The sequence below is a fragment of the Shewanella sp. 38A_GOM-205m genome (assembly GCF_000518445.1).
GTDB classification, from domain to species: Bacteria; Pseudomonadota; Gammaproteobacteria; order Enterobacterales; family Shewanellaceae; genus Shewanella; species Shewanella algae.
In genome coordinates, this window is sequence record NZ_JADP01000015.1 from 56,754 (window position 1) to 114,424 (window position 57,671).

Sequence of the window (57,671 nt, forward strand, 5' to 3'; positions counted from 1 at the left end):
TATCCGCGGTTTCTCAGCGCTTCGATACGCTTTTCAAGCGGTGGGTGACTCATAAAGAGTTCGGTCATTGAGCGCTTGCCATTGATACCGAAGGCCGACATATTGGCCGGCATGGCACCGGTTTCCGGCCCGGTGCGCAGACGTTCAAGCGCCGCAATCATCTTGTTCTTGCCGGCAAGGCGAGCGGCACCTTCATCGGCGCGGAACTCACGGATGCGGGAGAAGTAAGCCACCACCATGGACGCCAGAATACCAAACAGCATATCCAGCACAAATACCACAGCCATATAAGCTATGGTGCCCAGGCCTTCACCCTCTTCATCGTTGCTGGCAACAAAGTTGTTGATGATACCGGCAACCACACGGGCAGCAAAGATAACAAAGGTGTTCACCACGCCCTGGATCAGGGTCAGAGTCACCATGTCACCGTTGGCCACATGGCTGACTTCGTGCGCCAGTACGGCTTCCACTTCATCGGCACTCATGCCGTAAAGCAGACCTGTACTCACTGCCACCAGAGAGTTGTTTTTGCTTGGGCCTGTAGCAAAGGCGTTCAGTTCAGGCGATTGGTAGATGGCCACTTCCGGCATCTTGATCCCGGCCTGCTGTGCCTGACGGGCTACGGTCTCGAGCAACCAACGCTCTGTGTTATCTCGGGGCTGAGTGATCACCTCACAGCCCATAGTCTTCTTGGCCATCCACTTGGAAATCGCCAAGCTGATAAAGGCGCCACCAAAACCGAAGATCGCCGCAAACACCAGCAAGCCACCCATGGTTTGAGTATTGACACCCAAAATAGACATGACGATCGATGCCACCAACAGGATGGCAAGGTTAGTCAAAATCAATAGAAATACACGCTTCATATCAGCTCCTGTAAGGTACCCTTGTACCGGAATTGCGTCATTGCAGACATAATATGTCCACTTGGCGGGAATTCAAGTGGGAAAAGGTAAATTATTGTTTAGCTTTCCCGCCCAAACGCCCCGGTTACGCAGAGGAAGCAGTCTAGGCAGGCTTGATTAAATCAAACTTAATCAATTGCCCGAGTGCAGCTTTTTAAGGCGACCAAAAACACCGGCGGCGATTGTTGAGTGTAAAGGCTTTTTGTTACCATCAAGCAACGCAAATCAATCTGAAGGACAGCGACGATTATGACGATAAATACCCTGCTGCTCAGCAGCTCCCGCGCTGGCGACACCCCTTACCTGGAACATGCCCTGCCCTATATTGAGCCTATGACAGAAAAGGCCCGCAAGTGGATATTTATCCCTTATGCCGGTGTCAGCATGAGCTATGACAACTATCTGGAAGCTGTGGTTAATGGCCTGGCACCATTGAGGCTGGATATCTCCTCTATCCATCAACATGGCGATCCCAAGCAGGCTATTCGCGATGCTGACGGCATTCTGGTTGGTGGTGGCAATACCTTCCACCTGTTGCATGAGTTGTACCGCTACGATCTGCTGCATCTGATCAAAGAGGAAGTCGCCGCCGGCAAACCCTATATTGGCTGGAGTGCAGGTTCAAATATTGCCGGCCTCAGCATACGTACCACCAATGATATGCCTATTATAGAGCCGCCATCATTCAGTGCCCTTGGCCTGCTGCCACTGCAGATCAATCCGCATTACAGCAACTACAAGGCGCCGGGTCACAATGGTGAAACCCGCGCCCAGCGCTTGCTTGAGTTTACCTGTGTCGATCCCAAGACGCCGGTACTGGCCATCCAGGAAGGCAGCGCCCTGTTGCTGCAGGACAATAAACTGAGTCTTTTGGGAGATAAGGAAGCTTATCTGTTCAGCGGTGTAGAGCAGGAGATCCCCGTGCCTGTAGGCAGTGATCTTTCCAATCTATTGAGCTAAAAAACCTCGGCCCTACGTGGCCTTGCTGCTTTTTAACTCCAGGGCTCAACCGGGCACTTTGGCCAGCAAAGGGCTCAAATCCAGGTGCTGAGACATGGCCTCGGCACTGGGATGAGCCAGATGCGGCACCACTCCCAACAGCGGCGCCTGCATCAAGTCTTTAAGGCTGGCCAGGTTTTCATCGAAGCGACTCATATCGGCTTCGGCGCGATTGGCCACCCAACCGGCGATTTCAAGCCCATCGGCGCGGATCACTTCCTGGGTCAACACGGCATGATTAAGGCAGCCAAGCTTCATTCCCACCACCAGAATCACGGGCAGAGCCAGTCCCTGCACCGCTTCCGATAAGAAACGCCCCTCCCCCAAAGGCAAACGCCAACCACCGGCCCCTTCTATCAGGCAGAAATCGGCCATGGCATATTGGGTAAAATCCAGCGCTGCCAGTACCGCCTCGGGGCTGATATCCAAGCCGAGATCGGCGGCAGCAACATGAGGGGCAATCGCCGGCTCAAAACTGAAAGGATTCACCTTGTCGTACTGCAGTTTCAGAGTGGATTCATCAATCAGGGCCAGGGCGTCCGGGTTTCTCAGCCCGTAAGGGGTGTTGTGGCAACCCGAGGCCAGGGGTTTTACCCCCAAGGTTTTCAAGCCATGCTCGACTCGTGCCTTATGCAGCAGCGCGGCCCCGACCTGAGTCTTGCCACTGTCGGTATCTGTACCTGTTACAAAAAAAATCATCGCTGAACTACCCCTACAGCCAAAACATCAATGGTTATTTTCGGGCCTGAACCATTACTATCCTGTATGTCAGCGGCATTCCCTTGTCCGTTCTAAGGACTTCGGCCTGCCCGTTAAGTGTATGCCAAAAACCCTTTCCCTTGAGCCCGGCACCTGAGTTTTTGTCGGCGCCGACTGAAGCGCCGACCCCCTTGATGGAGTAAAGCAATTCCCTGAGATTGGCAAAATGGCACTGAAAGGTGCGGCTTTGCGTGTGCAAGCTCTGCCAGGGATGCTGCGCCAGCGCTTGCTCCAACTTATGTTCGGCTGCAAACGCCTTGACTCGCAGCCCCAGCGTCTGTAATTCGGGCAAACTGCCCCGGGCCACTATGGCTAGGCGCGCCGAACCGCCTGGGCGCATGACCCGAAAAATCTCTGCCAAGGCGGCCGGAATATCGCCGCACCACTGCAGCGCCAGATTGGAATAAACCGCATCAAAACTGTCGTCGCCAAAGGGAAGCTGCTCGGCATTGCCACAAACAACCTGATAATCGGGGAAATTTCCCTTTAGCTGCTTGAGCATTCCGCTGGCGATATCCAGGGCGGTCACGCTTTGGGGGCCGAGCGTGGCAAAAGCCGTGCCCGGACCTGCACCTATATCCAGCAGTTTTCCCGAGTGTGGGCAATCGTCCCAGTCAAGCAAGGCTTCGGCCGTCAGACGCTGCACCCTATTGTGACGCTCATAAGCGGTTGCCGCCTTGGAAAAACGCCCGGCGACATCCCCGAGCGGCACGGATTGCACCAGGCCTGCGTGACTGGCCAGAGGCTCATGACTCATGTTGCTCATGCCATCAGCTCCGCCAATGCCGAGGCCAAGGCCAGTATATCCTGCTCCCTGTGCTCGGCGCTCAGGGTAATACGCAGTCTGGCACTGCCTTTGGGGACTGTGGGGGGCCGAATCGCCCCCACCAGGAAGCCGCGTTCCAGAAGCCTTGCCGCCAGCACCATACACTTGCCACTCTCACCCACCAACAAAGGTTGAATTGGTGACTCAGATGGCATCAAGGAGATCCCCGCCACTTGGCAGCTGCGGCGAAACAAAGCGATATTGGCGTTGAGGCGCTCGAGCAAGGGCTCTTGCTGGATCTGCTCCAGAGCCTCGAGCACGCCCATACAGCAGGCGGGTGACAGCGCGGTGGAATAGATGTATTCACGGGCATTGGCCACCAGATAGTCTATCAATTCCTGCGAGCCCACAATCGCCGCGCCCTGACCTCCGAGCGCCTTGCCAAAGGTCACCAAACGGGCAAATACCGGCAGGGATGATGACTCAAATAGGCCAAAGCCGTGGGCATCATCGAGAATAAGCGGGCTGCCGTGCTCTTGGCACAAGTGGCTCAATTTACCGAGCGGCGCCCTGTCGCCATCCATGCTGAACACGGTTTCGGTGAGCACAGCGCTGCCGGGATGCCGGGCCAAAAGCGTTGTAGCTGCCGCCATATCGTTATGGGCAAAACGCCGTATTTTGGCCTTTGAGTCGCGCAGGCCATCTATCATGGAGGCGTGCACCAATTTGTCGGCAATCACTGTATCTTCAGCGCTAAAAAGGGTTTTCATCAGCGCAGTGTTGGCGGCAAAACCACAGCTGAACAGTAACGCCGCTTCTGCGCCGAGCGTCCGGCACAGACCTTGTTCCAGCTTGAGATGCGCCTCGCTGTAACCCGAAACCAGAGGTGAAGCGCCGCTGCCGCAGCCATAGATCTCTGCGCCCTTGGCGAGCGCAGAGATGACCTTGGGATGACGGGCCAGGCCCAGATAATCATTGGCGGCAAAATCCAGTAATGGTTTGCCTGTGGCTTGGGCAACAGGATGCAATAGTCGTTCACGGCCGGACGCTGCTGCAAAGCAGCGTCTTTGCCTGAGCAAGCCGCCGCGCGCAAGCTCTTCACGGCGGCGGGCCATTTTGTCCAGCAATGAGGTCAAGTTACAGGGCTCCGGCGTCGTAAAACTGTCCCTGAGCCTTGTTATTGACAGCCTCTGCCTTGGCCGCGGCGCGGGCTATTTCGGCGCCCTCTTCCTCGACCGTGGCGGCCTTGCCCTGCTCCGGGGTCAATCCCAGACGGCGGAACAGGCTCATATCGTCATTTTCTTCCGGGTTAGCGGTGGTCAACAACTTGCACCCATAGAAAATCGAGTTGGCCCCGGCAAAGAAACACATGGCCTGCAGCTCATCTGTCATATTTTCACGCCCGGCCGACAAGCGAACCCGTGACAAAGGCATCATGATTCTGGCCACGGCTATGGTGCGCACAAACTCCAGCGGATCCAGGTCGTCCAGGCTATCCAGCGGCGTACCGGCCACCTTGACCAACATATTGATAGGCACAGAGTCGGGATGTTGTTCCAGATTGGCCAACTGCTGCAGCAACCCCGCCCTGTCGGTGGCCTGTTCGCCCATGCCGACAATCCCGCCGGAGCACACCTTCATGCCGGCGGCGCGCACATTGGCCAGGGTGTCCAACCGCTGCTGATAGGTGCGGGTGGTGATGATGTCACCATAGTATTCCGGCGAGGTATCCAGGTTATGGTTGTAGTAATCCAGCCCGGCTTCGGCCAACTCGTTGGCCTGGTTTTCGCTGAGCATACCCAGGGTCATACAGGTTTCCATCCCCAGGGATTTAACCTCCTGCACCATCTGCTTGAGATAAGGCATATCGCGTTCATGCGGGTTACGCCAGGCGGCTCCCATGCAGAAACGGGTCGCACCGGCGGCCTTGGCACTTCTGGCCTCTGTCAGTACCTTTTCCATCTCCAGCAGACGCTCTTTTTCCAATCCTGTGTCGTAGCGGGCGCTCTGGGGGCAATATTTGCAGTCTTCCGGACAGGCACCCGTCTTGATTGATAACAGACGACTGACCTGAACTTCATTGGGATTGAAATGGGTTCTGTGCACGCTGTGGGCACGAAACAACAAATCATTCATCGGCAGGGCAAAGAGGGCTTCAACCTCTTCACGGCGCCAGTCATGGCGCAGCTCTGTATTGGACATATTCTGTGTTACCTGAGTCTGATCTATTTGTTGCTGAAGCCGATTTTGCCGATTAATCCATCGGGATCCGGGTTCAGCTGGCTGCTTGAAGGCCTGAATTATTTTCGTTAGCATACCCGCGACGCCCTCACTGTCAACGCCAACCAGTCATACAGGTTTACCTTTGGTTAATATATGAGCATAGATTATTGTTTTGACCGTCAGCATATCTGGCATCCCTACACTTCCATGAGCCACACCCTACCCGTTTATGGGGTTAAAGCCGCCGAGGGCGTGCGCCTGACGCTGGAGGATGGTCGCGAGCTCATCGACGGCACCAGCTCCTGGTGGGCCTGCGTCCATGGTTACAGCCACCCGGCAATTCTCAGCGCCATGGAAGAGCAACTCAAACGCCTGAGTCATGTAATGTTCGGAGGGATCACCCATGAGAGTGCCATTGAGCTGTGTCGCCAACTCATCAATATCACCCCGGAGCCACTGACCAAGGTGTTTCTGGCTGACTCAGGTTCCATTTCGGTGGAGGTGGCGCTGAAAATGGCACTGCAGTACTGGCAAGGACAAAACAAGACTGAGAAAAACCGCATCATGACGGTCAAGCAGGGCTACCATGGCGACACGTTCGCCGCCATGAGCGTCTGCGACCCGGAGGGCGGCATGCACACCATGTTTGGTGACAATGTGGCCCGGCAACTGTTTGCCCCGGCGCCGAGCACACCCTTTGGTGAAACCGCAACGGCAGATGACATCGCCGGACTCGAAGCCATGCTGGCCGAGCACGGCAAGCAAACCGCCGCGCTGATCCTCGAGCCCATAATGCAAGGTGCCGGTGGCATGTGGTTTTACAGCGCCGACTATCTCAAGGCGGCTAGAGCCCTGTGCGACAAGTACGATGTGCTGCTGATCCTGGATGAAATCGCCACAGGTTTTGGCCGTACCGGTAAGCTGTTTGCCTGCGAACACGCAGACATAGCGCCGGACATCATGTGTGTCGGCAAGGCGCTCACCGGCGGCTATATCAGTCTGGCGGCGACGCTGTGCAGCGATAAAGTGGCGGCGGGTATAGACAGCTCCCCTGCCGGCGTATTTATGCATGGGCCTACCTTTATGGCCAATCCTCTGGCCTGTAGCGCCGCCCGCGCCAGCCTGGCACTGCTGGCAAGCGGTAAGTGGCAAGCTCAGGTCAAGGCCATTGAAACTCAGCTTAAACAGGAACTGGCACCGGCAGCGGTACTGCCGGGAGTCAAAGCGGTACGGGTGCTTGGCGCCGTTGGGGTACTGGAGATGCACAAACAGGTCAATACCGCGGCGCTGCAGGCCGAATTTGTTGCCCGCGGCGTGTGGATCCGCCCCTTTGGTAAACTCATCTATATCATGCCGCCCTATGGTATCAGCGCAGAAGAGCTGAGCTGCCTGAGCCGGGCCATGCTGGAAGTGGCAGCACTGACGAGCGAGCAAAATCAAGATGACAACGCCTTCGTCAGTCACGGCTGAGCCCGCTACACCTCAACTCTACTCAGGACAGCAAAAAAAGCGGCTCAAATGAGCCGCTTTGTCTTGAGGTAAACCAAGCCTTGCAGGGAATGTTTACTCAATAAAACCCTTTTAGAACTTATGGTACTTATCGATACCAAAGGTTCTGCCGGTGTCATGGCAAGTCGCACAGGATTCGGCACTTGGCTGTTTGAACCACTCAACAGCCGGGATATCCACGCTGATATCACCGCCATTTTGGCTCATATGCGCCTTGGCCGAATCACTGGTGTGGCAGGCATAACAGTTTGCGGTGACCGGGCTGGTCATCTTGCTGCCAGGCTCCAGAATATACTGGTTGGGCACAGCGGCCAGCGACAGGCCATCCTGGTGACAGGCCACACAACTGCTGGCCGGTGCAATCGCTGCGGCGCCGTTGGCTTTTCCTGTCTGACTCCAGTTACCATCGGCATCCTGAGCCACTTCACCGACAGTTGCCCCCTTACCCCAGTGCCAGCTGTGGATCATGGGACCGAAGCCGGCACCATAATCGGCGCTGGTGCGGGCCATTCCGTTGCCGTGACAAGCGATACAACCCTTACCACCGTTATCGAACTCACCGTTCTTGTGGAAGGCAGTCACATCGTTATGGCAGGTGATACAGCTGCTGTCGGCCACCACCTGACGCCGATCAAAGCCGGAGATCTTGCTGCCATCGGCCGGACTGATCACATCTGAGTAAGCTGTGAAGGAGACCCCCATGGAGCCGTCATAACCATTGGCACGAATGCGATCACCTGTCTGACCACGTACCTTGCCATCATAGTACTGCCAACCTTCGCTGGAGAAAGTCACCCGCGCCGAGAACATATAACCGGCATTCTCATAACCTGCCGCTATGTTGGCCGCCGCATAACACACAGTGCGGGTACCATCGGCATTGTCCGTCTTGGTTTCTGAGTTACGGGCGCCCGGGCGGCCCACCAGGCCATGGTTGTCATAGGCATGCAAGTATGCGCCGGCATAGACTATCGGCTTGGCGGCAACATAACCTGCGGTGGCATAATCGGCATTATAGTTGTTGCCGATATTGACCAGATTGCCCTCTTTATCCTTGACACTGATAGTAGAACACCAGCCACCGGCACCATCGGATTCAGGGGTAGAAAGTGCCACTGTGTAACCAAGGCGCAGCGCTTGCAACTTGGTGATCCCGGCTTTCTGTTCATGCAGTTCACGGAAGTCCAGACCATTTGAAGGCACTATGTCCCCGGCCGGTGTTCCTTCTTTACCATGACAATCGATACAACCAGGGCCGGTAAAGTTACTATTGATGGGCGCATCAGTATGGCAACTGCTGCAGTTGAGCACGCTGAAATCCTTGCTGAACTCCCTGTGATTGATGTGACCTATCTTGGATAAGGTATTGGTGGCATAGCCACCGATGGAGAATCCTTCATCATTGGTCGCTGCGCGACTGACTGAGCCGTGACAGACCAAGCAACCTGCCACAAAATCCACTTCACCGTCCATGCCTTCAGCCACGTAGCTGGCGTGACGACGAGGACTGAGTGAATAATCCACGTGACAGGCATAACAGGCTTCTGTTGTGGTACTGAATTGACCTTCCGGCTTATTGACAACCAACGCCTTTGAACGGGCAATGGCATCATTACCGCCGACACGCAGCCAAACAATGCCTTCAGTGGCAGCATTAACACCTGCCATTGGGGCTTCAAAAATATAATGACCATCATCTACTTGAGTCAGCGTTGCACCTTCTGTTGCCTGAGTTACTGCACCGCCGATATGAACATTGTCCTCAACCCCATTAATAGGATTTTCATCCCGATTGAGAATAAAACCTTTAGCAGTCAAAGCAGCCACTTTTGCCTGAACATCTGTCAGTTCATTAATTAAGTCGCCATTTTCATCTGTTACTTCAAATTCGTAGCTAACCTTACCCTCGCCCAAAGTGTAATTAATCACTTTAACTTGGGTTTCGACCGATTGGGTCACTGGGGGATTCGTCCCCGGCTTCCCAGGTTCTCCGGGGGTTCCCGGTTCGCCTGGCGCTCCATCACGGCCATCTTCACCATCACTGCAACCGGCCAACAGTATCGCCATTACCATCAGCGCAACTCTTTTCTTTTTAAGTATGGTCATCTTTCTCTCCTGTCTGAGCAAAGGAATACCGCTTGCTCACTCTTTATTTTTAAGAGGAACAATCCGACTCCCGAAACTCAAACGAAAGTTATAATAATGATTAACGAGTCTATTCTGACCCGAGCAGATAATATGACTAAAAATAAAACAAAAGAGTGAGCAAAGACACAAGATGTGACTATGAAACATTTTAATACGATTGAAATTATTAAAATAAACTTAAAAATATTAATAGGTGAATTACTGGCTTTATTAAAGAAATATATCAACTCTAAATTTCTTTAATCATACTCATCTTATACCGATATATTTCAATTTATGAAATCAGATATTTTAATTTACTTGCAAAAGTTATTTTTAATTTCTTTGAAATTGACTGGCCATTCGTTGAATGGAGTTAAGACTTACGCCATGTTTGTTTCGCTTGGCACATTCACGCTGGTGAGTTTTGCTGCGCACATCACCAATCTGTTGAATATGCACCCGGTAATTCAAGGCCTTTGCAGCCGCCTGATAGGCCGCAAACTCCCACAGTGCCATGTTGGTATTGTCGCAGATAACCACAGGCACGCCAGATGCCAACCCCTCGATGAAGCGGCTCAGGTTGAGCTGATGAAATTCCGGCAAACGGGCAATGTCGAAGCAATAGCGGTTATTTTGGTAAAAGAAGCTGTCGGTTGAGCACAGGCCTCTCTCAGTGACATTCTGGGCAATCCTCGCTGGTAGTTCCTGGATAAACTGCCGAACCCAGTAAGATTTGCCGCTGCCCGGCAGACCGCGCATGATGATTGCCAAGCGGCTGTTGCCATCAATAGCCCCGGGGTCAATAACCCCCTTGATGTCTTGGATATTACCCGCGCTTGAAATACCGACAGGCGGCTCAAGCAGGCTGGCACCTGTTTTGGGCTCAGGCATCAGTTCTGGCCGGTTTGATTGCAGATAGACTGACCGGCAAGGATACGCTCCACCAGTGCAGGTACCATCTCACTGGCCTTGCCTTGCAGGTGAATTTGAAACTGGCTGTGTCTGTCTGCCGGCATCAGATTGACCTCGACGGTAAGCGCACCATGATGATTGGCGCTGTCGACAAAACCGGCAGCGGGATAGACAGTGCCTGAAGTGCCAATGGCAATAAAGAGATCGCAGTGATCCAAAGCATCGTGAATTCTATCCATTCCCAGGGGCATTTCACCGAACCAAACCACATGAGGCCGCAAACGCTGCGCCGGAATACAACAGGTGCAGGTATTCTCCGGCCCGAAGGGTTCGTGCAGGGTAAAGGTTTGCCGCGAGCGCGGACAACGCCCCTTGGAAAGTTCACCGTGCATATGCAGCAAGCGCCTGGAACCGGCTCTCTCGTGCAGATCGTCTATGTTTTGGGTGACAATAAGCAGTTCCCCCTCAAACTCCTGCTCAAGGCGAGAGAGCGCCGTATGGGCGGCGTTGGGTTCTATATTGCCCGCATGCAATTGCTGCCAACGGCCATTGTAGAAGCGCTCGACCAACTCAGGGTCACGCTCATAGCCTTCAGGAGTCGCCACATCTTCAATATGATGCTCTTCCCACAGGCCATCTTGATCCCTGAAGGTACGTAATCCGGACTCGGCAGAGATCCCGGCGCCGGTTAAAACCACGATTCGACGATGCATCTAGTGTCCTTTTTGTTTTTCTGTCATCCTGCCAACGATGACCAAACACTGCAATTATGCCTTGGTATAACCATACAAAAAGTATGTTTAAATTGCTTGTTTTTATTCAAATTTATGCCGATTATAGCCAAGTTACCCCACAGAAGTACCAAAAGCCGGATCAGAGGTTTAAGTTTTAGAACAGTACACATATAATGGGGTCTATTATCCACGGACGAACCTATGTGTAATACCAAGGGTTCTGCAATCAAGAGATTAGCCATGACAGATGGAAATCAAGCGCTGAAGAAAGCGGGTTTGAAAATCACCCTGCCACGAGTCAAAATCCTGGAGCTGATGCAAGAACCGGAGAACCAGCATATCAGTGCCGAAGATTTATATAAGAAATTGCTGGATATCGGCGAAGAGATAGGTCTGGCTACCGTTTATCGGGTACTGAACCAGTTTGATGATGCCGGCATTGTCAGCCGTCACCACTTCGAAAGCGGCAAAGCCGTGTTTGAACTCTCCACCCAACATCATCATGATCACCTGGTATGCCTGAGCTGTGGCAAAGTGATCGAGTTTTCCGATGATCTTATCGAGCGTCGTCAGCATGAAATCGCCATGCGTCACAATATCAAGCTCACCAATCACAGCCTCTACCTCTATGGCGTCTGCACCAACGACAAGTGCGATCACGGCCAAGAGTGATAATTAAAAAAACCAGCGCCAAGCGCTGGTTTTTTATTGCCGGTAACCTTGGAGTTACCAGTTTAAAGCCAGAGGCTCGCCCTTCTTCCTTGGGCAGGCATGGCTGAAAAGTGTTGGATCCGCATAGCAAAGAAAACGGTTATTGGCGAAAAGCCTGAACAACCAGTCCCCCTCTTCGGCAAACTGCGCCGGTGGGGTCAAATTCCCTACGTGCTTGGGCTCCAAACCGGCAAACTGCATCAGTTTGTCGGCGTCCTGTTCACTGATCAACTGTGGATCCGCCGGTAATTTACCGCTGCCGGCAGAAAAACCATTGTGGACAAAGTACTGCTTCATCTTTATCTCCATTCCCTGTCGTTGGTGCATTCTGAGTGACTTAGTTGTATATCACTCCCGTATCCGTTCAAGAGCCTTACCGGCTCCGGTGCTTAGCGGTGAAAATCACCTGAGCGCTCCGGTTGATAGATAATCTCTTCAATCCGCACTTTCACTGTGCCGCCACCCGGGCCCGGCCATTCAATTTCATCACCCTGGGCCAAGCCCAACAAGGCGCCGCCAACCGGAGCCAGAATTGAAATTTTACCGGCACTGCCATCGGCATCTTTTGGGTAAACCAGGCGCAAGGTGAACTCTTCATTGGAGGAAGACATACGAAAACGAACTTCAGAGTTCATGGTCACCACATTGTCCGGCATCTCCTTGGATGGCCTGATTTCCGCCCGCTCCAGCTCAGCCTCAAGCGCTTGATGGCCAGGAAAGGCATTGGCCGGCAATGAATCCAGTAAACGCTCCAGGCGCTCCAGATCCACTTCAGAAATTACGATATTAGGTTGTGTACTCACAGCAATCCTCTACTTTTCAGAAAAGCCGCCTGAGCGGCCCCACATCGGGTCATCCCTTCCCCCATTGAGGGTTGACACCAATACCCAATCGCTGAAAATCGCCTGACAGGCGTTTCAGACTCATTCAGCTTGAATCAACTATCTCGAGGTCTTTCGCCCCCGAATTGCACTTCAGCGCCGCATCGGGCGAACCAATACGGCGCTGAAGTCTGTGTTAACACTGCATCAAACCCTCTGGGTTTATCCGGATACCCGCGCCAGTGGCTGCTCTGGCGCAACCCATTACCCGGCTCCTGATAACAACAAACCCACAACCCAGAGAAAGATGATTGATAACAATTTGAATTTTTTAATTTTTTAGTGCATTAATGCACCAAGACTCCCCGAAGGGATAGCCTAGCCCCAATCTAACCTTTTCCCAATCAAATATCCAGCCGGGGGCATCTGAGCTTCATCACAGCAGCCAACAAAAAAGGCGCCTTGCGGCGCCTTTTGTGAGCTTAACGACTGTGCTTACCAGCCGGTCTTCTCACGCAGCGCGCTGCCGATTTCGGCCAGCGAGCGTACGGTAGTCACGCCCGCGGCTTCCAGAGCGGCGAACTTGTCGGCAGCAGTCCCCTTACCACCGGCAATGATGGCGCCGGCATGGCCCATACGCTTACCTGCTGGTGCAGTCACACCGGCGATGTAAGAGACCACAGGCTTGGTGACGTTGGCCTTGATGTAAGCCGCCGCTTCTTCTTCGGCGGTACCGCCGATTTCACCAATCATCACTATGGCCTCTGTCTGAGGATCGTTCTGGAACATTTCCAGTACATCGATGAAGTTGGTACCAGGGATTGGGTCACCACCAATGCCCACACAGGTAGACTGGCCGAAACCTTCGTCAGTAGTCTGCTTTACGGCTTCGTAAGTCAGAGTACCGCTGCGGGAAACAATACCTACTTTACCTGGCTTGTGGATGTGACCTGGCATGATGCCTATTTTACATTCGCCGGGAGTGATAACGCCGGGGCAGTTAGGGCCAATCATGCGCACGCCGGTTTCTTCCAGCTTCACTTTTACCTGCAGCATATCCAGAGTCGGGATACCTTCGGTGATACAAACGATCAGCTCGATACCGCCATCTATGGCTTCCAGGATAGCGTCTTTACAGAAAGGCGCAGGTACATAGATAACAGATGCAGTGGCGCCGGTGGCGGCAACAGCGTCTTTCACAGTGTTGAATACTGGCAAGCCCAAGTGAGTGGTGCCGCCTTTACCTGGAGACACACCGCCGACCATCTGAGTACCATAGGCAATCGCCTGCTCAGAATGGAAAGTACCCTGACCGCCGGTAAAACCCTGGCAGATAACCTTGGTATCTTTGTTGATTAAAACAGACATTATTTGCCCTCCGCAGCTTTAACTACTTGCTGAGCAGCGTCGGTCAGACTTGTCGCAGCAATGATATCCAAACCTGATTCGGCCAGTACTTTAGAGCCCAGCTCGGCGTTGGTACCTTCCAGACGCACAACCACAGGCACTTTCACACCGACTTCTTTCACGGCACCGATAATACCTTCGGCGATCATGTCACAACGCACGATACCACCGAAGATGTTCACCAGAACGGCCTTCACATTGCTGTCAGACAGAATGATCTTAAAGGCTTCGGCAACACGTTCTTTGGTCGCGCCGCCACCTACGTCGAGGAAGTTGGCTGGCTTGCCACCGTGCAGGTTAACGATATCCATGGTACCCATGGCCAGACCGGCACCATTGACCATGCAACCTACGTTACCGTCCAGCGCCACATAGTTCAGTTCGAACTTGGCGGCGTGGGCTTCACGTGGGTCATCCTGTGAAGGATCGTGCATGTCTTTGATCTTTGGCTGACGGAACAGAGCGTTACCATCTACGCCAATCTTGCCGTCCAGACAGTGCAGGTTGCCTTCGGTGGTGATCACCAGAGGGTTGATCTCCAGCAGGGCAAAGTCATGCTCCAGGAACATGGTCGCCAGACCCATAAAGATCTTGGTGAACTGCTTGATTTGAGTTGGGTTCAGACCCAGCTTGAAGCCAAGGTCACGCGCCTGGTAAGGCTGAGGACCTGTGATAGGGTCGATAATGGCTTTGTGGATCAGCTCAGGGGTCTCTTCGGCCACCTTTTCGATTTCCACACCACCTTCGGTAGAAGCCATAAACACGACGCGGCGAGTGCCACGGTCGACAACGGCACCCAGATAGAGTTCGTTGGCGATATCAGTGCAGCTTTCAACCAGGATCTTGGCAACCGGCTGACCTTTTTCATCAGTCTGATAAGTTACCAGATTCTTGCCCAGCCAATGTTCGGCAAAGGCTCTGATCTCTTCTTTGTCGCCAGTAACTTTAACGCCACCTGCCTTACCGCGGCCGCCAGCGTGCACCTGGCACTTGACTACCCACATGTTTCCGCCAATGCGACCGGCTGCTTCAACAGCTTCCTGAGCTGTGTCACAAGCATAGCCTTCTGACACTGGTAAACCATATTCGGCAAATAGGGCTTTTGCCTGATACTCATGCAAATTCATGATGATCTATCCGTATACTACGTTTTAAATCCAACCGGCCCCGAGGGGCCAGTCACGAGGTTATTGTCTGGCGGCGCTTACAAGTCCAGCAGCAGACGAGTTGGGTCTTCCAGCAGATCCTTAATGGTTACCAGGAAGCCAACTGACTCACGACCATCAATGATGCGATGGTCATATGAGAGAGCAAGGTACATCATGGGCAGGATTTCCACCTGACCATTGACTGCCATTGGGCGGTCCTTGATGGCATGCATGCCAAGGATTGCGCTTTGTGGCAGGTTAAGAATAGGCGTCGACATCAAGGAGCCAAACACTCCGCCGTTAGTCACAGTGAAGTTACCACCTGTCATATCTTCCACTGTCAGCTTGCCGTCACGGCCCTTGATAGCCAGTTCGCGAACCGCTTTTTCAATATCGGCCAGGCTCATGGTATCTGTGTCGCGCAGTACAGGCGTTACCAGGCCGCGAGGCGTGGAAACGGCGATGCTGACATCAAAGTAGTTGTGGTACAGGATGTCGCTGCCATCGATAGAAGCATTGACTTCTGGATAACGCTTCAGCGCTTCGGTTACGGCTTTCACATAGAAAGACATAAAGCCAAGACGGATGCCGTGTTTCTTCTCAAAGACTTCTTGATACTTCTTACGGATGTCCATGATAGGCTTCATGTTGACCTCGTTGAAGGTGGTCAACATGGCGGTGGAGTTCTTGGCTTCCAGCAGACGAGTGGCGATAGTCTTGCGAAGACGCGTCATAGGTACGCGCTTCTCGCTGCGATCGCCCGCCAGGGTCACAGGTGCTGTGGCAGCAGCTGCAGCTGGCTTGGCAGAGCTGGACTTAACGAAGGCTTCCACATCTTCTTTGGTGATACGGCCACCTACACCTGTGCCCTTGATTTTAGCGGCATCCAGGTTGTGTTCGGCTATCAGGCGACGTACTGATGGGCTCAGGGCATCGTTGCCTTCTGCCGCGGCTTCTTCAGCCTTTGGCGCAGCGGCTTCAGCCTGCTCTTTGCTCACTTCCTGGCCGGCAACCGCGCCGGCGACGAAGTTGGCGATAACCTGCTCTGCCAGGACGGTATCCCCTTCCTGGAACAGCAGTTCGCTGATCTGGCCATCTTCGGGTGCTACAACTTCCAACACCACTTTATCTGTTTCAATATCAACCAGGTTCTGATCACGGGAAACCGGCTCACCAGGCTTAACGTGCCAAGTGGCGATAGTCGCGTCGGCAACAGATTCGGGCAGTACAGGTACCTTGATTTCGATACTCATGGAAAGCTTTCCTTTTTGTATAAATTTCTATTACTTCAGTTTTAATGCGCTAGTGATCAGTGATTCCTGCTGATGCGTATGCAACTCAGGGTAGCCACAGGCCGGCGCTGCAGAGGCGTCACGGCCAGCGTAGCTGAGCTGGGCACCTTTGGGAATGGCTGCCCAGAAGTGATGCTGGCTGCAATACCAGGCACCTTGGTTCTGAGGCTCTTCCTGACACCAAACAAAGTCGGTCACATGCTGATAGTCTTTCAGTGCTGTTGCCATCTCTTCGTGTGGGAAGGGATACAACTGCTCGACCCGCACCAAAGCGACGTTATCGATATTCTCTTTGCGGCGACGTTCCAGCAGCTCGTAGTAAACCTTACCGCTACAGAACACCACGCGATCGACCTTGGCGGCATCCAATGTATCGATTTCGCCGATAACGTTCTGGAATTGACCATTGGCCAGCTCATCCATGGAAGACACTGCCAGCGGATGACGCAGCAGCGACTTGGGAGACATTACCACCAGCGGACGACGCATTGGACGCACCACCTGACGACGCAGCATGTGGTAAACCTGAGCCGGAGTCGAAGGCACACACACCTGCATATTGTGGTTGGCACACAGCTGCAGGAAGCGCTCCAAACGGGCACTGGAGTGCTCCGGCCCCTGACCTTCATAGCCGTGAGGCAGTAACATGGTCAAACCGCACAGACGGCCCCACTTCTGCTCACCGGATGACAGGAACTGGTCAATAACCACCTGGGCACAGTTGGCAAAGTCACCGAACTGGGCTTCCCAGATAGTCAGGCCGCCTGGCTCAGCAGTGGCATAACCGTACTCGAACGCCAGCACTGAGGCTTCAGACAACACTGAGTCAGTGATGTCGATAGGGCCCTGCTCTTCGGCCACATGGCGCAGCGGCAGGTAAGTAGTGGCATCGTTCTGGTTGTGCAGCACGGCGTGGCGATGGAAGAAGGTACCACGACCCGAGTCCTGACCCGTGATCCTGACTCTTTGCTTGTCTTCGAGGATGCTGGCATAGGCCAGAGTCTCGGCAAAGCCCCAGTCCATCAGCTTCTCGCCTTTGGCCATAGCAACGCGGTCGTTATATATCTTGGCCACGCGGGAGTGCAGCTTATGGCTCTCCGGCACATAACTTATCTTGTCGGCCAGATTCTGCAGACGTTCGCGGGTCATACCGGATTCAAAAGACTCATCCCACTCGCGGTTGAGATAAGGAGTCCAGTCCACAGTGTGCAGCGTCATTGGACGCCACTCTTTGACCACACAATCCCCTTGATCCAGCGCATCACGATAGCTGTTGATCATGGCGGTGACATCGTCGGCCGCAATGCTATTTTCGGCAATCAACTTGTCGGCGTAGATCTTACGTGGCGTTGGGTGCTTCTTGATCTTGGCGTACATCAGTGGCTGAGTCGCGCTTGGCTCATCGGCCTCGTTGTGACCATGGCGGCGGTAGCACACCAGGTCGATAACGACGTCACGCTTAAAGGTGTTGCGATAATCCACCGCCAGCTGAGATACGAAAGCCACAGCTTCTGGATCGTCAGAGTTGACGTGGAAAATCGGCGCCTGCACCATCTTGGCGATATCGGTACAGTATTCGGTTGAGCGCACATCCTGGTGGTTGGAGGTGGTAAAGCCCACCTGGTTGTTCACCACGATGCGGATAGAACCGCCGACTTTAAAGCCACGGGTCTGAGACATATTGAATGTCTCCTGCACTATGCCCTGTCCGGCAATGGCCGAGTCACCATGGATGGTGATAGGCATTACCTGCAGGCCATCTTCGCTGCCGCGGCGATCCAGTCTGGCGCGTACCGAACCCATCACTACCGGGTTAACGATTTCCAGGTGTGAAGGGTTAAACGCCAAAGCCAGGTGGACATTGCCACCGGGTGTTTCAAAATCGGAAGAGAAGCCCTGATGGTACTTAACGTCCCCTGAACCCAGCGTCTCATGATGCTTGCCGGCAAACTCGTCAAAGAGTTCGGCAGGACGCTTGCCCAGAATGTTAACCAGAACGTTAAGACGGCCACGGTGAGCCATACCCACGACTATCTCTTTGGTACCCGCTTCACCGGCGCGATAGATAATTTCGCGCATCATAGGCACCAGCGAGTCGCCCCCTTCGAGAGAGAAGCGCTTGGCACCGGGGAACTTGGCACCCAAATATTTTTCCATGCCTTCGGCGGCATTCAATCCTTCAAGGATCCGGGTCTTGACGGCCTTATCATAGCTGCCCTTACCCAGTGAAGGTTCGAGACGTTGCTGGATCCAACGTTTCTCCTCGGTGTCGGTGATATGCATATATTCGGCGCCGATAGAGCCGCAGTAAGTCGCCTTGAGCGCCTTCACCAGCTCACCCAGTTTCAGGGTATCACCGCCATAAGCAAAAGAACCTGTGTTGAACTCCCGCTCCATATCCTCGCCGCTCAGGCCGTGGAAAGCCGGATCCAATTCAGCAACTGTGTCGCGCTTCCACAGCTCCAGTGGGTCCAGATTGGCATTCTGGTGGCCACGGAAACGGTAGGCGTTGATCAATTGCAGAACTTTTACCTGCTTGGCATCCACATCAGGATCGGACACACGGCTGGTACCTTTGCTGCGGCCTTCCTGTGCAAGAGAACGAAAATAGTCACGGATCTTGGAGTGAGAAGCTTCGGGTACATCAGCAGAGGCACCGTTCACGGGAGGGAGTTGCTCAAACACCGCACGCCAGTCATCAGATACCGAGGTGGGGTCTTCTTGGTAGGCTTCATACATCTCTTCAACGTAGGTCGAGTTCGCCCCACTCAAGTGAGATGATTCGAGCCAGGCTTTCATGCTGCCTTGGTGCATTTCTTATCCTTTCAAACTTGATACACGTGCTTAGCCATATTTTCCCTGCCTTGGCAGGGTCTCAGCCGCCCCTGGGACATCCGGATGTTACGGCCTTTTGTAGTCCTTTACACACAAAAGAGCCACTTCCTGCCCAGAGAAAGTGACTCCCTACGAGCCTATGTAGTTATTGGATTAAGCTCGTCGTCTTGCATTTATACAGCCCGCTTCAGCAACATGGACTTGATGTGTCCGATGGCCTTGGTTGGGTTCAAGCCTTTCGGACAAACATCCACGCAGTTCATGATGCCGTGGCAACGGAAGACGCTGTATGCATCATCCAGCTCGCTCAGACGCTCTTCGGTCGCAGTATCACGGCTGTCTATCAGGAAGCGATAGGCATGCAGCAGACCACTGGGGCCAACAAATTTGTCCGGGTTCCACCAGAATGATGGGCAAGCCGTAGAACAACAGGCACACATGATACATTCATACAGGCCATCCAGGTGAGCACGCTCCTCCGGTGACTGCAGATGTTCACGGGCCGGCTTCTTCTCATCATTGATGAGGTACGGCTTGATCTTCTCGTATTGCTTGTAAAACTGACTCAGGTCAACCACCAGGTCACGCACCACAGGCATACCGGGCAGAGGACGGATTTCAATCTTCTTGCCTTTGAAGGTAGACACAGGCGTGATACAGGCCAGACCGTTTTTGCCATTCATGTTCATGCCGTCGGAGCCACAAACCCCTTCACGACAAGAGCGGCGGAAAGACAGGCTTGGGTCCTGCTCTTTAAGCTTGAGCAAGGCATCCAGCACCATCATATCTGAACCTTCAGCCACTTCCAGGCTGTAATCCTGCATGTAGGGCTTGGTATCTACATCAGGATTGTAGCGATAAACTGCAATATCCAATTTCATCTTCGCAACTCCTTAGTAGGTACGCTTCTTAGGCGGGAAGGCTTCACGTGTCTTGGGCGCCATGTTCACTTCACGGGTGGACATGGTTTCGTTGACAGGGTCAAACAGGCTGTGGCACAGCCAGTTGGTGTCATCACGCTCAGGGAAGTCTTCACGGCTGTGAGCACCACGGCTCTCGGTACGGAAGTTGGCTGCGTAAGCAGAAGCGATTGCTGTCGCCATCAGGTTATCCAGTTCCAGACACTCAATACGCTGAGTGTTGAACTCTCTGGAATTGTCAGACAGCTTGGCATTGGCCAGACGCTCACGAATTTTCTGCAATTCTTTCAGGCCTTCTGCCATGGCATCACCGCTACGGAATACCGAGAAGTTCAGCTGCATGCACATCTGCAGATCTTTACGGATAACCGCTGGATCTTCACCGTCTTTATTGCTTTCCCAACGATTCAGGCGCTCAAGAGACTTCTGTATGTCGGCTTCGGTCGCAGCCTTGGGATCTGCGGTTTCATCCAGCGCTTTACCCAGATGCTGACCGGCCGCACGACCGAACACCACCAAGTCGAGCAGTGAGTTACCACCCAGACGGTTGGCACCGTGAACCGATACGCAGGCGATTTCGCCCACGGCGAACAGGCCCTTGATATCTTCTTCAGTACCATCGGCGTTCTTGTGGATCACCTGACCGGATACCTTGGTTGGCAGACCACCCATCATATAGTGACAGGTTGGGATAACCGGAATTGGGCCATCGGCGGGATCTATGTGAGCAAAGGTACGGGACAGTTCGCATACGCCAGGCAGACGCGCTTCCAGAGTTTCTTTGCCCAGATGGTCCAGCTTCAGCTTCAGGTGTGGGCCCATAGGACCTTCACAACCTCGGCCTTCACGAATTTCTGTCATCATGGAGCGGGCAACCACGTCGCGGGATGCCAGGTCTTTGGCGTTGGGCGCATAGCGCTCCATGAAGCGTTCGCCGTCCTTATTGAGCAGGTAACCGCCCTCACCACGACAACCTTCAGTCACCAGAACACCTGCACCTGCAATCCCGGTTGGGTGGAACTGCCACATTTCCATGTCCTGCAGCTGAACCCCGGCACGGGCAGCCATACCAACGCCATCACCTGTGTTGATGTGGGCATTGGTGGTAGAGGCAAAGATACGACCGGCACCGCCGGTAGCCAATACAGTGGCCTTGGCTTTGAAGTAAACGATTTCACCGGTTTCAATTTCGATTGCAGTACAACCTACGATGGCACCGTCTTCGTTTTTAACCAGATCCAGGGCATACCACTCGGAGAATACCTGAGTCTTGTTCTTAACGTTCTGCTGGTACAAGCAGTGCAGCAGAGCGTGGCCGGTACGGTCAGCTGCAGCCGCGGTACGGGCCGCCTGCTCACCACCGAAATTCTTGGATTGACCGCCGAAAGGACGCTGATAAATAGTGCCGTTTTCAAAGCGTGAGAATGGTAGACCCATCTGCTCCAGCTCGATAACCGCTTCGGGGCCGGTCTGACACATGTACTCGATGGCATCCTGGTCGCCGATGAAGTCGGAACCTTTTACCGTGTCGTACATATGGTGTTCCCAGTTGTCCTCGTGGGCATTACCCAGAGCAACAGTGATCCCGCCCTGAGCCGAAACCGTGTGAGAACGTGTAGGAAAAACCTTGGACAGGAGCGCACAGCTCTTGCCTTCTTGGGAAATCTGCAGTGCTGCGCGCATGCCGGCACCACCGGCACCAATCACGACAGCGTCAAACTCGCGTACTGGAATAGCCACTTAAACACCCCACACTATTACTATGCCTGACGCCAGATAAGCAAAGGCGGTCACGACAAAGACAAACTGTAAAACCCCACGCAGTGCTACGTTTTTGACGTAGTCTGTCAGTACCTGCCAGATACCGATCCAGGCATGGATCAGCAGCGCAATCAGCGCCAACAGAGTAAAGACTTTCATCGGCAGTGAAGCAAACAGCCCATGCCAGACGTCGTAGGTGAGAGGTGAACTGCAAGCTGCGAATCCGACCAGGAATATAGTGTAAACGGCCAGAATGACGGCGCTTGCGCGTAATAGGATGAAGTCATGAACACCACTGCGTCCAAAACTCGCTGCATTGGTTACCATACCCAGATCCCCGCTAATACAGAAAACACTGCGGTCAGGACAAATACTGCCTTGGCCGATGCTTTACCCGAAGGTAACTCTTCCCAACGACCGGTATCCATTACCAGGTGACGCAAGCCGCCCAGCAAGTGGTAAGCCAGTGCGGTCAGAATGCCCCACAGGATAAACTTCACCACGAAGTTGTCTAACAGAGATTGTACGCCTTGGAAACTCTCGGCCGACGCCAGCGAGGCATTCAGCAACCACAGGAGTATACCAACAGCGAACAGCATGATGACACCGGAAACCCGGTGCAGAATGGACACAATTGCAGTCGCCGGGAAGCGAATGGTCTGCAGATCTAAATGGACAGGTCTTTGCTTTTTCACGTTCTGCTCACTCAGCTCCATTGAGCATTTTTTTTGTTATGTGAACCGATTTTGCTCTTACACAGTTCCGTGACTGAAGTCACAGAGAAGGGTTTCACAAAAGAAAGTTGAAACAAAAAGCTAACTTGTTGACAACACACAAAATTAGTTAATTAGTGATATGCTAACCAAGCCCGCCGTTTGCAGCTCTTGCGAGCCGGAGCAAGTATACTCGCCGTAAATGTCAAATACAAACATCACATTATCCAAATTTTGTTTTTTTGAGCTTTTTTCAGGATAAGTGCTGGTGTTATCAGGGAAATTGGTCTTACCTATACCATGGTCTAACGAATTTAAACGCTTATTTAAATTGAAATGTGATCTAGATTGGCTGTAAAGTAATGGCCGTTTGACATGCCGCACTCACATAAGAATGAAGTAAGGAGAACGGGGTATGGCTGATTTAAAAGCCAAATTGGAATTACCAGGGAACGACTCGATTGAACTGCCAGTGAAACAAGGAACTGCTGGTTTCGACGTAATCGACATCAGTAAACTCGGCAGTAAAGGCTACTTTACCTTTGATCCAGGATTTCTCGCGACGGCCTCCTGTGAATCTGCAATTACCTATATCGATGGCGCACAGGGCGTATTATTGCACCGTGGCTATCCGATAGATCAACTGGCGACAGAATCCGACTATCTGGATCTCTGTTACCTGCTGTTGTACGGCGAGCTGCCAACCAAGGCAGAGTATGAGAAGTTTGCCTACACAGTTAAAACTCACACTATGGTGCATGAGCAGTTGGCCTTCTTCTTCAGAGGCTTCCGTCGTGACGCTCACCCAATGGCCATGCTTTGTGGCGTAACAGGCGCCCTGTCTTCTTTCTATCAGGACTCTCTGGATGTCAACGATGCCCGTCATCGTGAAATTGCAGCCTTCCGCCTGGTTTCCAAGATGCCGACCATTGCCGCCATGTGCTACAAGTACTCCATAGGTCAGCCGTTCGTGTATCCACGCAACGATCTGAGCTATGCCGGTAACTTCCTGTCGATGATGTTCGCGGTACCTTGTGAAGAGTACAAGGTGAACCCGATAGTTGAACGTGCCATGGATCGCATCTTTATCCTGCACGCCGACCATGAACAGAACGCTTCAACCTCTACCGTGCGTCTGGCGGGCTCTTCGGGTGCCAACCCGTTTGCCTGTATCGCTGCCGGTATCGCTTCTCTGTGGGGACCTGCCCACGGTGGTGCCAACGAAGCTTGTCTGCGTATGCTGGAAGAAATCGGCACTGTGGATCGCATCCCTGAGTTTATCGAACGCGCCAAAGACAAGGATGATCCTTTCCGTCTGATGGGCTTCGGTCACAGGGTTTACAAGAACTTTGACCCACGCGCCAAAGTGATGCGTGAAACCTGTCACGAAGTGCTGGCTGAACTCAAGGTTAACGACCCTCTGCTGGATGTCGCCATGGAACTTGAGCGTATCGCGCTGGAAGATGAGTACTTCATCTCCAAGAAGCTCTATCCAAACGTCGACTTCTACTCAGGTATCATCATGAAGGCGATTGGTATTCCAACCTCCATGTTTACCGTTATCTTTGCCCTGGCCCGCACCGTTGGCTGGATTGCTCACTGGAAAGAGATGCTGGATCAACCTGGTCACAAGATCAGCCGTCCACGCCAGCTCTACACAGGTGCCACATCCCGCGACTTCGTGGAACTGGATAAACGCTGAGTCTGACAACGCTAAGTCTAACTCATTGAAAAAAGGCGCCCAAGGCGCCTTTTTTGTGTTCAAGCATGTCGCATGATCAAGGGGCAACCAGCCAGGCTTCACTTTCGATAACCGGCTGCTAGCCTTGTTCTGCAAATTGGCCCTCACCTAACCCACTATCTCTTAAGCTCACTTGCTGTTGTCTCACCTCTCAAAAGCCGGTTCACCCGCTAAAGCCGCATCCTGTACAACTCTTAATGCCACTAACTCTTACCGCCACTAACTCTTAATGCCGCCAACCCTTAGTGCCCACTTCATGTTACCAAGCCTCAATAGCGCCGCCTTTAGCGAATGAGTGATTCCCTCGCTTGCCGTGAACTGTATTACACCGTCAGCTCAGCGCAGTGCGGTCACTTCCCAGGCCTCAACTCAGCCGCTTGCGCAGACGCTATACTGAGCAGCATTGGTGAAAATCATCACAAAATAAACTTTTTTGCTACATCGGCATCAAACACCTCAATGAGGTAGACACCAAAATATCACTAACTGTTGTTTTAAAAGGATATTTAAAATTGGCATTGGTTTTGCTTTATCGCAACAAAGATCAAGATAAGGACTTTCACATGAAGCGTAACCTCACCTACACCCTGAGCACTGCTTTGCTGCTTGGGTCTCTGGCCAGCGGCTGCAGCGAACAGCAGCAGGAAGAAGAACAACAAGCCTTTGCCATTCCGGTCGAGACCAGCATAGTGACTCAAGGCCAGGTTTCCTCCTTCTACGCCACCACAGCCACACTGGAAGCGCCACAAGAAGCCCATGTGGTCAGCCGTATTGCCGGGCTGATAGAAACTCTGCAAGTCGAGGAAGGTGACAGAGTCAACAAGGGACAGTTGCTGGCGGTGATAGACTCCCGTCGTCAACGTTATGAACTGGATAAGGCCGAAGCCGAGGTGCAAATCATCGAGCAGGAGCTCAACCGGCTGAAGAAAATGAATAACCGTGAGTTTGTCAGTGCCGATGCCATGGCCAAACTGGAATTCAACCTGCAAGCGGCCAAGGCGCGTCGGGACTTGGCCAAACTGCAGGTGGAAGAAAGCCAAATCCGCTCTCCCATAGATGGCGTGGTCGCCAAACGTTTTGTCAAACAGGGCAATATGGCCAAAGAGTTTGAAGAGCTGTTCTATCTGGTCAATCAGGATGAGCTCTACGGCATAGTCAATCTGCCGGAGCAGCAACTGAGCAGTTTGCGCATAGGTCAGGAAGCCGAAGTTATCAGTTCCCGCCAGCAGCAAGTGGCGGCCAAGGTACTCAGAATAAGCCCTGTGGTGGAAGCCACCAGCGGCACTTTCAAGGTAACCCTTTCGATCCCCAATCAGGATGCCAGTCTCAAGGCCGGGATGTTTACCCGGGTCGAACTCAGATACGACACCCACGATAATGTGATAGTGGTGCCCTATAACGCCGTCATCAATCAGGATGATCGCAAGGCGCTCTATGTTATCGAAGAGGGCAAGGCGCAGCGCCGCGAGGTCAAACTGGGTTACCGCCAGGATGATAAAGTGGAAATCACCGAAGGCATCAGTCCGGGTGAGCAGGTGGTGGTTCGCGGTCAACACAATCTCAAGGATCAATCATTGGTGGAAGTGATAGCTCCGCTGGATCTGGCCAAGGCCAACTAACTGTCACAAGGACCACCTCTTATGTCTATTATTACCACTTCGGTCAAGCGTCCGGTGACCGTCTGGATGTTTATGCTGGCCGTTATCCTGTTCGGCATGGTGGGTTTCTCCCGTCTGGCGGTAAAGCTGTTGCCCGACTTGAGCTACCCCACACTCACCATACGTACCCTCTACGAGGGCGCGGCACCCGTGGAGGTAGAGCAGCTTATCTCCAAACCTATCGAGGAAGCGGTCGGTATTGTTAAAGGGCTGAGGCAGATAAGTTCGATTTCCCGTTCCGGTATGTCCGATGTGGTGCTCGAATTTGAATGGGGCACAGAGATGGATATGGCCAGTCTCGATGTGCGGGAAAAACTCGACACCATAGAACTGCCGCTGGATGTGAAAAAGCCTTTGTTGCTGCGCTTTAATCCCAATCTCGATCCCATCATGCGCCTGGCACTGCCGGCCCCCAAGGCCACAGAAGCCGAGCTCAAGCGCCTGCGGACTTATGCCGAAGAGGAGCTTAAGCGGGATCTCGAGTCGCTTTCCGGAGTCGCTGCCGTGCGCCTTTCCGGCGGACTGGAGCAGGAAGTGCATATTCTGCTCAATCAAGAGAAACTGGCACAGCTGGATCTCAGCAGCGAAGCCATTCGCAACCGTATCAGTGAAGAAAACGTCAACCTTTCTGCCGGTAAGGTGATCCAGGGCGACCGCGAATATCTGGTGCGCACCGTTAACCAGTTTCACTCCCTCGATGAGCTGGCCAATGTGATTGTCTATCAAAAGGGCAATACCCTGGTACGTCTTGGCGAGATAGCCGAGGTCACGGATGCCTTTAAAGAGCGCAGCGATATTACTCGCATCGGCGGCAAGGAGTCCATTGAGCTCGCCATCTATAAGGAGGGCGATGCCAATACGGTAGCCGTAGCCAGTAAGCTTAAGAGCCAGTTGCAACAGATGCGCTCCGAGGCCAAAGACAGCGCCACGCCAGTGCCCGAGATAATTTACGATCAGTCGGAGTTTATCGAAAGCGCCGTCAGTGAAGTGACTTCATCAGCCCTTATCGGCAGTCTGCTCGCGATGCTGGTGATCTACCTGTTCCTTCGAGACATCATCCCTACCCTGATCATCTCCATCTCTATCCCCTTCTCTGTGATAGCCACCTTTAACATGATGTATTTTGCCGATATCAGTCTTAACATCATGTCGCTCGGCGGTATCGCGCTGGCGGTGGGGCTGTTGGTGGATAACGCCATCGTGGTGCTGGAAAACATCGACAGGTGCAAGGCTCAGGGGATGGATCGCCGTCAGGCCGCCATCACAGGAACCAAAGAGGTGGCCGGGGCGATTTTTGCCTCTACCCTGACCACGCTGGCGGTATTTGTGCCCTTGGTATTTGTCGACGGCATTGCCGGAGCCCTGTTTGCCGATCAAGCCCTGACCGTTACTTTCGCCCTGCTGGCCTCTTTGCTGGTTGCCCTCACCTCGATTCCTATGTTGGCTTCCCGCGAAGGCTTCACAATGTTGCCGGAACTGGTCAAGCGGGACAAACCGCAGCCTCCGGCGGGTAAGCTTGGCAAGCTCAAGCATTACAGCGCCACTGTGTTTACCTTCCCTTTCCTGTTGCTGCTCAGCTATCTGCCAAGATTGCTGCTGACGCTGGTATTAATCGTCACCCGGCTGCTGGTGTGGCTGGTATCCCTGGTGATGAAGCCACTGTCCAGACTGTTTAACCTTTGCTACGGCTGGCTGGCCGATGGCTATCGGCCGCTGCTGAACCTGGCACTCAAGTTCCGAGGCATCACTCTGGCGCTGGCCATTGCGGTCACCGCCATCTCTGGCGTCTTGATGAGCCGCCTGGGAATGGAGCTGATCCCACCGATGAATCAAGGCGAATTCTATGTGGAAATCCTGCTGCCTCCCGGCAGTGAGGTGAGCCAAACCGATGCCGTATTGCAGCGTCTGGCGCTGGCTATCAAAGACAGAGAGGAAGTGAAACACGCATACAGCCAGGCCGGCAGCGGTGGTCTTATGACCTCGGATACCCGGCGCGGCGGCGAAAACTGGGGGCGTCTGCAGGTGGTGCTGGCCGATCACCGCGCGTTTGACCAAGTTGCCGCCAAGCTGCGCAGCACTTTGCGCACTATTCCCGAGCTGGAAGCGCAGATCCAATATCCCGAGCTGTTCAGCTTCAAGACTCCGCTGGAGATAGAGTTGTCCGGCTATGAATTGGAACAGTTGAAAACCTCGGCCGCTTCACTGGTTAAGGCGCTGGAGGGCGATCCCCGCTTTGTCGATGTCAGCAGCAGCCTGCGTGACGGTCAGCCGGAGCTGAGTATCCGTTTTGATCACGCCAGAATGGCCGCCCTTGGCCTGGATGCACCAACCGTGGCCACCAGCATAGCCCAGCGGGTTGGCGGTACCGTAGCCAGCAAATACACTCTCAGGGAGCGCAAGATAGATATTTTAGTGCGCAGCGAGTTGGATGAACGCAATCAGATAAGCGATATCGATGCCATGCTGATCAACCCATCCAGCCCGCAGCCCATCCCCTTGAGCGCCGTGGCCGATGTCTCGTTGACTCTGGGACCTTCGGCAATCAATCGCATCAGCCAGCAGCGGGTAGCCATAGTGTCGGCCAATCTGGCCTATGGCGATCTTAATCAGGCGGTGGCCAGTGCCAAACGCATTCTCAGCCAACTGACACTACCCGCCTCAGTGCAAAGCCGATTCGGCGGTCAGAATGAAGAGATGGAGCATTCGTTCCAATCGCTGAAGATAGCGCTGATCTTGGCGGTATTCCTGGTTTATCTGGTGATGGCCAGTCAGTTTGAGTCATTGCTGCACCCCTTGCTTATCCTGATGGCTGTACCCATGGCACTGAGCGGCAGTATCTACGGCCTGGCGATAACAGGCACCCAGTTGTCTGTCATCGTCTTTATCGGCCTTATCATGCTCGCCGGGATAGTGGTCAATAACGCCATAGTATTGGTAGACAGGATCAATCAGCTCAGGCAAAGCGGCAAACAACGTCTCGACGCCATCAAGCAAGCGGCAGCATCGCGTTTAAGACCCATACTGATGACCACACTGACCACTAATCTGGGGCTGCTGCCCATGGCAATAGGCTTAGGGGACGGCAGTGAAGTGCGTGCCCCCATGGCGATCACTGTCATTTTCGGCCTCAGCCTGTCGACTCTGCTGACTCTGGTGGTTATTCCTGTGCTCTATGCCCTGTTCGACCGCAAACAGTACGCCGAGCCGGCCACCATGGGAGAAGGCGCATGAACCTGACCAAACTGGCGCTTAAGCGCCCGGTGACCACCAGCATGTTCTTTGTGGCCATTCTGCTCTTTGGTCTGGCCGCCAGCCGCTTGCTGCCGTTGGAGATGTTCCCCGGGATAGAGATACCGCGGATCTTCATCCAGGTGCCTTACAAAGGCTCCTCTCCGGCGGAAGTGGAACGCGACATCACCAATGTCCTGGAAGAGTCACTCGCCACCATGGGTGGACTCGATGAGCTGCGCTCACGTTCCAGCCAGGATGGCAGCGAGATAGAAGTGAGAATGAAGTGGGGTGAAAATGTCGCCGCCCGCAGCCTGGAAGCGCGGGAAAAGGTGGATGCGGTGCGCCATCTGCTGCCAACCGATGTGGAGCGGGTGTTTATCATGCAGTTCTCCACTGCCGACATGCCTATGCTGAATATCAGGATCTCCAGTGAGCGGGAACTCTCCGGCGCCTTCGATCTGCTGGAAAAACAGCTCAAACGGCCACTGGAGCGGGTGGAAGGCGTCTCCAAGGTCACCCTCTATGGCGTGGAGCAAAAACAGATAGAGATACGTCTCGATGCCCAGCGCCTGGCCGCCAGTGGCATGAGTGTTCCCGCCATTCACAAGCGTCTGGCGGCAGAAAACTTTGTGATAAGCGGCGGCAACCTGAGGGACAACGGCCGGGTCTATCAGGTGTCTCCCAAGGGCGAGTTCCGTAATCTCGAAGAGATCAAGGCGCTGGTATTGCTGCCGGGTTTGACCCTGGGCGATATCAGCGAAGTCAATTTCGCCCTGCCTGAAGCCACCGAGGGCCGCCATCTGGATAAGAAATATGCCGTCGGCCTGGATGTGTTCAAGGAATCCGGTGCCAATCTGGTGGAGGTTTCGGCTAGGGTGCTTAAAGTGATTGAGGCCGCCAGAGAGGATAAGCAATTTCAGGGGATCAAGCTGTTTATCATGGAAGATCAGGCCCATGGAGTGAAATCGTCACTCAAGGACTTGTTGATGTCCGGCCTGCTGGGCGCCCTGCTCTCCTTTGCCGTGCTGTACCTGTTCCTGCGTAACCTGCGCATGACCCTGGTGGTGGTTTCCTCCGTGCCCATCTCCATCTGTATGACATTGGCCGGCATGTACTTTCTCGGCTACAGCCTCAATATCCTCTCTATGATGGGGCTGCTGCTGGCGATAGGTATGCTGATTGATAATGCCGTGGTGGTCACAGAGAGTGTGTTGCAGGAGCAGCAACATGGCGCTGCCGGTCACAATACAGATGACAGCCCCAACAACACTGGCGATCGGGCAATCCTCAACGGGGTCGACAAGGTGGCGCTGGCGGTGCTGGCCGGCACCCTGACCACGGCGATAGTGTTCCTGCCGAATATTTTCGGGGTCAAAGTGGAGCTGACCATCTTCCTCGAACATGTTGCCATCGCCATCTGCATTTCGCTGGCAGCCTCGCTGTTGGTGGCCAAGACACTGATCCCCTTGATGCTGTCAAAACTGCAACTCAGGTTTGAGCGGGTCGAGAAAGCGTCACGGCTGCAGAAGTCTTACCACACCAGTCTCAACTGGATATTGCAGCACCCGAAAACCGCTACTTGCCTGGCACTGCTGATGTTGCTGTCAACCGCCCTGCCGCTGTCGTTGGTGAAACAGGACAGTCAGGACAGCCAAAGCAAGGAGCGCTTCTACATCAACTACCAGTTGGAAGGACGTCACAGCCTGGCGGTCACCGAGGCCATGGTCAGCCAGATGGAAGACTACCTCTATGCCCATAAGGAAGAGTTCCACATAGATGCCGTCTACAGCTATTACTCTCCCGAGGATGCATCTTCCACCATACTGCTGAAGCCGGATCTGGAGGAAGATGTCGCCGAGCTGAAAAAGCGGATCCGCGAAGGATTTCCCAAGTTCTCCATTGCCAAGCCTCAGTTTGGCTGGGGCAGCGATGAGTCCGGCGTCAGAGTCACACTGACCGGGCGATCCACCTCAGAGCTGATTCGCCTCAGTGAACAGGTGATCCCTTTGCTCTCCAACATAGAGGGCCTGCATGATGTGCGCTCAGAGCTCAACGGTGCCCAGCAGGAAGTGATAGTACAGATAGACAGAGAGCTGGCCGCCCGCCTGGGGCTGAGCATCAAGGATATTGCCGGCAGTATCTCCCTGGCACTGCGGGGCGCGGCACTGCGTTCATTTCGCCACGATCCCAGTGGTGAGCTCAGAATCGAACTGGCCTTTGAACGTGATTGGCGTCAGTCGCTGGAGCGGCTAAAACAATTGCCCATAGTGCGGCAGGACAACAAGGTCTATTCGCTCGAGAGTCTGGCCAAGGTGGAAATTGTCCCCAGATTCGATGTCATTCGTCACTATGATCGCCAGACGGCACTTTCCATAGGCGCTAACCTTGAAGATCTCAGCATGGAAGAGGCGCAGAAACAGATCATGGCGGCGCTCAAGCATGTCAACTTCCCCCATGGTTATGACTACTCACTCAGAGGCGGCTTTCAACGTCAGGACGAGGAAGAGTCAGTCATGCTGATCAACATGGTGTTGGCGATTGCCATGATCTATATAGTGATGGCGGCTTTGTTTGAGTCGCTGCTGCTGCCGAGCGCCATCATTACCAGCATACTCTTCTCCATCACAGGGGTATTCTGGGCCCTGTGGCTGAGCGGCACGCCTATGTCCGTGATGGCCATGATAGGCATACTGATCCTGATGGGGATAGTGGTCAACAACGGCATAGTGCTGGTGGATCAAATCAATCAGATGACGCCGCCAGTGGAGCAGTTGTCTGAGGTCATCGCCTCTGTCTGTGTCACCCGCTTGCGGCCGGTATTGATGACGGTTGGGACCACAGTTCTGGGCCTGCTTCCTCTGGCGCTGGGAGACACTCAGATAGGCGGCGGTGGCCCGCCATACTCACCTATGGCGATTGCCATCATAGGCGGCTTGAGTTTCTCCACCCTGACCAGTCTCTATTTGGTGCCCCTGTGTTACCAGGCCTTCTTCCGCCTGCGTCATAATGCGGCCATCAGGCTCGGGCAATCGCTCAAACTCAGTCAGCGCCTGCTGCCCTGGACCTGAGCCGAAAAACACCGCAGAACAGATAAAAAAGCTGCCATTGCAGCTTTTTTATTGCCCGGACATCAATAGCGAACTAGCTTTATCCCAGCACTCAACTATTTGGAGTTCCTATGCCGAGAATCCCTATGCCGAGGTCAAGATAACCACTCATGAACTGCTGCCAGGTCGCTATATGTTAACAGGCGCCGGCGGCAACATAGGTGTCAGCGCCGGGGAGGATGGACTGCTTATTATAGATGACCAGTTTGCGCCGCTGGCAGAGAAGATTTCTGCGGTATTACAGGGTCTCAAGCCGGGCCATCCGGCTTTTGTCATCAATACCCATTTTCACGGCGATCATACCGGGGGCAATCTGTACTTTGGCCAAAACGCCAACATTCTTGCCCACGAGAATGTGCTCAAGCGGTTGAGTGAGAAGGAACCCCAAAAGAAGGCTCTGCCGGTTATCACCTATGACAAGGGACTGAAAATTCACTTCAACAACCAGGTGTTGGAACTTATTCATCTGGGCCCAGGGCATACGGATGGTGACACCCTGGTGCTGTGGCAGGATCGCAAACTGGTGCATATGGGCGATCTCTTCTTTAAAGACAGGTTTCCTTTTATCGATCTCGACCACGGCGGCTCGGTCATCGGCTACAGAGACAATGTCGCGGCCGTGCTTGAACTCATAGATCAGGATACCTTGGTTATTCCAGGTCATGGTGAACTGGCCAACAAGGCCGATCTCCTGAGGTTCAAACATATGCTGGATGACTGCATCAATTGGATGAAAGAGGGCAAGCAGCGCGGCATGACTCTCGAGCAGATGCAGGCCACAGAACTACCCCAAGCATGGCGGGAATGGGGCTGGCAGTTCATCCCAAAGGAGCGCTGGGTTAAAACCCTGTATCAGGGATTAACCGAGGAATAACGGCCCTCTCAGTTGTAGGCGTATATTGACTCGGCAAGGTTCAGGCAGGAATATTGCGAAAATGCCACAACACCCAATAGATGGGCTTGAGGTCACGGCCGCCTATATCGCGAAACGGCCTCAGCAACAGATAGAGCCACTGCCAACTGACCAGGAAACTTCTGGTCTCATGCCAGATAGCTTCACCACCGGCTTGGCGATAACTGGCTATCGCTTGGGCAATCGCTTCGTTGGCCGGCCCCATGTAGCGGTATAAGCTGTGAATGTACACCAGCAGATCCCTTATCTGCTGCATCAGCATGTCTTTACCCTTTTGATTGGCTTCAAAGTCGATAAAGGTCACCTGTCCCTGTTGCCAACTGATATCCCTGAGTGCCGGACGGCCGTGGGCCAAGCCCATACTGTGCAAACCCGCCAAAGCAGCGGCGCTGTCATTGAGGATCTGCTGCATGCCTTGCTGATCCTGCGATTTGAGTGCCAACCAGTCTTTGACTGTCACACCAGCATCTTCCACGACAAAGTAGCCCTTATCGGACTGAACAATGCGCGGCACAGGAGCTGAGCGGCTGGCCAGATGTTCCAGAGTCTGTTTCTCTTTTTCCAGCGCCAGTTGAGGATTGGGTTTCAACACCCGCATGGCCCCCTGAAGAGTCTCTGCCTGTTTGAGCCAGTATTTTTTACCCTCATATTCAAACGAGCAAATACGCTCCCCGGGATGAGCTTCCAGCACCCGCAGAACATATTGATTGAATTTAGGTTGCTCCATGGACAGGACTCCCTTCCAAGAATTGGTGGTGGTTCACAGAAAATTCTTATTAGTATCTTAGGGAATGGCGATTAAAGCAAATTCACTTAGGCTAAAACCCTGCTATTTAACGCATTTTCAGAGACTAATACCACAGAGGCTTAATGATAAAAACAATTGATGAATGAAATTAACAATTTCCAAACACAACAACTAATACAAAAGAGGGAGACGATGCCAGGGAGGGAAGTAGAAATGTAGACCCCAATCCGCTGTTGCGGATTGGGGGGATCGGACAGGGGCTGTTATTGCTTTTCCTGCCAAGGCTCGGCCTTGTCAGCCAGCAGCACAGGGATCCCATCATTGATAGGATAAGCCAGCCTATCTGCCTTACAGATAAGTTGCTGTGCCTGCTTGTCATACTCCAGTCTGCCTTTACATATGGGGCAGGCTACGATTTCCAATAGTTTCTTATCAAACGCCATCAGACTGTCCTTTTTGGTTTGCCTTTTGTTTGCTTGCCATTGCCTCTCGCACCCGAGTCAGCAATTGGGCATCGAATTGGGGTGATAGCTTGGCATTGACGGCCAAATACCACCAGTGTTGTTTTGCAAATTCGCGACACTTGATCGCATCTTTTTCTGTCATCAGCAGCGGCAGTTCATCGCCAAGTGGCGCCAAGGCCTCCAGACTGTAGGCCTGATGATCGGCAAAGACCTCTTGAGCTTCGAGCTTGAACCCCATCTGAGAGAGAGTTTCAAAAAAACGTTCCGGATTACCGATACCAGCCATGGCTTTTACCGCCATAGGCGCTGTGGGGGCCTGAGTCTGGTTTTCCCCTGCGACACTCAGTACTGCACCGGGAATGAGCTGCATACCAAACTCTCTGACAGTATCGCTGGCTTCACCGTTGTGAATAACGAAATCGGCACTCTCCAAGCGCCATTCACCCTCTCTCAAGGGACCTGCAGGCAATAACATGCCATTACCCAAGCGGCGGCTGGCATCGAGCACCACCACTTCAATATCCCGCGCCAGTCGATAATGCTGCAAACCATCATCGCTGATAATAATATCCACATCAGCGGACGCCAGCAGCAACTCGGCGGTGGCTATACGATCCACTCCCACAGCCATAGGCACTTGAGTGCGGGCCACTATCATCGCCGGCTCATCACCAAAATCCGTTGGATTGGCGCCTTGGGGCACCAGTCTCGGCTCGGTTTGACCACTGCCATAACCACGGCTTATTACCCCTGGGTGGTAACCATAGTGCCTGAGCAACTCAATCAGATAGATAACGGTAGGCGTCTTGCCACTGCCGCCGACGGTAATGTTGCCGACAATGATCACGGGTACGGGCAAAGCTTGCGAGGCCTTGAGCCCAAGTTTAAACCCCAGGCGTCTCAGGCCACTGAGCAAGGCAAACAACCAGGAAAGCGGCCAAAGCAACCACCTTCCCCAATGCTTCTGATACCAGATACGGTTAAGCAGAGCTTCCACTTAACCTCCGAATTGCATCTGGTACAACTTGGCGTACGTCCCATCCTTTTCCAGCAGGCTCTGATGCGTGCCGCGCTCGAGGATCTTGCCCTGATCGACCACCAAAATCTGATCGGCACTTTCAATGGTCGACAGTCTGTGGGCAATAACTATCGAGGTACGATTGCGGCGCAGGTTATCCAGCCCCTTTTGAATCGCCTTCTCTGATTCGGTATCCAGTGCCGAGGTCGCTTCATCGAGGATCAACACAGGGGCATCCCTGAGGATGGCTCTGGCAATGGCGATCCGCTGGCGTTGACCACCGGACAACATCACGCCGTTTTCACCTATCTCGGTATCCAGTCCTTGGGGCAAGGTTTCGATAAACTCCATCGCATAGGCCAATTTGGCGGCGTTTTCTATCTGTTCGCGGGTCGCCTCGCCTGGATAGGCATAGGCGATATTATTGGCTATGGTGTCGTTGAAAAGAGTGACCTGCTGCGACACCAACGCGACCTGGCTACGCAGACACTTGAGTGAATAGTCGTAAATACTGACATCATCCAGGGTAATCTCCCCCTGTTTCAGTCCAGCGTAAAAACGGGTCACCAGACTGGCGATGGTCGACTTACCCGAGCCTGAGCGACCCACCAGCGCCAGAGTCTGCCCCTGACGCACTTCAAAGTCGATATTCTCAAGCGCCAGACGCTCCTGCCCCGGATAACCAAAGCTGACGTTATCGAAACGCAGATTACCCTCAACCCGCTCTACTGTGTGAGTGCCGCTATCGGACTCCCCCGGAGTATCCAGCAACTCAAACACTGTGGTACAGGCAGCAATACCGCGTTGAAACTCGGCGTTAACCCGGGTGAGGTTCTTGATGGGCTGCAGCATGGCGAGCATGGCACCCAGGATAGTGGCAAAGGTACCCGCGGTCAGTTCATCCTTCAGGCTGTCAAAGCTCGCAGCATAGAGTACAAAGGCCAATGCAAAGGAACCTATGATCATAATAAGCGGTTGGCTGATGGCCTGGGCCGCTGCCAACTTCATGTTCTGATAGCGGTTTTGATCGTTAACTTTGGCAAAACGCTCGGCCTCAGTCTTCTGACCGCCGAAAGACAACACGTTCTTGTGGCCCTTGATCATCTGCTCAGTCACTGCAGTCACTGACCCCATGGCGCCCTGGATCTGCCGCGATACTTTACGGAAGCGGCGACTGACAACGGCAATCACCACCCCGATGAAAGGACCAATGATCAGAATGCAAAGCGACAGCTTCCAGGAGTAATAGAACATCAACCCCAGCATGCCTATGACAGTGACACTGTCTCTCACCAAAGTGATCAGCGCGCTGCCGGAGGCTCTGGCAATTTGCTCTGTGTCGAAGGTTACTTTGGAGATCAAGGAACCCGTGTTTTCCTTGTCCATATAGCTGACAGGCAGCGACAGTATGTGTTCAAACACCTGCTGACGCATATCCTGAATAAGCTTGGCACTGATATAAGAGATGCCATAGGTAGAGACAAAGTTGGCCAATCCCCTAAGACTGAACAGCCCCACTACCACGAAGGGGGCCATGGTCAATACATCCGAGCTGGCATTAAACCCTTTGGAGGTGCCCAGCTCCACGCCGGCAACGACCGAATTATTGGCAAACCCTTCATCAATAAAAGGTTTCACAAAAGCGATAAAAGTAGCATCCACAACCCCATAGGTGATCAACGCCAGAATCGAGATGATAAATACCCCTTTGAGAGGCTTGAGGTAGGACAGCAAACGTCTGAAAACCGTCCAGACTTCACGTTGTTGAGATGTGCTCATCAGCGAAACTATATTTATGACAAAGTCGCCATTCTACTCTGGATTCCTTGCCATACCAAACCCAAACAAGCGGTTATACCAAAATGGCGCCAGATCCTCGCGGTAACGGTGCACTGTATAACCTTGGCTATCAAAGTGGATACTCACCTGCCCCAGCTCGCCGGAAATCAAGGCTTGGGCTCCAAAGGCGTGATATCTCAAACGTATCTCCTCTTTGGGAAATCCCCAACGATTGCCATATCCGGCAGCAAACAACACCCATTTCGGCGCCACAGCACCGATAAACTCTGGGTGAGATGAAGTGCGGCTGCCATGATGGGGCGCCAGTAAAATATCGCTCTCAAGTGAGCCTTTTTTGTGCAATAAGGCAACCTCGGCGGCCAGCTCTATGTCCCCCGGCAACAGTACCCTATGATGTCCATCGAAGAGTTGCAGCACGCAGGAACCGTTGTTGCCTGGCTCTGGCTGCTCGGGGCCGAGAAAGTTCAGCTCTATCCCTTGCCACTCGAACATCCCCGGACGGCAGCCCCTGTGCCAACGCTTTGGATGACTGCTCTTGGGCTCAGGGACATCGGTTATCAAACCTGCCTTGTCAAAGGCCTGCATCAGCACTTGGGTACCACCGGCGTGGTCATTATCGCCATGGCTGACAATAAGGAAATCGAGCTTGGTCACGCCTTTGGCGCCAAGGAAAGGCACTATCACCCGCTCTGCGTAACTGAAACGCTCGCCAAAAGCCGCACCTGTATCATAGAGCAATGCATTAGGCCCCTTTTGTACCACCACAGCCAGCCCCTGCCCCACATCCAACATATGTAACTGCCAGCCCTTGGATTTGAGCAGTCCAAGCCATAGCCCGAGCTGCAGAACAAAGGGCAATATCAGCAGCATGGCCACTCCCCGCCCTTTGGGCAACATACGCCAACAAAGCCATGCCGGAAACAGCAACAGCGCCGCGGCGCTGAGAGCCTGCGGCAGCATGAGCCAGCCGCCGGGAAGCTGACTATTGAACTGCCATAATTTTTGCACCGGCCAGAGACTGAGAGACGCCAATTGCCAAGGTATGAGTGCCACGGCATCCATGCCGAGAGCGGAAAATATCGACCACAGCAGCAATGCCAGCAACGCCAGAGGGATCACCAGTAAACTGAACCAAGGTACCAGCAGCAAGTTGAGCCACAGGCTGTGAACCGTCACGGCACCAAAGAGTACCGCCTGCAGTAACGACAGCCCCAGACATAGACGCCACTGTATCGCCCAAAATGCCAAGGCCCAGCGCTTGAGCTTTGCAGGCCAGTGGGTCAGCACTTGCTTCTGCTCCAGAGCGTTAGGATTATGAACTGGATGATTAAGGCTCAGCAAAATTAACGCCAGTGCCGAGAATGACAACCAAAAGCCGCCGCTGAGACTGGCCAAGGGGTCAATCAAGAGCACACAGGCCAGCGCCCACAGCAGCCGATCCCAGGCCGAGGCATAGCGCATCATTAATGAAGAGAGCACCAGCAAAAACAGCATCAGCAAGGCTCTTTGGGTGGCAATGGCAAAGCCCGCCAGGTAGGCATAAAAGAGTGCCATCAGCAACGCAGCCAAAGATGCCAACACCAAATTGCGCCGTCCATAGGCGGGTGCCCAACGTTTGAGCGCTCCAAAACTCAGCAGATAACACCAGAAGGCAACAACCGAAAGATGCAGACCGGAAATCGCCACCAGGTGGGCATTGCCGGATTGACGCAGCTCTTGCCAGCGCGCCTTGGAAAAGAGTGACCGCTCACCCAAGGTCAGCGCCAGCAGCAGATCGCCGCCCTCTATTCCAACCAATACTGGGGTTAATTCCGTGACCAATCGGGCCCTGAGCCCTGTTGATGGCAACAGCCGCTCACCTGATATCACCTGGCCTCTGGCGGCTATCCGCTCGCCAAGCAGATAGCGCTGACGATTGAAGCCACCCTGATTGAGCACGGCGGCGAAGGATCTGGGTTTGACTTCAAACTGCCACACCTCACCCAATTGCGGTGACGGCAATGCATCCCCCTGCCAGCTCAAACGCCACATGGCGGCCAGGGGTGCCAACAGGGTTGAAGAATTATCATCAATTGGCCGAATATCCATACGGATCCAGTCGCCGTTTGCAGAAACTAGTGATATGATTTCGCCCCGCAGTGTCTGAGTAACAGACGTTTCAGAGCTGGATGATGAGTCAGTAAGGCTTTTAATATCAATAACTAACTGACAGTAAACACTGACCCACAGCACGCCGCCCAAAGCACCATAGAGCAAAGCACTTCCCTTGGGAACCCAGCTCCCGCTCAAGACTCTGAGGCACAAGACCAGCAGCACTGCAATAATTGGCAATGAGAATAAGGGCGGTATCCAAGGCCAAAGCATGGCCGAGAGTACAGCGATGCAAAAGCCCCATAAGCATTGATTCATCATTGAGTAATTTAAGACAGCAATCCAAGCCTATGCCAAAAAAGATCATTCAGAGATTCATGCCCGATCCGGAGAAACTGAGGAATCATAAACACCTCAAGATCTTCGGCAGCCTGCTGAACAAACCCAACCTCTGGGCACTGAATCGCCGCTCTGCCCCCGGCGCCTTCGCCATAGGCCTGTTTGTTGCCTGGATGCCGATGCCGTTCCAAATGGTGTTGGCCGCCGCGCTGGCAATCTACTTCCACGTCAATCTGCCGGTGTCGGTCGCCTTGGTTTGGATTACCAACCCTGTGACCATGCCGCCCATGTTTTATCTGGCCTATTTGATAGGCGCCAAGCTGCTCAATCACCCGCCGCAGCAGTTTACCTTCGAAGCCAGTTGGGCCTGGATAGAATCTTCCATCAGTACCATAGGCCCACCTTTCCTGCTCGGTTGTTTGGTATTGGGTGTGGTCAGTGCCCTGACGGGATATTTTGTGATCAAGAGTGCCTGGCAGTACTCCATCTATCTGCAGTGGCAAAAACGACGTAAGTAATTGCTGCTGGCAGTAACATCACTGGAGCGGCACAATTCAGGGATACCTAGTCTTAGCGCTGACCAAACTTGGCAACCCAAAGCATGTTCAGCCAACCAAAACCAAGAACCCGGCGATGGCCGGGTTCTTGCTATTTAGGATGTGCCTGTCGCTTATCAGCGCCCGGCCAGGGCGGTTGCCGGGGCGATTCGACTGGCCCTGAACGCCGGATACAAGGTAGCCAGCAGACTCATCAGCAGCGCCATAGCCACCACGACCAGTACGTCTGCCAACTCGAGCCTGGATGGCAAGAAATCGATAAAATAGATATCCCCCGAGAGCAACTTATGCCCGGTCAACTGCTCAATCCCCTTGGCGATGGCCGAGAGATTCTTGGCCAGCAGTACCCCCAGTAGAGCTCCTATGGCGCAGCCGAGCACACCATTGAGCGCACCCTGGACAATAAATACCAGCATCACGGCGCCGCGCTTAAGTCCCATGGTCATCAAGATGGCGATTTCCGAAGCCTTGTCACGCACCGCCATTACCAGGGTGGAGACTATGTTGAAACAGGCCACACCTATTACCAATGCCAGCACCAGATACATGACGGTGCGCACCAGCTGAATGTCCTGGTAAAGATGCCCCTGGGTGCGGGTCCAGTCGTTGAGATACAAAGTCTGGCTCTGGGCATAACCCAGCTCGCGAATCAGCCGCGGCGCTTCAAACACACGTTCAACCTTGATTCTCACCCCGGTCACCTCGTCTCCAAGCCCAAGCAGGCGCTGGGCATAGGCCATGGGCACATAAGCCGTGGTGTATTCAAGCTCGCCGCCGAGACGAAAACTGCCGCTTATCAACAACGAATGACTGCGGGCCTGCGCCAGTTGACCACTGCCCTTGCCATGGGGTGATGGCAGATAGAGGGTCAGGCGATCACCCACTTTAAGTCCCAGTTTGTCCAGCATCCCCTGGCCCAGCACGATATGATTGCTGTCGCCCGCAAGGCTCTGCCAGCTTTCCTGTGTCAGATACTGACTCAGGGTCGAAACCCGCGCTTCGGCCTCGGGGTTAATCCCCACCACAGACAAGCCGACAAAACCGCCCGGCTTTTGCACCAACCCCTGCATGCGTACCAGCGGAGCGGCGGCGCTGATGCCGTCGATTTGCTCGGCGTCCGACACTATCTGACGCCAGTCGTGAATAGGTTCACGGACCTGGCTCAACTCCCCCTGGGGCACAACCCCGAGCAGGCGCTGCTCCAGCTCGCGCTCAAAGCCGTTCATCGCCGACAGCACCAGAATAAGCACGGCAACCCCGAGGGCGATACCTGCGGTGGAGGCAAAAGAGATAAAACTGATAAAGCTGCTGCTCTGGCGGGCACGGTAAAAGCGCCAGCCGATGACCATGGGCAGCAAGGCGGGATGCGCCGTCATTGACCCGCCTCCGGCGCCGACAAACGACCATCGACCATCTGCAGCTGCCTATCCATCCTGGCCGCCAGTTGATGATCATGGGTTACCACCACAAAAGCCGTGCCCAGTTGCGAGGCCAGCTCGCGGATAAGCTCATAGACAGCCTCGCCGCTGTGGGCATCCAGGTTACCCGTAGGTTCATCGGCAAGTACCACTTTGGGGCTGTTGATCAAGGCCCTGGCAATGGCCACCCGCTGGCGCTCACCACCGGAAAGCTCCGCCGGGGTGTGATCCAATCTATGTCCCAGCCCCACTCTTTCGAGCAAGGCCCTGGCCTGTGCTCGCACTTCCGCCTTGGGTCGACCGGCAATCAGCCCCGGCATGGCCACGTTTTCCAGGGCATTGAATTCGGGTAACAGATGATGGAACTGGTAGATAAAGCCCATCGCCTGATTGCGCAGCTGTGCCTGGCGGGAAGCCGAGGCCTTGTATAAATCCTCGCCTTCGAGCAACACCTGACCGGCAGAAGGCCTATCCAAGGTGCCAAGAATATGCAGTAAGGTACTCTTGCCCGAGCCCGAACTGCCGACAATCGCCAACTGCTCCCCCGGATACACCTTGAGGTCGACCTGCTCCAGCACCTTGGTGCTGAGCTTACCTTCCTGATAACTCTTGCTGACGGCTTTGGCTTCAAGGAGCGCGGCTTGTTGCATGGTATTGATTCTCTTATTCATATCTAAGTGCAGTCGCAGGTTCTACCCGGGCGGCCCGAATAGCCGGGTACAAGGTGGCGGCCAGGGTCATCAGCAGAGTGCCGATGGCGATAAGCACCAGTTGCTGCGGTTCCAGCTGCACGGGTAACCTCTGTCCGGCGCCCAATACGGCGATCCCCAAGGTCGACAGCAGCGGATTGATGTTGAGGGTGGCCACTATGCCAACACCCAAGCCCAGCGCCAGGCCTATCAGGGCATTGAGGGAGCCCTGGGAGATAAAAATCGTCATGATATCCAGCCTGCCCAGCCCCTGGGTCTTGAGCACGGCGACATCGGCAGTTTTATCCACCACCATCATCACCAGCGCAGAGACGATATTGAAGGCTGCCACCGCAACAATCAGGCTTAACATCAAAGACATCATGTTCTTTTCCATCTTCACCGCGGCGAAGAGATGGCCATAACTGTCACGCCAGTCGCTGACGCTCACCTCAACGCCCTTAGCTTCGAACAAATGTTCAACCTTGGGCGTCAGCGCCGGGGCGCTGAAGGGGTCGCTCAGAAACAGCCTGAGATCCTGAATTTGCTTTGGCGACTGACGCATCAAGCGGCGGGCATCTTCATAGTGCAGAAAAGCCACCCCGGCATCGACCTGAGAACCCATCTCAAAAATACCCGCCACTTCAAAAATTCGCTGGCTGGGAACAGGCCCAAGCGGCGAGTACACCACACCATCACCGCTGAGCAGACGCAGCTTGTCACCGGTGGCAACATTGAGCCGCCGTGCCAGCTCTGAGCCCAACAACACCCTGTAGCTGCCGCTGCTGAGCGAATCGAAGGCATCCAGATAGGCGTGTTTGGCTACAACCGAGAGATTTTTCTCGGCCTCGGGGTAGATGCCATAGAGCTGCACCGCACTGATATTATCGGCCGACTGGGCCATCGCCTGGGTGGTCGCCGAGGGCGCCAGCCCAAGCACGCCGGGCAATTGTTGCAAATCGACTTTAAAGCTTTGCCAGTCGTCAAAAGAGTGGTCTGTATGTACCGTCAGTTGTGGGATAGCCCCCAGGATTCGGGTCTTGAGCTGGCCTTCCAGGCCGTTCATCACAGAGCTGACAATAATCAATGCTGCCACCCCGAGAAAAATCCCGCTGACGGCGAAGAAGGTAATAAAGGAAGCAAAAGCGTTGGCCTTGCGGGCACGCCAGTAACGATAACCTATGTAAAATGAGAGTCCCGGATTCATGAGAGGGATAGCATGTCCTGTGCGCTGCGCTTGCTAAATCAATGAAGTGGGCACGATAATAGGTGGATTGACCGGGTAAATACAAGAGGCGGGACCTTGTTTCCTGAATCCAATCCATACTTCAGCGTGCCCCACGCCTTCGATGTCTATCTCAGCCTCTGGCCCAAGGACACTCCCTTGCCGACCGAGAGCCAACTGCTGGCGATGCAATCCACCGGCTTGAAACTGATGAGCGAGGTCAAGGCGCTGGAAGCCGGCTGTTTGTTGCAGCTGAGGCAACTCGGCGATGAGGGCCGGGCGATAGTCGACTACCTCAAACTCCAGTCCCGTAAGATAGATCTGGTGTTACAGCACGTATTGGAGCAGGAGAGCCGCGAAGGCCAACACTGCCCCGGGGTGCAATTTGGCGGCAGCGGCGTGCGGGTGCAGTTACCCCAGGCACTGGACGCCGGTACATTTTGCAAGCTGACCCTGTTTATTCGCGATGAAATCCTGTCCTTGCAGTGCATCGCCTCGGTGCGGGAATGCCGCGCCGACCCAGGCCATGAAGGCCAGTTTCTGGCTGATCTCGACTATCGGGTGATCCAGGATGCCGATATCGAACTCTTGGTCAAGGCCAGTCTCAGCGTGCAACAAAAGCAGCTCAAGCGGCGTAAGGCCAGTCAGGATCCCAACTGGCACGAGCCATCCTAAATCTCTACAATGGTGCGCAATCCATTCAGAATGAATCTGTTATCACATCTTCAATGAATAAGTTTTCTGTACTGGCGCCTGAGGGTGCCCCAAAGGCCGGCGAGATACGCCATCTCGGCCTCGGCGAAGGCGTGGAGCGCGCGCTGACCTTGGCCAACCTCGCCCGCCAACATCAAGGTGTCAGCCTGTTGGTAACAGCGGATACGCCAACCGCCCTTACACTGGAAGCCGAACTCAAATACCTTTTGGGTGATGCCCTGCCCGTGTGGTTGTTTCCCGACCGGGAGACCCTGCCCTACGACAGCTTTTCGCCGCATCAGGATCTAATCTCCCAGCGGCTGGAAACCCTGTCAAGGTTGCCGAGTGCCAAGCGCGCCCTGGTAATAGTGCCCATCAACACCCTGATGGTGCGACTGCCGCCCAAGTCTTTCCTGTCGGCCAATGTGATGTTGCTGAATAAGGGCGACAACTACAGCCTGCAACAGATGCGCGAGCACTTGGTCAGCGCCGGTTATCATCTGGTCGGTCAGGTTTATGAACATGGCGAATTTGCCATTCGCGGCTCGATTCTGGATATCTTTCCCATGGGCTCAGCCGAGCCGTTGCGAATTGAACTGTTCGATGATGAAGTGGAATCGATTCGCCATTTCGATCCTGAAACCCAGCTATCCAAGGAACCCCTGTCGCAGGTACGAATGCTGCCGGCCAAGGAGTTCCCCACTGATGAACGGGCCATAGAAGGCTTCCGCCAGCGTTATCGGCGCTATTTTGAAGTATTGGTTAAAGAGCCCGAGTCCATCTATCAGCAGGTGAGCCGCCATTTGATGCCCGCCGGTATCGAAAACTACCTGCCCTTGTTCTTTGACGAAACCGCGACCCTATTCGACTATTTTGCCGGCGATGTGCAACTGCTGACGCTGGGCGACCTGCAGCAGGCCGCCGACACCCATCTGACGCAGGTGCGCAATCGCTATGAAGACAGGCGGGTCGATCCGCTGCGGCCCCTGCTGGCCCCGGCAGACCTATATCTGTTGACCGAGCAGCTGTTTGCAGCCTTCAAGCGCTGGCCAAGACTGCAACTGAGCCTGGTGGATGCCCAAAAACAGCAGCAATTGGCTGCAGTAAGCGCGCTGCCGGATATCTCGGTCAACCATAAGCTGAAGCAGCCCTTGCAGGCATTGGCCGACTATATCACCTCGGCAGGCAGAGTCCTGCTGAGCGCCGAATCCGAAGGCCGCCGCGAGGCGCTGATGGAGCTGCTGGCCAAGATAGAGTTGCGCCCGGTACTGTTCCCGCATCTCAAGGCGTTTATCGACTCGGATGCACAGCTGGGGTTAATCGTCTCACCCCTTGCCAAGGGCTGCGTACTCCATGAGCCCAAGCTGAGCATTATTTGCGAGACCGAACTCTTCGGTCAGCGGATCTCCCAGCAGAGACGGCGGGAAAAACAGCGGCAGATCAGCAGCGATGCCCTGATTAAAAACCTCGCCGAGCTCAAGGTCGGCCAACCCATAGTGCACCTGGAACACGGGGTCGCCCTCTATCAGGGGCTGGAAACCCTGGATACCGGCGGCGTGGTGGCCGAATACCTCAAGCTGGAATATGCCGGTGGCGACAAACTCTATGTGCCTGTGTCATCGCTGCACCTCATCAGCCGCTACGCCGTGGCGCCGGATGAATCCCCCAACCTCAACAAGTTGGGCAACGAGAGCTGGGCCAAGGCCAAGAAGAAGGCGATAGAGCGCATTCGCGATGTGGCCGCCGAGCTGCTGGATGTTTACGCTCGCCGTCAGGCCCGCCCCGGCGAGGCCTGTGAACTGGATGAGGCCGAATACGCCCTGTTCGCCCAGGGTTTCCCGTTCGAAGAGACAGTGGATCAGGAAACCTCCATCGCCGCCGTTCTCGCCGATATGCAGTCACCGGTGGCTATGGACCGTCTGATCTGTGGTGACGTGGGCTTTGGCAAGACGGAAGTGGCCATGCGCGCCGCCTTTGTTGCCGTCAACGCCGGCAAACAGGTGGTGGTGTTGGTGCCCACGACGCTGCTGGCTCAGCAGCACTATGAAAACTTCAAGGACAGGTTCGCCGACTGGCCGGTGCAGATTGAAGTCATGTCCCGTTTTCGCACCGCCAAAGAGCAGCAACAGGTGATTGCCGACCTGGCAAACGGCAAGGTGGATATTGTTATCGGCACCCATAAGCTGCTCAACAGCGAGGTGAAATTTGACTCCCTCGGCCTGCTTATCATAGATGAGGAGCACAGATTCGGGGTACGGCAGAAAGAGAAGATCAAGGCGCTCAGGGCCAATGTGGATATTCTCACCCTGACGGCGACCCCTATTCCCCGCACCCTGAATATGGCCATGTCCGGCATGCGGGATCTGTCGATTATCGCCACCCCGCCGGCCAAACGCCTGGCGGTGAAAACTTTCGTGCGCGAATACGACAAGGCCAGTGTCCGTGAGGCCATAGAGCGGGAGATCCTCCGTGGCGGCCAGGTCTATTACCTACACAACAATGTGGAGAGCATAGAGAAACGCGCCGAGGAGTTGCGCGAGCTGTTGCCCGATGCCAGAGTGGTAGTAGCCCACGGCCAGATGCGTGAGCGCGAGCTGGAGCGGGTAATGTCCGATTTTTACCACAGACGCTACAACGTGTTGGTGTGTACCACCATTATTGAAACCGGTATCGATGTGCCGAGCGCCAACACCATCATCATAGAGAGGGCCGACACCTTCGGGTTGGCGCAGCTGCATCAGCTCAGGGGTCGGGTTGGCCGCTCCCATCACCAGGCTTATGCCTATCTGATGACCCCGCATCCGAAACGCATGACCTCAGATGCCCGCAAGCGTCTGGAAGCGATTGACGCTCTGGAAGATCTTGGCGCCGGCTTTATGCTGGCGACTCAGGATCTGGAGATCCGCGGCGCCGGTGAATTGCTGGGGGATGAACAGAGCGGCCATATCTCCAAGATAGGTTTCAGCCTCTATATGGAGATGCTGGAGTCGGCGGTCAAGGCGCTGAAACAGGGCAAGGAGCCATCCCTGGCGCAGATGCTCAACGAGCAGTGCGAAATCGAGCTGAGGATCCCGGCGCTGTTGCCGGAAGACTATGTGGGCGATGTCAATATTCGTCTGTCGCTCTACAAACGGATAGCCAACTGCACTACGGAAGCGGCGCTGGATGAGCTCAAGGTAGAACTGATTGACCGTTTCGGTTTGTTGCCTGAAGCCACCCGTAACCTGATGCAACTGACACTGTACAAGCATCAGGCCACCGCGCTCGGGCTGAAGAAACTGGATTTTCACGCCCACGGCGGCAGTGTCGAGTTCGGTGACGATCATATTATCGATCCCGGCTTTATCATTGGCCTGTTGCAATCCCAGCCACAAATCTATCGAATGGATGGACCGAATAAGTTAAAGTTCACCCTTGCGGCCGAAAGCAGTAAAGAACGCCTGGAGATAGTGGGTCTACTGCTGCAACAACTGGCACAACACACTGTGGGAGAAAAATAGTGTATCGAAATATGCTGGCAACCCTGGCTCTGGGGCTGACACTTTCGCCTGTATTGCAGGCGGCACAATACCCTTGGTACGAAGTCGAGGTATACCTGTTTGAACGCCCCGGGCCAAGCACGGAAAAGTGGCCGGATACGCCGCTGGAGCTCAAGCTGAACAAGACCATAGACTTGATCACTCCCCAGGTCGCCACCGAAATCAGCTCAAGCAGCATGGCTGTGGGAGACTGTGATCCGCAATGGCAATCTCAATCCGCAGACAGCGCAGCAGATAAGGCTCTCAATAAAGATACCTTTGACTCACAGCGCGGCCGTCCCCTTCAGGCAGGCCAAGTGATATCTCTGGCCCAGACCGATAACACGACTCAAGCGGATGCCGCCGGTTTGCCTTGCCAACAGCGGCAAGCGGAAATCCGTATGCCCAAGCAGTTGCCTGTGAATATCAGTCCCAGAGACAGCAGCACAGCCGGCCAACCCGGCGCCTTGCTGCTCAGTGAGAACCAGGCCCAATTTGGCGGTGTTATCAATGCCCTCAAGCGGCAGAGCGGTTTGAAAGGGCTTTTGCACCTCACCTGGCAGCAACAGATGAAACCTCGCCATAGAGCAGAGGCGATGCATCTCTTTGGTGGCCGTAACTTTGGCTCGCAGTTCAGGCAGTCAGGTTTACCCCAGAGCCAGTTGGACACGACTTCAAGCTCCTCTTTGAATGGCTTGTCGGAAGACAAACTGCCTGGGCAGGCAATAGGCAATGGCCTAAGTGAACCAAATCAAATGGGCAGTGAGGAATACGCAGCGCTTGGGAGCTTGATGGTCCCCAAAACACCCAAGGCGGTGTGGGAGTTCGATGGGCTTTTGAATATCTATCTCAGCCATTATCTCTATGTGGAAACCCGCTTTAACTTGAGGGAGGCCGGCTATAAATCTCTGGCCACCCAGGAAGGCGAACCTGAGCTGCAAACCCCCTTTCTTTACAGCATTCCCATGGAACAGAATCGCCGTATTCGCAGCGGGGAAATACACTACTTCGATCATCCCAGAATGGGGATGATCCTACAGGTAAGGCGTATGGCCCAGCCGGGCAGCCAAACTCAAGCCGATGGTGGCGAAGAGCCCTGATCAATCACTGATAGAGAAGTCGAGGTAGATCTCATCTGCCTCGTCTTCCTCTACATACACCCCATCGACCCGTGCCTGAGGTGGCCCTTGCTCGCACCAGGCAATCAAGTGGTCGACCGCCGGGAAGGCGCCCTGCGCCAACACCTCGACCGAACCATCTTCTTTGTTGCGCACATAGCCTGTCACCCCAAGTGACTGAGCCTTTTGCTGGGTAAAGCGTCTGAAACAGACTCCCTGCACCTTGCCTTTCACAGTCAGCAGCACCCGCTTCATGGGCGTCTCCTTGTAGACTTGTCTTGGTGGCCTTGTGTTGCCATGCTTATAAATCAAGCAGTTGATTAACAAAAAAGCAAAAAAAACAGCTAACAAAAGAGTGTTAGCTGCATCGGGCGACATACGCAAAAGGTCTGGCACTGTATGAATAACCGAATGTAACATTCTGTATCAAACTCGCCATGGTTGGTAACTTTACACAGTCAATGGCCCGATGCAACCAGCGAAACAAACTGAAAAACAACCCGGAGGCACTCTCGTGACTTGGATCACAAAAAGCACTCAATTTACCGTATGAGTGGATATTTATCCTACCCGTTCAACCCCCTCTGTTTGCTTGAAGGCTTTTATCTGAGTCAAATGGCTCGCCAGCGAAGCAAACTTATGACTCTGTTGTTTGTCCCAAATCACTTCATAATAGCGGCTGAGCAAGGCATGACTGCGGGTGCTATCCAAGACCTCATCCTCGGTCGACAGCAGGCACAGGGCACGGTTACGGTTCTTACTGCGAAAATCGGTCACGCATTTGCTGGCAATATCGGCATACTCTTCCGGCCTGTCTATCTTGCCGGGCATATTTTCCTCCGGCCACAGATTGGGGTTGACCAATACCGCCTTGAGCCCGGACAGAAAAGCGATTCGCTCGGCCCAATAGGCACCCAGCCCCACACCTATGATCAATGGATGGGGGTCATCGGTGAGTTTAAGCTGTTTACTGACCTCATTCAGCAGATGCTGCATGTCGTGTCTGGGATGCTGGGTGCTGTAGCTGATGAGACGCACATCATCATCAATGAACTGTAACTGCCTGACTTTTTCATGATTACCCGGGCTGGTGGCATCAAATCCGTGAAAATACAAAATCATTTTGTTTCCTCAAGTCTCATTTCCAGTCATGGTTATACAGGTTTCAAACTAACCAAGTTAGTTTGCACCTATATTGTGCCAAATCAATTTTTTGTGGATGAAATTCTGGCCGCCAGCTCGCGGGCCCGGTCCCAGCGTACTTCATCCTGTAATGCACGCATTACCTTTACGGGGTCGGCCCTTAATGTTGCAGCCGGGAAAGGATTGCTCTCTGGCCAAGGGAAGTCCCCCAGAAGACTTCTGGCACCCTCAGGGTCATTGCATACCAATACCATGTTACAGCCGGCATCCAGTGCCGCTCTGGCCCTGGCCTGATAGTCTCCGGCTACCGCCGCCCCTTTCATGCCGAGATCGTCCGAAAAAATCACCCCGTTAAAGGCCAATTTGCCGCGCAGCTCCTGTTTGAGCCAAAAAGATGAAAAACCGGCTGGGTTAGGGTCTACTTCGGGATAAATGACATGAGCCGGCATAATGCCTTGGAGCATCTCTCTGGCGATCAGCTGTGAAAAAGGCTGCATGTCACACTCGGCAATCTCTTGGTAACTGCGCGGGTCGACCGGTTGGGCAATATGGGAATCGGCCTCGACGCTGCCGTGGCCGGGAAAATGTTTGCCCACCGCGGCCATACCGGCCTCAGTCATGCCTTCAATAAAGGCCGCTGCCAGAGCCGTGACCTGCTCGGGCTTTGAGGCGAAACTGCGAGTGCCTATCACCTGACTGATACCATTGAGATCGAGCACAGGGGCAAAGCTTAAATCTATGTCACAAGCCAAGAGCTCAACGGCCATCAGGAAGCCCAGCTCTTTGGCCCAGGTTGTCGCCAGCTCCAGCGAGCCTGCGGCGGCCGGCAATATATCGCCCATGGCTGGGATTTCGGTAAACCCCTTTCGAAAACGCTGTACCCTGCCCCCTTCATGGTCGACGGCGATCAGCAGTTCGGGACGCACACTGCGAACCGCACGGATCAGGGCTATCAGTTGCTCTCTGTCTTGGTAATTACGGCTGAAAAGGATTAGGCCGCCAACGGCCGGGTGCTGCAGGACAGAGGCCTCCTCTGGCGTCAACTCGACAGAGGCAAGATCCAGCATTAAGTGACTCATAAACATCTCCAACAGGGTACCGCGCATGAAAGCGACTGAAAAAGGTACGAAATGGTGTTAGCCCCGATACAGGTATGGCTGCCAGGATAGCGCGACTAGGGTCAATCCCATTGTTAGCAAGGCTAATCCGACCATAGCTTGATAAAAATAACTAATGATATTCCAGGCCAAAAGTATGGGATACTTGCCCTATGGGCAGAGTAACTCTGGGTCAAGGTTACTCCGAAACCCGCGTATGCGCGAGCAATGCGCCTCCCAATGACTAAAATAACAACGAAACAGCAACAGGGTTAACCAAATGATTAGCGTATTCGATATGTTCAAGATAGGTATAGGGCCCTCCAGTTCCCATACCGTGGGTCCGATGAAAGCGGGCAAAATCTTTATCGAACAACTGGCTGCAGATGACTTACTTGGACAGGTCGACGAACTGCAGGCCGAGCTTTTTGGCTCTCTTGGACAAACGGGCAAGGGCCACGGTACCGGCAAGGCGGTGATCCTGGGATTGATGGGGGAAGATCCGGAAACCGTCGATACCGACAGCATAGAGACGATTCTGGCAGAGGTGGCCGACAGCCAGACACTGACACTCAGCGATGGCCGTAAGGTTAAGTTTACCCGCGAAGATGGCATCACCTACCACAGACGCAAGACACTGCCGGCACACGCCAACGCCATGACACTCTACGCCCTCAAGGCCGGAGAGTGTTTGTATCAACGCACTTACTATTCGGTCGGCGGCGGTTTTATTCTCGATGAGGATGAAATTCAGCAGCGTAACGCCTCTCCGGCGACTCCCATTGCCCAGGCTCCTTACGATTTCAATACCGCCAGCGAACTCTTGGAGCTGTGCTGCGACAATGGCCTGAGCATCTCTTCGCTGATGATGGCCAATGAGCTCAGCATAGCCCCAGAGAGTGAAGTCAAAGCCAAACTGTGGCATATCTGGCAAACCATGAAGGCCTGCGTGGAGAAAGGCTATCAGAAAGAAGGTATTTTGCCCGGCGGTCTCAAGCTGCGCCGCCGCGCCCCGGCGCTGTATCGCCGTCTCAAGGCTGAGGGCCGCAACAACATAGATCCCCTCAATGCCATGGATTGGGTGGACTTGTTTGCCCTGTCGGTGAATGAGCAAAATGCTGCCGGCGATCGGGTGGTAACGGCCCCGACCAATGGCGCCGCCGGTATCATCCCCGCCGTGCTCTGCTACTACGACACCTTTGTTCAGGAAGTGGATGAAGATGTCTGTAGCCGCTTTCTGTTGACGGCCGCGGCCATAGGTATTCTGTACAAGAAAAACGCCTCCATTTCCGGAGCCGAGGTTGGCTGCCAGGGCGAAGTCGGCGTGGCTTGTTCCATGGCAGCAGCCGCTCTGACCGAGATCATGGGTGGTACGGTCGAGCATGTCGAAAACGCGGCGGAAATCGGGATGGAACACAATCTGGGGTTAACCTGCGATCCTGTCGGCGGCCTGGTACAGGTTCCCTGTATCGAACGTAATGCCATGGGCGCCGTCAAGGCGATCAACGCTTCACGCATGGCGCTGCGCGGCGACGGTAATCATAAGGTTTCCCTGGATAAGGTGATCAAGACCATGATGGATACCGGCAAAGATATGCGCAGCAAGTACAAGGAAACCGCCAAAGGCGGCTTGGCGGTTAATATCGTCGAATGTTGATTGGTGCCGCCCTGCGCTGACTCAGGGGATAGCAAGAGTAGATTCGTTCACCAAAGCTCATATGAGGCGTTGCTCAGGCAACGCCTCAATACTGCCCCCCTGTTTACAAGATTTCCGATGCCTGTAACCCTCTTTTTCTGATAGCTTGCAGACCTTAAGCACAATTTTCCCGCTCTTGTGGAACAGATGGATATTCCGCCGGCGGGTTGCGCTCAAGGTATTCAAACAAGCCCGACTGCATACTGACATTCCAAAAACGCCCCGCCATAGACAACTCCAAGGCCGTTTGACTGAGCTCTGCCAAACCATGACTTTGCCAACGTAAAAACAGCGGCATCAAGTGACTGACCAGACTGTCAGGCAGGAGAGAAAATGCCAGGGAGCCTGAGTCCAGAGCGCCTTTAATAGTGCCGGCAAATCCTTTGGGCACAGGCGCTGTAATATGGGCCGGTGGCCGGCTCCCTAGCTTCAGCGCCTGCTGCCAGGCCGAAAGCTCACGGCCATACATGATGCCATACCCGAGAATGTTACCGCCGGCACCGGCGCCAAAGGGAATGATCTCGGCGCCGGCTTTGGCCATATGGTTATAGCGGCTGCGTTCTCTGGCATCTCTGCGCCAATGGTTACAGGACAAAGCTTGCCAGGCGCCAGCCTCAAGAGTCTTGGTACCATAAGCGTACATCCGCGCGCGAGTAGCACTGTCAGCACGCGGTGCTTCAACCTCACTCTGCTGCTGGCGCTGAATACGGCTGCCACTCAAGGTTATCAGCTGATACAGATCCACTCCGTGAATGCCGCTTTCAATTACGTCGGCAATATCCTGCTGCCACACCCGCTCATCTTGCCAGGGCAAGCCAAAAATAAGATCGGCAATAACAGGTGCATCATTTCGGCGGCTGAGTTGCTGTAGACGCTCTATGACCTTTTCCCTCGAGTCCAGACGCCCCGCGGCAAGGCGCACCTGGGTATCAAAGCTCTGCACCCCGAATGAAAAGCGATTAACCCCACCATTGAGTGCCGCCTGCCATTTATCGTCGCCAAAACCGTTGAGACGCCCCTCCAGGGTGATTTCCACATCATCACTCAAGGGGAAATCAGTCAGTGAACGCAGCAGAAGTGCAATTTGGCTGGCCGTCATGTCGCTCGGCGTGCCGCCACCTATGTAGACGGCCTGGAAAGGCCTGCTTTGCACCAGTGGATTTTGGCCGGCGCGGCGCAGCTCAGCGCTCAAGGCTTCAACATAATCGGCTATTCTTTGCGGCTTGGCGCCATTTTCAAAAAAGTTACAGAAACTACAGCGTTTTCGGCAAAAAGGGATGTGCAGATAAAGAGCACGCTGGCTGCTGGTCGAGGTTTGCTGCCAAAGCTCGTGCCATTGGCCGGCATCAAGCTGAGCTTCAACTCTGACTCCGCCATGGGAATGGGGCGCACGTTTTGGGCTAAAAGCAAACTGCAAGGGGGATGGGCTGGCGATCCCCGTCATGGAAGGAGTGAAAATCATCGGAAAGTCCGTTGAACGACAGACTTAAATGATAATAAATATCATTACCATCATTTTGATTCAGATCAACAGACTGTGAAGCGGCTCCTGAAATTTACCCAAGAGCTTAGTGAGAACGTCAAATAATCCCCAAGGTGCAATGACCGCAGTTACTTCTCCAACCTTGTAACTGCATAAAAAACCGCCCAACTTGTGGACGGTTCTGTTAAGCAGTGGTCTCAGCGCAGCGGCAGTTCGACATCGGCGAACATCTGCTCTATCAACTGCGCATCACGCAATGCAACAGCCTTTTCCACCACATCCCTTGTCAGGTGCGGCGCAAATCGTTCAATAAAGTCATACATATAACTACGCAGGAAGCTGCCCTTTCTAAAGCCTATCTTAGTGGTACTGTGGGCAAACAGATGACTGGCGTCTATAGCCACCAGATCCTTGTCGATAACAGGATCAATCGCCATGGAAGCTATCACACCAACCCCGAGACCCAATCTGACATAAGTCTTGAGCACATCGGCACTGGTGGCGCTGAAGACGACTCTGGGCTCAAGCCCGGCACCATGGAAACCACGCTCAATTTCCGAGGCCTTGTCAAAACCGAACACATAAGTGACCAAGGGGAAGCGCGCCAGCTCTTCAATGCTGATCTGACTGCGGCTGGCCAGAGGGTGATCTCTGGATACCACCACAGAACGATTCCAGTGGTAACAAGGCAACATAATCAGGTCGGAATAGAGATGCATCGCCTCGGTGGCAATGGCAAAATCGGCGTCCCCGCGAGCAGCCGCTTCGCTTATCTGCGATGGCGTGCCCTGATGCATATGCAGATTTACCTTGGGATAACGTTCAATAAACTGGCGGATAATCTGCGGCAAAGCATAGCGGGCCTGAGTATCTGTGGTAGCGATATTCAGCTCCCCCTGATCCGGCTTGGTGTACTCTTCGGCCACTTTCTTGATACTTTCGACTTTACCGAGAATATCATTGGCAATTTTGATGACCTGTTCGCCGGCCGGTGTCACATGGGTCAAGTGTTTACCGCTGCGACCGAAGATCTGGATCCCCAGTTCATCTTCCAGCATGCGTACCTGCTTACTGATCCCTGGCTGAGAGGTATAAAGGTTTTCGGCGGTAGCGGAAACATTGAGGTTGTGATTGACCACTTCTGCAATATATCTGAGCTGTTGCAGTTTCATCTTTAGATCCTTGAATTTCTGCTCCATTCAGGAGCAGAATTTGAATGTTGTAATGCCGGACATCTATAATCAATGGTTATAGTATAAAGCAATAACTAAATCAAACAGGAATATAGCCACGAATGCGAACTATCTTCAGGACAGATACCTCATGCTGGACTAAGATAACTAGGCTAGTTTATTGATTTATTGTAGCATTAACAGAATTATAAAATTTACGGAAAGGCTATGGCATTTACTCTTGTACTGGTGCTGATTGGCGCGCTTCTTCTGCTGGTGATCGGCATCAATGTTATTCAGCAACAAAAAGAGCGAGCCGAGGCCGAACGTCGTACCGAGCTGGCTCGCCAACGGGCTATTTTGGACGAAACCGAAGAAGTCCTCTCCAATACCGGCATGTTCCCTTGCTCTTCACAAATGGTTCTGGTGCTCTACAAGCGTATTCAGGATGCGGCAAGAATCGCCGTGACCCTGAGCAAAGCCAATCAGAAAGGGGATTATGAGCGGCGGCTGACTGATCTTGAGGCGCTGATCAACAATCTGCAAAGCAGCGGCCCTCAAACACCGGCCATCGAAAACTTTCGCCTGCCTGACAACGATCGTCAGGTATTGGTGCTGGTACAGACCTTGAAAAAGCTCAAGGCGATTTTGCGCGCCGAGCATAACAAGGGCAAAGTCGATCCCACAGTATTTGCCGCTGAAGAAGGACGCATTGACAGCCTGCAACTCAGGATCAATGTGGAGAGCATGCTGTCACGCGCCCGCGCCGCCAGTTACATGAAACAATACGGCTCATCGAGGCAGATGGTCACCAAGGCACTCAGTACCCTGCATACCATCAAGGCACAAACTCCGAATGATCCCTTTATTGCCCGAAAAGTGGATGAAGCCAAGCAACTGCTCGATGAAATCATGGGCGCGCAAAAGATGGCTCAGCCCAGCGCCCCCAAACAGAAAAATGATGAAGATGATATCGATGTGTTGTTCCAGCCTAAGAAGAAGTGGTAAGCCGTCAACTTGAGCTTAAGCTACTACCGGTAAACTCCAACAAAAAGCACCTCTTGGGTGCTTTTTGTTGCTGCTGTCGGTTTTGCCTAGCCAAGTGAACTCTACCAGCCAAGTAGCTCATCCCCAAAGATCTCTCAGCCAATTCTATCTCGACTAATCTATTCCGAATAATCCAGGCTGCCGATACTGCCATTTAGGGTCACAAGCTTACACTTTCACAAACAATAACGCCCTGCAATTGCAGGGCGTTATTGGCTCAAGTATTCAGTTGAGCTTAGCTCTTGGCTTTCTTTTTCTTGCTGTTTTCAGCAAACCACTTGCCATCGCGATAGTGGGCGACCCAGCCGGTTGCCTTACCATCAACTTCGCTGGCCACGTACTGCTCTTTAGTCTTGCGGCTGAACTTCACCAGAGTCGGATGACCTTCATCATCTTTCACCGGCGCATCGGCCAGGAACTGATATTTGGGCCACAGCAACTCACGGTATTCCACCAGCTCGGAGACCAACGGCGCGCGGGTTTCGCGGGATCTCGGGAAGGTACTGGCGGCCAGAAAGATACCCGAGGCACCATCACGCAAAACAAAATGAGCGTCAGACTTGCTGCACTTGAGTTCGGGCAATGGAATAGGATCTTCCTTGGGTGGCGCCACTTCGCCATTCTTGAGCAGTTTACGGGTGTTCTTGCACTCGTTGTTGGTGCAACCAAAATACTTGCCGAAACGGCCGTTCTTCAGCTCCATATCACTGCCGCAGCGGTCACATTCAATGACCGGGCCTTCGTAACCCTTGAGTTTGAACTGTCCCTTCTCGACTTCATAACCCGGGCAGGCAGGATTGTTACCGCAAACATGCAACTTGCGGGTTTCATCCAACAGGTAGCTGTCCATGGCGGTGCCACAGATGCCACAGCGATGCTTGGCCCTGAGCGCCTCGGTTTCGGCATCTTCGCTCTCGCTGATCGCTTCTTCACCCGGAGTCAGGTTCAGCGTGGTCTTGCAGCGCTCTTTCGGGGGCAATTCGTAGCCGGAACATCCCAAGAACACGCCTGTAGTGCCTGTACGGATCCCCATGGGGCGCCCACAAGTAGGACAGGCTATGTCTGTCAGCACCATCTGGTTGGGGCGCATACCACCCTCTTCCGGTGGCAGCTCGGCATGTTGCAACTGCTTGGTGAAGTCTTTGTAGAAGCCATCAAGC

At 53.9% G+C, this 57,671-nt stretch carries 46 protein-coding genes (2 of these 46 cut by a window edge); 14 read left to right on the plus strand and 32 right to left on the minus strand.

Translation table 11 applies throughout. From position 1 onward, the window contains the following. A protein-coding gene (gene htpX / locus N512_RS0111805; RefSeq protein WP_025011003.1) for a protease HtpX crosses the window boundary here: on the minus strand, positions 1 to 866 show its 5' portion. 1 nt of this gene lie to the left of the window's left edge; 866 of the gene's 867 nt are visible here — the first part of the coding sequence; the start codon lies at positions 864 to 866; its stop codon straddles the left edge of the window (only 2 of its three bases are visible, at positions 1 to 2). A 288-nt stretch (positions 867 to 1,154) separates the two neighbouring features. On the opposite strand from htpX, the gene pepE reads away from it, so the two are divergent. Then, positions 1,155 to 1,865 (plus strand): dipeptidase PepE, encoded by a 711-nt coding sequence (gene pepE, locus N512_RS0111810; RefSeq protein WP_025011004.1) that lies wholly within the window; start codon positions 1,155 to 1,157, stop codon positions 1,863 to 1,865. A gap of 45 nt (positions 1,866 to 1,910) precedes the next feature. On the opposite strand, the gene bioD is transcribed toward pepE, so the two are convergent. The 4 genes from bioD to bioB are packed head-to-tail and all read right to left on the minus strand — an operon-like array spanning position 1,911 to position 5,631. Beyond that, complete coding sequence (bioD, locus tag N512_RS0111815; protein WP_028780466.1) at positions 1,911 to 2,600, minus strand: dethiobiotin synthase; 690 nt, start codon at positions 2,598 to 2,600, stop codon at positions 1,911 to 1,913. A gap of 37 nt (positions 2,601 to 2,637) precedes the next feature. Beyond that, positions 2,638 to 3,429, minus strand: a complete 792-nt coding sequence (locus N512_RS0111820) for a methyltransferase domain-containing protein (protein WP_037474879.1) — start codon at positions 3,427 to 3,429, stop codon at positions 2,638 to 2,640. Beyond that, positions 3,426 to 4,565 (minus strand): aminotransferase class I/II-fold pyridoxal phosphate-dependent enzyme, encoded by a 1,140-nt coding sequence (locus N512_RS0111825; protein ID WP_028780468.1) that lies wholly within the window; start codon positions 4,563 to 4,565, stop codon positions 3,426 to 3,428. The genes N512_RS0111820 and N512_RS0111825 overlap by 4 nt, the downstream gene beginning before the upstream one ends. A 1-nt stretch (position 4,566) precedes the next feature. After that, the gene (gene bioB / locus N512_RS0111830; RefSeq protein ID WP_028780469.1) at positions 4,567 to 5,631 is read right to left on the minus strand and encodes a biotin synthase BioB; all 1,065 of its coding nucleotides are present in this window, start codon (positions 5,629 to 5,631) and stop codon (positions 4,567 to 4,569) included. A gap of 174 nt (positions 5,632 to 5,805) precedes the next feature. Here bioB and bioA point away from each other — a divergent pair, with 174 nt between their 5' ends. Beyond that, the gene (gene bioA, locus N512_RS0111835) at positions 5,806 to 7,122 is read left to right on the plus strand and encodes an adenosylmethionine--8-amino-7-oxononanoate transaminase (RefSeq protein WP_028780470.1); all 1,317 of its coding nucleotides are present in this window, start codon (positions 5,806 to 5,808) and stop codon (positions 7,120 to 7,122) included. Between the two features lie 111 nt (positions 7,123 to 7,233). Here bioA and N512_RS0111840 read toward each other — a convergent pair whose 3' ends face one another. The 3 genes from N512_RS0111840 to cobB form a co-directional block, all read right to left on the minus strand. Beyond that, positions 7,234 to 9,267 carry a multiheme c-type cytochrome gene (locus N512_RS0111840; RefSeq protein WP_028780471.1) on the minus strand — a complete coding sequence of 678 codons (2,034 nt, stop codon included), beginning with the start codon at positions 9,265 to 9,267 and terminating at the stop codon, positions 7,234 to 7,236. Between the two features lie 357 nt (positions 9,268 to 9,624). Then, a complete protein-coding gene (locus N512_RS0111845; RefSeq protein ID WP_037474905.1) occupies positions 9,625 to 10,050 on the minus strand; it encodes an AAA family ATPase in 426 nt (141 codons plus the stop codon). Positions 10,051 to 10,181: 131 nt separating this feature from the next. Continuing rightward, positions 10,182 to 10,916 carry a Sir2 family NAD+-dependent deacetylase gene (cobB, locus tag N512_RS0111850; RefSeq protein WP_025890087.1) on the minus strand — a complete coding sequence of 245 codons (735 nt, stop codon included), beginning with the start codon at positions 10,914 to 10,916 and terminating at the stop codon, positions 10,182 to 10,184. Between the two features lie 261 nt (positions 10,917 to 11,177). Here cobB and fur point away from each other — a divergent pair, with 261 nt between their 5' ends. Further along, positions 11,178 to 11,609, plus strand: a complete 432-nt coding sequence (gene fur / locus N512_RS0111855; protein ID WP_025011008.1) for a ferric iron uptake transcriptional regulator — start codon at positions 11,178 to 11,180, stop codon at positions 11,607 to 11,609. A 54-nt stretch (positions 11,610 to 11,663) separates the two neighbouring features. Here the strand turns inward: fur and N512_RS0111860 are convergent, their stop codons facing one another. From N512_RS0111860 to sdhC, 10 genes are all read right to left on the minus strand, one after another. Continuing rightward, positions 11,664 to 11,945, minus strand: a complete 282-nt coding sequence (locus N512_RS0111860; protein WP_025890086.1) for a hypothetical protein — start codon at positions 11,943 to 11,945, stop codon at positions 11,664 to 11,666. Positions 11,946 to 12,037: 92 nt separating this feature from the next. Beyond that, positions 12,038 to 12,451, minus strand: coding sequence for a nucleoside diphosphate kinase regulator (gene rnk / locus N512_RS0111865; protein WP_025011010.1), 414 nt, complete (start codon positions 12,449 to 12,451; stop codon positions 12,038 to 12,040). Positions 12,452 to 12,964: 513 nt separating this feature from the next. Next, positions 12,965 to 13,837, minus strand: coding sequence for a succinate--CoA ligase subunit alpha (gene sucD / locus N512_RS0111870; RefSeq protein WP_025011011.1), 873 nt, complete (start codon positions 13,835 to 13,837; stop codon positions 12,965 to 12,967). Then, on the minus strand, positions 13,837 to 15,003 hold the full coding sequence (gene sucC, locus N512_RS0111875; protein WP_025888715.1) for an ADP-forming succinate--CoA ligase subunit beta: 1,167 nt from the start codon (positions 15,001 to 15,003) through the stop codon (positions 13,837 to 13,839). The genes sucD and sucC overlap by 1 nt, the downstream gene beginning before the upstream one ends. A 77-nt stretch (positions 15,004 to 15,080) precedes the next feature. Next, the gene (gene odhB, locus N512_RS0111880) at positions 15,081 to 16,277 is read right to left on the minus strand and encodes a 2-oxoglutarate dehydrogenase complex dihydrolipoyllysine-residue succinyltransferase (protein ID WP_028780473.1); all 1,197 of its coding nucleotides are present in this window, start codon (positions 16,275 to 16,277) and stop codon (positions 15,081 to 15,083) included. A 30-nt stretch (positions 16,278 to 16,307) separates the two neighbouring features. Continuing rightward, entirely contained in the window at positions 16,308 to 19,130 is a 2,823-nt protein-coding gene (sucA, locus tag N512_RS0111885; protein WP_025011013.1) for a 2-oxoglutarate dehydrogenase E1 component, read from the minus strand. A gap of 194 nt (positions 19,131 to 19,324) precedes the next feature. Continuing rightward, positions 19,325 to 20,032, minus strand: coding sequence for a succinate dehydrogenase iron-sulfur subunit (locus N512_RS0111890; RefSeq protein WP_025011014.1), 708 nt, complete (start codon positions 20,030 to 20,032; stop codon positions 19,325 to 19,327). 12 nt (positions 20,033 to 20,044) lie between these two features. Beyond that, complete coding sequence (gene sdhA / locus N512_RS0111895; protein ID WP_028780474.1) at positions 20,045 to 21,811, minus strand: succinate dehydrogenase flavoprotein subunit; 1,767 nt, start codon at positions 21,809 to 21,811, stop codon at positions 20,045 to 20,047. Beyond that, complete coding sequence (gene sdhD / locus N512_RS0111900; RefSeq protein ID WP_025011016.1) at positions 21,812 to 22,159, minus strand: succinate dehydrogenase, hydrophobic membrane anchor protein; 348 nt, start codon at positions 22,157 to 22,159, stop codon at positions 21,812 to 21,814. It abuts the gene before it with no gap. Beyond that, positions 22,153 to 22,548 (minus strand): succinate dehydrogenase cytochrome b556 subunit, encoded by a 396-nt coding sequence (sdhC, locus tag N512_RS0111905; protein WP_025011017.1) that lies wholly within the window; start codon positions 22,546 to 22,548, stop codon positions 22,153 to 22,155. Before sdhC ends, sdhD begins: the two co-directional genes overlap by 7 nt. A 412-nt stretch (positions 22,549 to 22,960) precedes the next feature. On the opposite strand from sdhC, the gene N512_RS0111910 reads away from it, so the two are divergent. The 5 genes from N512_RS0111910 to N512_RS0111930 all read left to right on the plus strand — a co-directional run bounded on the left by N512_RS0111910 (position 22,961) and on the right by N512_RS0111930 (position 33,156). Further along, complete coding sequence (locus tag N512_RS0111910; protein WP_025011018.1) at positions 22,961 to 24,247, plus strand: citrate synthase; 1,287 nt, start codon at positions 22,961 to 22,963, stop codon at positions 24,245 to 24,247. 602 nt (positions 24,248 to 24,849) lie between these two features. Next, positions 24,850 to 25,905: an efflux RND transporter periplasmic adaptor subunit gene (locus N512_RS0111915; protein WP_028780475.1), complete on the plus strand. Its 1,056-nt coding sequence runs from the start codon at positions 24,850 to 24,852 to the stop codon at positions 25,903 to 25,905. A 21-nt stretch (positions 25,906 to 25,926) separates the two neighbouring features. Then, a complete protein-coding gene (locus N512_RS0111920; protein ID WP_028780476.1) occupies positions 25,927 to 29,175 on the plus strand; it encodes an efflux RND transporter permease subunit in 3,249 nt (1,082 codons plus the stop codon). Continuing rightward, positions 29,172 to 32,243 (plus strand): efflux RND transporter permease subunit, encoded by a 3,072-nt coding sequence (locus N512_RS0111925; protein ID WP_028780477.1) that lies wholly within the window; start codon positions 29,172 to 29,174, stop codon positions 32,241 to 32,243. The genes N512_RS0111920 and N512_RS0111925 overlap by 4 nt, the downstream gene beginning before the upstream one ends. Positions 32,244 to 32,280: 37 nt before the next feature. Further along, positions 32,281 to 33,156 (plus strand): MBL fold metallo-hydrolase, encoded by an 876-nt coding sequence (locus N512_RS0111930; protein ID WP_037474882.1) that lies wholly within the window; start codon positions 32,281 to 32,283, stop codon positions 33,154 to 33,156. Between the two features lie 40 nt (positions 33,157 to 33,196). Here the strand turns inward: N512_RS0111930 and N512_RS0111935 are convergent, their stop codons facing one another. The 5 genes from N512_RS0111935 to N512_RS0111955 all read right to left on the minus strand — a co-directional run bounded on the left by N512_RS0111935 (position 33,197) and on the right by N512_RS0111955 (position 39,637). Further along, a complete protein-coding gene (locus N512_RS0111935; RefSeq protein ID WP_028780479.1) occupies positions 33,197 to 33,922 on the minus strand; it encodes a phosphotransferase in 726 nt (241 codons plus the stop codon). A 284-nt stretch (positions 33,923 to 34,206) separates the two neighbouring features. Continuing rightward, complete coding sequence (locus N512_RS0111940) at positions 34,207 to 34,386, minus strand: Trm112 family protein (protein ID WP_025011023.1); 180 nt, start codon at positions 34,384 to 34,386, stop codon at positions 34,207 to 34,209. Continuing rightward, positions 34,376 to 35,404: a tetraacyldisaccharide 4'-kinase gene (lpxK, locus tag N512_RS0111945; protein ID WP_028780480.1), complete on the minus strand. Its 1,029-nt coding sequence runs from the start codon at positions 35,402 to 35,404 to the stop codon at positions 34,376 to 34,378. The genes N512_RS0111940 and lpxK overlap by 11 nt, the downstream gene beginning before the upstream one ends. Further along, the gene (msbA, locus tag N512_RS0111950; RefSeq protein WP_028780481.1) at positions 35,405 to 37,204 is read right to left on the minus strand and encodes a lipid A export permease/ATP-binding protein MsbA; all 1,800 of its coding nucleotides are present in this window, start codon (positions 37,202 to 37,204) and stop codon (positions 35,405 to 35,407) included. A gap of 33 nt (positions 37,205 to 37,237) precedes the next feature. Next, positions 37,238 to 39,637, minus strand: a complete 2,400-nt coding sequence (locus N512_RS0111955; protein WP_331280389.1) for a DNA internalization-related competence protein ComEC/Rec2 — start codon at positions 39,635 to 39,637, stop codon at positions 37,238 to 37,240. Between the two features lie 29 nt (positions 39,638 to 39,666). On the opposite strand from N512_RS0111955, the gene N512_RS0111960 reads away from it, so the two are divergent. Beyond that, complete coding sequence (locus N512_RS0111960; protein WP_025011025.1) at positions 39,667 to 40,173, plus strand: DUF2062 domain-containing protein; 507 nt, start codon at positions 39,667 to 39,669, stop codon at positions 40,171 to 40,173. Positions 40,174 to 40,328: 155 nt separating this feature from the next. Here the strand turns inward: N512_RS0111960 and lolE are convergent, their stop codons facing one another. The 3 genes from lolE to N512_RS0111975 are packed head-to-tail and all read right to left on the minus strand — an operon-like array spanning position 40,329 to position 43,526. After that, entirely contained in the window at positions 40,329 to 41,588 is a 1,260-nt protein-coding gene (gene lolE / locus N512_RS0111965) for a lipoprotein-releasing ABC transporter permease subunit LolE (RefSeq protein ID WP_028780483.1), read from the minus strand. Continuing rightward, positions 41,585 to 42,301 (minus strand): lipoprotein-releasing ABC transporter ATP-binding protein LolD, encoded by a 717-nt coding sequence (gene lolD, locus N512_RS0111970; RefSeq protein ID WP_051472784.1) that lies wholly within the window; start codon positions 42,299 to 42,301, stop codon positions 41,585 to 41,587. The genes lolE and lolD overlap by 4 nt, the downstream gene beginning before the upstream one ends. Then, positions 42,294 to 43,526: a lipoprotein-releasing ABC transporter permease subunit gene (locus tag N512_RS0111975; protein ID WP_028780485.1), complete on the minus strand. Its 1,233-nt coding sequence runs from the start codon at positions 43,524 to 43,526 to the stop codon at positions 42,294 to 42,296. Before N512_RS0111975 ends, lolD begins: the two co-directional genes overlap by 8 nt. A gap of 96 nt (positions 43,527 to 43,622) precedes the next feature. On the opposite strand from N512_RS0111975, the gene N512_RS24660 reads away from it, so the two are divergent. From N512_RS24660 to N512_RS0111990, 3 genes are read left to right on the plus strand one after another with little or no spacing between them, the layout of a single operon-like run. After that, positions 43,623 to 44,219, plus strand: coding sequence for a hypothetical protein (locus N512_RS24660; RefSeq protein WP_028780486.1), 597 nt, complete (start codon positions 43,623 to 43,625; stop codon positions 44,217 to 44,219). A 53-nt stretch (positions 44,220 to 44,272) separates the two neighbouring features. Further along, a complete protein-coding gene (gene mfd, locus N512_RS0111985; RefSeq protein ID WP_028780487.1) occupies positions 44,273 to 47,737 on the plus strand; it encodes a transcription-repair coupling factor in 3,465 nt (1,154 codons plus the stop codon). After that, a complete protein-coding gene (locus N512_RS0111990) occupies positions 47,737 to 48,855 on the plus strand; it encodes a CsiV family protein (RefSeq protein WP_037474887.1) in 1,119 nt (372 codons plus the stop codon). The genes mfd and N512_RS0111990 overlap by 1 nt, the downstream gene beginning before the upstream one ends. Here the strand turns inward: N512_RS0111990 and N512_RS0111995 are convergent, their stop codons facing one another. The 3 genes from N512_RS0111995 to nagZ form a co-directional block, all read right to left on the minus strand. Continuing rightward, positions 48,856 to 49,128: an acylphosphatase gene (locus N512_RS0111995; protein WP_025011030.1), complete on the minus strand. Its 273-nt coding sequence runs from the start codon at positions 49,126 to 49,128 to the stop codon at positions 48,856 to 48,858. Positions 49,129 to 49,434: 306 nt separating this feature from the next. Continuing rightward, positions 49,435 to 49,995, minus strand: coding sequence for an alpha/beta hydrolase YcfP (gene ycfP / locus N512_RS0112000; RefSeq protein WP_028780489.1), 561 nt, complete (start codon positions 49,993 to 49,995; stop codon positions 49,435 to 49,437). Positions 49,996 to 50,078: 83 nt separating this feature from the next. Beyond that, a complete protein-coding gene (nagZ, locus tag N512_RS0112005) occupies positions 50,079 to 51,095 on the minus strand; it encodes a beta-N-acetylhexosaminidase (RefSeq protein ID WP_028780490.1) in 1,017 nt (338 codons plus the stop codon). Positions 51,096 to 51,393: 298 nt separating this feature from the next. Between nagZ and N512_RS0112010 the strand changes: the two genes are divergently transcribed. Next, entirely contained in the window at positions 51,394 to 52,770 is a 1,377-nt protein-coding gene (locus N512_RS0112010; protein ID WP_025011033.1) for an L-serine ammonia-lyase, read from the plus strand. 154 nt (positions 52,771 to 52,924) lie between these two features. On the opposite strand, the gene hutW is transcribed toward N512_RS0112010, so the two are convergent. Together hutW and cysB are read right to left on the minus strand one after the other, a co-directional pair. Further along, positions 52,925 to 54,271: a heme anaerobic degradation radical SAM methyltransferase ChuW/HutW gene (gene hutW, locus N512_RS22925; RefSeq protein ID WP_051472785.1), complete on the minus strand. Its 1,347-nt coding sequence runs from the start codon at positions 54,269 to 54,271 to the stop codon at positions 52,925 to 52,927. Between the two features lie 218 nt (positions 54,272 to 54,489). Beyond that, entirely contained in the window at positions 54,490 to 55,464 is a 975-nt protein-coding gene (gene cysB, locus N512_RS0112020; protein ID WP_025011034.1) for an HTH-type transcriptional regulator CysB, read from the minus strand. 228 nt (positions 55,465 to 55,692) lie between these two features. Here cysB and N512_RS0112025 point away from each other — a divergent pair, with 228 nt between their 5' ends. After that, on the plus strand, positions 55,693 to 56,472 hold the full coding sequence (locus N512_RS0112025) for a hypothetical protein (protein WP_025011035.1): 780 nt from the start codon (positions 55,693 to 55,695) through the stop codon (positions 56,470 to 56,472). A gap of 274 nt (positions 56,473 to 56,746) precedes the next feature. Here N512_RS0112025 and topA read toward each other — a convergent pair whose 3' ends face one another. Next, positions 56,747 to 57,671 carry the 3' end of a type I DNA topoisomerase gene (gene topA, locus N512_RS0112030; protein ID WP_028780491.1) on the minus strand. It continues 1,715 nt past the right edge of the window, so only the last 925 of its 2,640 coding nucleotides appear in the window; its start codon lies off the right edge, out of view; its stop codon occupies positions 56,747 to 56,749.

Excerpts from the sequence above, each read along its gene's own strand:
- N512_RS0111955 (WP_331280389.1), bottom strand. The coding sequence starts at position 39,637 with ATGATGAATCAATGCTTATGGGGCTTTTGCATCGCTGTACTCTCGGCC.
- N512_RS0111915 (WP_028780475.1), top strand. The coding sequence starts at position 24,850 with ATGAAGCGTAACCTCACCTACACCCTGAGCACTGCTTTGCTGCTTGGG.
- pepE (WP_025011004.1), top strand. The coding sequence starts at position 1,155 with ATGACGATAAATACCCTGCTGCTCAGCAGCTCCCGCGCTGGCGACACC.
- nagZ (WP_028780490.1), bottom strand. The coding sequence starts at position 51,095 with ATGAGTCACTTAATGCTGGATCTTGCCTCTGTCGAGTTGACGCCAGAG.
- mfd (WP_028780487.1), top strand. The coding sequence starts at position 44,273 with ATGAATAAGTTTTCTGTACTGGCGCCTGAGGGTGCCCCAAAGGCCGGC.
- N512_RS0111935 (WP_028780479.1), bottom strand. The coding sequence starts at position 33,922 with ATGGAGCAACCTAAATTCAATCAATATGTTCTGCGGGTGCTGGAAGCT.
- bioA (WP_028780470.1), top strand. The coding sequence starts at position 5,806 with ATGAGCATAGATTATTGTTTTGACCGTCAGCATATCTGGCATCCCTAC.
- sdhC (WP_025011017.1), bottom strand. The coding sequence starts at position 22,548 with ATGGAGCTGAGTGAGCAGAACGTGAAAAAGCAAAGACCTGTCCATTTA.
- sucA (WP_025011013.1), bottom strand. The coding sequence starts at position 19,130 with ATGCACCAAGGCAGCATGAAAGCCTGGCTCGAATCATCTCACTTGAGT.
- N512_RS0111940 (WP_025011023.1), bottom strand. The coding sequence starts at position 34,386 with ATGGCGTTTGATAAGAAACTATTGGAAATCGTAGCCTGCCCCATATGT.
- N512_RS0111920 (WP_028780476.1), top strand. The coding sequence starts at position 25,927 with ATGTCTATTATTACCACTTCGGTCAAGCGTCCGGTGACCGTCTGGATG.
- ycfP (WP_028780489.1), bottom strand. The coding sequence starts at position 49,995 with ATGATTTTGTATTTTCACGGATTTGATGCCACCAGCCCGGGTAATCAT.
- N512_RS0111975 (WP_028780485.1), bottom strand. The coding sequence starts at position 43,526 with ATGAATCCGGGACTCTCATTTTACATAGGTTATCGTTACTGGCGTGCC.
- cobB (WP_025890087.1), bottom strand. The coding sequence starts at position 10,916 with ATGCATCGTCGAATCGTGGTTTTAACCGGCGCCGGGATCTCTGCCGAG.
- hutW (WP_051472785.1), bottom strand. The coding sequence starts at position 54,271 with ATGATTTTCACTCCTTCCATGACGGGGATCGCCAGCCCATCCCCCTTG.
- fur (WP_025011008.1), top strand. The coding sequence starts at position 11,178 with ATGACAGATGGAAATCAAGCGCTGAAGAAAGCGGGTTTGAAAATCACC.
- N512_RS0111860 (WP_025890086.1), bottom strand. The coding sequence starts at position 11,945 with ATGAAGCAGTACTTTGTCCACAATGGTTTTTCTGCCGGCAGCGGTAAA.
- sucC (WP_025888715.1), bottom strand. The coding sequence starts at position 15,003 with ATGAATTTGCATGAGTATCAGGCAAAAGCCCTATTTGCCGAATATGGT.
- msbA (WP_028780481.1), bottom strand. The coding sequence starts at position 37,204 with ATGAGCACATCTCAACAACGTGAAGTCTGGACGGTTTTCAGACGTTTG.
- lolD (WP_051472784.1), bottom strand. The coding sequence starts at position 42,301 with ATGAATAAGAGAATCAATACCATGCAACAAGCCGCGCTCCTTGAAGCC.
- N512_RS0111840 (WP_028780471.1), bottom strand. The coding sequence starts at position 9,267 with ATGACCATACTTAAAAAGAAAAGAGTTGCGCTGATGGTAATGGCGATA.
- N512_RS0111820 (WP_037474879.1), bottom strand. The coding sequence starts at position 3,429 with ATGAGCAACATGAGTCATGAGCCTCTGGCCAGTCACGCAGGCCTGGTG.
- N512_RS0112025 (WP_025011035.1), top strand. The coding sequence starts at position 55,693 with ATGGCATTTACTCTTGTACTGGTGCTGATTGGCGCGCTTCTTCTGCTG.
- N512_RS0111925 (WP_028780477.1), top strand. The coding sequence starts at position 29,172 with ATGAACCTGACCAAACTGGCGCTTAAGCGCCCGGTGACCACCAGCATG.
- N512_RS0111890 (WP_025011014.1), bottom strand. The coding sequence starts at position 20,032 with ATGAAATTGGATATTGCAGTTTATCGCTACAATCCTGATGTAGATACC.
- N512_RS0111845 (WP_037474905.1), bottom strand. The coding sequence starts at position 10,050 with ATGCGCGGTCTGCCGGGCAGCGGCAAATCTTACTGGGTTCGGCAGTTT.
- sucD (WP_025011011.1), bottom strand. The coding sequence starts at position 13,837 with ATGTCTGTTTTAATCAACAAAGATACCAAGGTTATCTGCCAGGGTTTT.
- sdhD (WP_025011016.1), bottom strand. The coding sequence starts at position 22,159 with ATGGTAACCAATGCAGCGAGTTTTGGACGCAGTGGTGTTCATGACTTC.
- N512_RS0111910 (WP_025011018.1), top strand. The coding sequence starts at position 22,961 with ATGGCTGATTTAAAAGCCAAATTGGAATTACCAGGGAACGACTCGATT.
- lolE (WP_028780483.1), bottom strand. The coding sequence starts at position 41,588 with ATGACGGCGCATCCCGCCTTGCTGCCCATGGTCATCGGCTGGCGCTTT.
- N512_RS0111960 (WP_025011025.1), top strand. The coding sequence starts at position 39,667 with ATGCCAAAAAAGATCATTCAGAGATTCATGCCCGATCCGGAGAAACTG.
- N512_RS0112010 (WP_025011033.1), top strand. The coding sequence starts at position 51,394 with ATGATTAGCGTATTCGATATGTTCAAGATAGGTATAGGGCCCTCCAGT.
- odhB (WP_028780473.1), bottom strand. The coding sequence starts at position 16,277 with ATGAGTATCGAAATCAAGGTACCTGTACTGCCCGAATCTGTTGCCGAC.
- cysB (WP_025011034.1), bottom strand. The coding sequence starts at position 55,464 with ATGAAACTGCAACAGCTCAGATATATTGCAGAAGTGGTCAATCACAAC.
- N512_RS0111995 (WP_025011030.1), bottom strand. The coding sequence starts at position 49,128 with ATGAAGCGGGTGCTGCTGACTGTGAAAGGCAAGGTGCAGGGAGTCTGT.
- bioB (WP_028780469.1), bottom strand. The coding sequence starts at position 5,631 with ATGTCCAATACAGAGCTGCGCCATGACTGGCGCCGTGAAGAGGTTGAA.